This window comes from Pseudomonas fluorescens (genome assembly GCF_902497775.2).
Classification (GTDB): Bacteria; Pseudomonadota; Gammaproteobacteria; order Pseudomonadales; family Pseudomonadaceae; genus Aquipseudomonas; species Aquipseudomonas putida_F.
In genome coordinates this window covers 4,299,364-4,354,300 of record NZ_OZ024668.1, presented here as the reverse complement: position 1 = coordinate 4,354,300, position 54,937 = coordinate 4,299,364, and the positions used below count along the sequence as shown (strand labels likewise).

Genomic DNA, 54,937 nt, shown 5'->3' with positions numbered 1-54,937 from the left:
GGCGCCGATACCGCCGTGGTGCTCGAAGGTCGAATTCTCGGCAAGCCGCAAAACCGCGAAGATGCCCTGGCCATGCTGGCAGCCCTGTCCGGGCGCGAGCATCAGGTGTTGACCGCGGTTGCCGTGGCCGATCATCAGCGCTGCCTGAGCGTCAATGTCAGCAGCCGCGTACTGTTTCGCCCCGTCAGTGCCGAAGAAGCCGAGGCCTACTGGGCCAGCGGCGAGCCGGCCGACAAGGCCGGGAGCTATGCCATACAGGGCCTGGGCGCAGTTTTCGTACAACGCCTTGAAGGCAGTTATTCGGCAGTGGTCGGCCTGCCATTGAATGAAACCGCCGAGCTGCTCGGTCAATTCGGCATCCCCTGCTGGCAGCGCCTGCCGGCCCGTTGAGCGAGGATAAGCCAGAACTGCCCTAGCCAGTCGCCCGCGAGCGATCCATCATTACTGAAGTCCTTTGACGAGAGCCTGCCATGAGTGAAGAGATTCTGATCAACATCACACCGATGGAATCACGCGTGGCGGTGGTGGAAAACGGTGTCCTGCAGGAGGTGCATGTCGAGCGCACCCAGCGCCGTGGCATCGTCGGCAACATCTACAAAGGCAAGGTGGTGCGGGTTCTGCCAGGCATGCAGGCGGCGTTCGTCGACATTGGCCTGGACCGCGCAGCGTTCATCCACGCTTCGGAAATCTCCCTGCGCGAAGGTTCGTCGGTCGAGAGCATCAGCGCCCTGGTGCATGAAGGCCAGAGCCTGGTGGTGCAGGTGACCAAGGACCCGATCGGCTCCAAGGGCGCGCGCCTGACTACTCAGCTGTCGATCCCGTCCCGCTACCTGGTGTACATGCCGCGTACCAGTCATGTCGGCATTTCCCTGAAAATCGAAGACGAAGCCGAGCGTGAGCGCCTCAAGCAGGTGGTCACTGACTGTATTGCCCAGGAGAACATCCAGGACGCCGGCGGCTTCATCCTGCGGACCGCCGCCGAGGGCGCCGGAGCTGATGAAATCCTCATGGACATCCGCTACCTGCGCAGGCTCTGGGAGCAGATCGGCACCCAGATCAAGACCGTCGGCGCGCCAACCGAAATCTACGAAGACCTGGGCCTGGCCCTGCGGACCCTGCGCGACCTGGTCAACCCGAAAATCGAGAAGATCCGCATCGACTCCCGGGAAACCTTCCAGAAAACCACACAGTTCGTCGCTGAACTGATGCCGGAAATCGCCGACCGTCTGGAACACTACCCAGGCGAGCGGCCGATCTTCGACCTTTACGGTGTCGAAGACGAAATCCAGCGCGCCCTGGACCGCAAGGTGCCGCTCAAGTCCGGCGGCTACCTGGTGGTCGACCCGGCGGAGGCAATGACCACCATCGACGTCAACACCGGGGCTTTCGTTGGTCACCGCAATCTCGAGGAGACCATCTTCAAGACCAACCTGGAGGCGGCCACTGCCATTGCCCGGCAACTGCGCCTGCGCAATATCGGCGGGATCATCATCATCGACTTCATCGACATGGAAGATGAAGAGCACCAGCGCCAGGTGCTGCGCACCCTGGAAAAACAGCTGGAGCGCGACCACGCCAAGACCAACATCATCGGCATCACCGAGCTCGGCCTGGTGCAGATGACGCGCAAGCGCACCCGCGAAAGCCTCGAGCAGGTACTGTGCGAACCCTGCTACTGCTGCCAGGGGCGTGGCAAGCTGAAGACGCCTGAGACCGTCTGTTACGAGATTTTCCGCGAGATCCTTCGCGAAGCCCGGGCCTATCAGGCCGAGGGCTACCGAGTTCTGGCCAACCAGAAAGTGGTCGACCGCCTGCTGGACGAAGAATCGGGCAACGTTGCCGAACTTGAGGCTTTCATCGGCCGAACCATTCGCTTCCAGGTCGAGTCCATGTATTCCCAGGAACAATATGATGTGGTGCTCCTCTGACTCGTTCTGAACCACATTGCGCAGTGCACCGGCTGGCAAACCGCCGGGTTGCGGCCATAGTTAAGGCACGATCTGGAGGGCCACTGGCATGGAACGACTGATGCGCGTTCTCGGCGCCTTGACCCGCTGGGGGCTGGGCATCAGTGCCTTGCTGGCGGTACTGGTTGCGTTGTATGTCAGCCTCGGCCGGCAGTTCATCCCGCTGGTGGCCGAGTACCGTGCCGAGGTCGAGGACAAGGCCGAGCAGGCCCTGGGTCTGCCGGTGCATATCGGCGCCCTGGAGGGGCACTGGAGCGGCTTGGCGCCGATAGTGCGGGTACGCGATATCCAGGTCGGCGAGGGGCCGAGCGCCCTGCGCCTGGATGGCGTCAAGCTGGTGCCCGACCTTTGGGCCAGCCTGGTCGAGCGCCAGGTGCGCCTGGCCAACCTCGAAGTCGGCGGCCTGCAACTGAGCCTGCGCGAAGATCAAAACGGCGCCTGGGCCCTGGAAGGGCTGCCAAAAAAAGATGACCAGCCGCTGGACCCCGAGCAACTGCTCAAGCAAATCCAGGTGGTGTCGAAAGTCACTGTGGTCGACAGCCAGGTGACGCTGGAGCCGTTCCAGCGCGAGCCCATGACCCTCACTTACGTCAGCCTTGGCCTGCAGACCGGCAGCGTGCGTCAGCGCCTGGATGCGCGAGTGACCCTGCCCGATGGCCAGCCGCTGGCGGTGAGCCTGCGCAGCCGCATTCGCCCCAGCCAGTGGCGCGACGGTGAAGTCGATGCCTACCTGAGCCTGCCGCAAAGCGACTGGGCCCGCTGGCTGCCGCCGCGCCTGCTGGGCCAGTGGCAGGCCGCCGAGCTGCGCGCCGGTGGCGAGCTGTGGCTGAACTGGGGCAAGGGCCAGCTGCAAAGCGCCGTGGTCCGTCTCAATGCACCGCAGCTGCGCGGCAACTACGTCGAGCGCAAGCCGGTGCAGCTCGATAACCTGGCACTCAATGCCTGGTTCCAGCGCAGCGAGCAGGGCATCGATGTACTGGTCGACTCCCTGGCCATGAGCCTGGGCAAAACCCGCTGGGAATCCCACGTGCAGCTCAAGCAGACGGCTGCGACCGAGTCGGGCGAAGAAACCTGGGCGCTCCAGGCCGACCGCCTCGACCTGACCCCGGTTACGCCGCTGATCGATGCCCTGGCGCCGCTGCCGGAAAAACTCATGGCCGTGGTCGATGGCCTCAAGGTCACCGGGGCCTTGCGCAATGTGCGCCTGGATGTGCGGCCCAAAGCCACCGGCGACCAGCGCCTGAGTTTTGCCGCCAACCTCGAGCGGGTGGGTTTTGACGCCTACCACGGCGCTCCGGCAGCCGGGAATGTCAGTGGCAGCATCAGCGGCGATCTCGGCCAGGGCGAACTACGCCTGGATACCGATGCCTTCATGCTGCACCTGTACCCGATCTTCGAGAAGCCCTGGCACTACCAGAAAGCCAACGCACGCCTGACCTGGCGTTTGGACCAGGAAGGTTTCACCTTGATTGCGCCGTATCTCAAGGTGCTGGGCGAGGAGGGCAAGATCGCGGGCGACTTCCTCATTCGCCTGCTGTTTGATGAAACCCGTGAAGACTACATGGACCTACGTGTCGGCCTGGTCGACGGCGACGGTCGCTACACCGCCAAGTACCTGCCCGAAGTGCTCAGCCCGGCGCTGGATGAGTGGCTGCGCACGGCGATCCTCAAGGGCGCGGTCGACGAGGGCTATTTCCAGTACCAGGGTTCACTCAATCACGGCGCCGCGGAACAGGCCCGCAGCATCAGCCTGTTCTTCAAGGTTCACGATGCCGCCCTGGACTTCCAGCCTGGCTGGCCGCAGGTGCAGAAAGTCGTCGGTGACGTGTTCATCGACGACGATGGCGTGCGCATCAAGGCGCAAAGCGGGCAGTTGCTCAATACCCAGGTGCGCAACGTCGAGGTCAACATTCCCCATGTTGCGGCCGGTGAACACAATCACCTGTACCTCGACGGCGAATTCGACGGCGGGCTTGGTGACGGCCTGAAAATCCTCCAGGACGCGCCTATCGGTACCGGGCCGATCTTCGCCGGTTGGGAAGGCGAGGGCAGCCTCAAAGGCAAGCTGAAGCTGGATATCCCCTTGGCCAAGGGGCAGCAACCGAAGATCGTGGTCGACTTCGATACCCGCGATGCGCGGCTGAAGATCGCCTCGCCAGTCCTGGAGCTGCACCAACTCAAGGGTGACTTCCGCTTCGACTTCGACAAGGGTCTGAGCGGTGAGAACATCAGCGCAAGGGCCTTCGACAAACCGATCACCGCGCAGATCTTTGCCGAAGGAAAACCCGGCCAGATGCAGACCCGCGTCAACGCCAAGGGGCAAATGCCGCTCAAGTCGCTGGCCGATTGGCTGCAGGTCAAGCAGGCCCTGCCACTCTCCGGTGAAATGCCTTACCAGTTGCAGGTGAGCCTGGGCAGCCGCGATAACCAGTTGACCGTCGACTCCAGCCTCAAGGGCCTGGCGGTGGATTTACCCGCGCCTTTCGGCAAGGCTGCCAACGAGACCCGCAACAGCCAGTTCAGCATGAGCCTGCAGGGGCCGGAGCGGCGCTTCAATGTCGTGTACGCCGATGTCGCCAAGGCCATCTACGCCGCGCCCATGGACAAGCTCGACCAGGGTCGTGGCGAAGTGCTGTTTGGCGCCGGTACCGCGCAGTTGCCGCCTGGCCAGGGCCTGCGGGTGCGTGGTCGTCTGCCCGAGCTGGATCTGGAGCCTTGGCAGAAGCAGCTTGATCGCGTTGCCGGCAATGACCCGGGTGGCAGTGCCAAGCAGGTGCTGCGCGGCGTCGACTTGAGTATCGGCCAGCTCAAGGGCTTTGGCCTGAACCTGGCCCAGGCGGTGGTTCGCGTGGATCGAGGCGGTAACCTGTGGGCCGTGCGCCTGGACAGCAAGGAAGTCATCGGCAACGCCCGCATCCCGGATGCCAAGGGCGCACCGATGGTGATCAACCTGCAGACCATTCACCTGCCGGCCGCCGACCCTGCCGAAGCCTCTTCCGATGATGGCCCGGACCCAATGGCCAGTATCGATCCGCGCAAGATTCCGGCCGTTGACCTGACCATCGACAAGCTGTTCCGCGGTGACGACCTGCTCGGCAGTTGGGCGGTAAAGGTCCGCCCGACCGCCAAGGGCATCGCCCTCAATGACCTGGACGTCAACGTCAAAGGCCTGCAGATCGACGGTAACGGCGGTTGGGAAGGTGCCCCGGGCGCTAGCAGCAGTTGGTACAAGGGCCGCCTGGAAGGCAAGAACCTGGCGGACATCCTCAAGGCCTTCAACTTTGCCCCGACAGTCACCAGTCGTGATTTTCGCCTGGATGTCGATGGTCGCTGGCCCGGCTCGCCCGCCTGGGTCGGCCTCAAGCGTTTCTCCGGCAGCCTCGATGCCGCTTTGCGAAAAGGCCAGTTCGTTGAAGTTGAAGGCGGTGCCCAGGCCCTGCGGGTGTTCGGCCTGCTCAACTTCAACTCGATTGGCCGGCGCCTGCGCCTGGATTTCTCCGACCTGCTCGACAAGGGCCTGAGCTACGACCGGGTCAAGGGCCTGCTGGTGGCCAGTGAAGGGGTCTACGTGACCCGTGAGCCGATTACCTTGACCGGCCCATCGAGCAACCTTGAACTGGATGGCACCCTGGATATGGTCCGCGACCGGGTCGATGCCAACCTGCTGGTGACCTTGCCGGTGACCAACAACCTGCCGATTGCCGCACTGATTGTCGGCGCGCCAGCCATCGGCGGGGCGCTGTTCCTGGTCGACCGGCTGCTCGGTGATCGCGTGGCGCGATACGCCAGCGTGCATTATCGCGTCGAGGGTCCGTGGAAAGAGCCTAAGATAAGCTTTATCAAACCTTTCGAAAAATCACGCTAGGAGCCGGGATGAAGTCAGCGGTTATCCAGATGGTCAGCCAGAGCGACGTTCTGGCCAACCTGGAGCGAGCTCGGCTCCTGCTCGAGCAGGCGGCCGCAGGCGGTGCGCGGCTTGCCGTGCTGCCGGAGAACTTCGCCGCCATGGGCCGGCGCGACAGCGCTGCCATCGGCCGCGCCGAAGCCCTGGGCGAGGGCCCGATCCTGCCCTGGTTGAAACAGACCGCCCGCGACCTCAAGTTATGGATAGTGGCAGGTACCTTGCCGTTGCCGCCGGTCGGCCAGGCCGAGGCCAAGTCCCATGCCTGCTCCTTGCTGATCGATGAACACGGCGAGCAGGTGGCACGCTACGACAAGCTGCACCTGTTCGATGTCGATGTGGCCGATAACCGCGGCCGCTATCGCGAATCCGATGACTATGCCCACGGCGGCCAGGTAGTGGTCGCCGACACCCCGGTGGGGCGCCTGGGTCTGAGCGTGTGCTATGACCTGCGCTTCCCCGAGTTGTACAGCGCATTGCGCGAGGCTGGGGCTGAACTGATCAGCGCGCCATCGGCCTTCACCGCAGTGACCGGCGCCGCGCACTGGGAGGTGCTGATCAGGGCGCGGGCGATCGAAACCCAATGTTATGTCCTGGCCGCAGCCCAGGGCGGAACCCACCCAGGACCACGGGAAACCTATGGCCACGCGGCGATCGTCGACCCCTGGGGGCGCATCGTCGCCGAACAGGCCGGTGGCGAGGCCGTGCTGCTGAGCGAACGCGACAGCAGCGAACAGGCGTCCATCCGGGCGCGGATGCCGGTGACCTTGCACCGGCGCTTTTTCTCGCAGGACGCCTTGCGGCCTGCGCACACCTCGGAGTGACTATGAGCGAGATGTTATCCACTGTCAGCGAACACCTGCTGGCGCCGGGCGGCCTGACCCTCGACAGCCTGCAGTCGGTGCTGGGCGAGCTGGCCGGGCCAGGCATCGATGCCGCCGACCTGTACTTCCAGGGGCAGATTTCCGAATCCTGGGCGCTGGAAGACGGCATCGTCAAAGAAGGCAGTTTCAACCTCGACCAGGGCGTGGGTGTGCGTGCCCAGTCCGGCGAAAAGACCGGGTTTGCCTACAGCAACGCCATCAACCTCGAAGCCCTGACCTCGGCGGCCCGTGCGGCGCGCTCGATTTCCCGTGCCGGGCAGAACGGCAGCGTGCAGGCGTTCAGCAGCCAGGACGTTACCCAGCTGTATGGCACCGACAACCCGCTGGAGGTCATCAGCCGCGCCGAAAAGGTCGAGCTGCTCAAGCGTGTCGACGCCGCCACGCGCAAGCTCGATCCACGTATCCAGCAAGTCACCGTGAGCATGGCCGGGGTCTGGGAGCGCATCCTGGTCGCCGCCGCCGATGGCAGCCTGGCGGCTGATATTCGCCCGCTGGTGCGTTTCAACGTCAGTGTCATCGTCGAGCAGAACGGTCGTCGCGAGCGCGGCGGTCATGGCGGTGGCGGGCGTACCGATTACCGCTACTTCACCGACGAACGGGTCATGGGCTTTGCCCGTGAAGCCCTGCGCCAGGCACTGGTCAACCTTGAAGCCATCCCGGCGCCGGCCGGTACCCTGCCAGTGGTGCTCGGTTCCGGCTGGTCGGGCGTATTGCTGCACGAAGCGGTGGGCCATGGCCTGGAAGGCGACTTCAACCGCAAGGGCAGCTCGGCCTACAGCGGCCACATGGGCGAGAAGGTTGCTTCGAGCCTGTGCACCATTGTCGATGACGGCACCCTGGAAGGTCGTCGCGGCTCGCTGAGCGTCGATGACGAAGGTACCCCGACCGAGTGCACCACGCTGATCGAGAACGGCATCCTCAAGGGCTACATGCAGGACAAGCTCAACGCCCGCCTGATGGGCATGGCCCGTACCGGCAACGGCCGCCGTGAATCCTACGCACACCTGCCGATGCCACGCATGACCAACACCTACATGCGTGCCGGTGAAAGCGACCCGGCAGAAATCATCGCCTCGGTGAAAAAGGGCATCTACTGCGCCAACCTCGGCGGTGGCCAGGTGGACATCACCAGCGGCAAGTTCGTGTTCTCTACCAGTGAGGCATACCTGATCGAAGACGGCAAGATTACCGCGCCGGTCAAGGGCGCGACGCTGATCGGCAACGGTCCGGAAGCCATGAGCCGGGTATCGATGGTCGGCAACGACCTGTCGCTGGACAGCGGTGTCGGGACTTGTGGCAAGGATGGTCAGTCAGTGCCGGTGGGCGTTGGCCAGCCGACCCTGAAGATCGATGCGATTACCGTGGGTGGCACGGGGGCATGAAGGTGAAACCGGGCAGGCAGGGCGCCTGCCCGTGTGCGGGGTTCAACGCAGGCCGCGTTGGACCTCGTCGAGTTCGCGGATGTACTTGAAGATCTTGCGGCTCGCACTTGGCGCCTTGTTACGCGCCAGCTCGTGCTGGGCCTGGCGGATCAGCGAGCGCAGTTGCTGGCGATCGGCATCCGGATACTCCTGGACGAACTTCTCCAGGACTTCGTCGGTACCGTCGATCAACCGGTCGCGCCAGCGTTCGAGGTTGTGGAACCGCTCGTTGTACTGGCGCGAGGAGGCGTCGAGCTGGTCAAGCAGGGCATTGATCGCGTCGATGTCCTGGTCGCGCATCAGCTTGCCGATGAACGACTTGTGACGCCGTTTGGCTTCGTTCGCGGTGTGCCGTTTGTGTTCTGCCAGAGCTGCGCGCAGTTCGTCGGTCAATGGCAGTTTGGCCAGGGTATCGGGCTTGAGCAAGGTAAGGCGCTCGCCCATATCAACCAGCGCCTGCATCTCGCGCTTAACCTGGGTTTTGCTTTTTTCGCCGTCAAAGGCGGTGTCGTAAGAATCAACCATGGGGGCAGTCCGCTGAGAATCGCCGCCATGATAACCAGTCGGGGGCCGCTTGTCCGGTCCGGTCGTAGATTGACCCGTGCCGAACGCAGAATTTGAGTGGAGAAAACCATGAGTGCAGTCCAGAGCGTAGGTCCACAGGCCCTGCCGGCGTTGCAGGAACAGGTCGAACAGATCATCGCCGAAGCCCGGCGCCAGGGTGCCAGCGCCTGTGAAGTGGCGGTATCGCTGGAGCAGGGGTTGTCGACTTCGGTGCGCCAGCGCGAAGTCGAGACCGTGGAATTCAACCGCGACCAGGGCTTTGGCATCACCCTGTACGTGGGGCAGCGCAAGGGCTCGGCGAGCACTTCGGCCAGTGGTAGCGAGGCGATCCGGGAAACCGTCGCCGCCGCCCTGGCGATTGCCAAGCACACCTCCGAAGACGAGTGTGCCGGGCTTGCCGACCCGGCGCTGATGGCCCGTGAACAGCCGGATTTCGACCTGTATCACGCCTGGGACATCACCCCCGAGCAGGCCATCGAAAAGGCCCTGGAGTGCGAGGCGGCGGCCTTTGACGCCGATGCGCGGATCAAGAATGCCGACGGCACTACCCTCAATACCCATCAGGGCTGCCGCGTGTACGGCAACAGCCATGGTTTTATCGGCGGCTACGCCTCGACCCGGCACAGCCTGAGTTGCGTGATGATCGCCGAAGCCGACGGGCAGATGCAGCGCGATTACTGGTATGACGTCAATCGCCAAGGGGAGCTGCTCGCCGACCCGCGCAGCATCGGTATCCGCGCCGCACAACGGGCAGCCAGCCGCCTGGGCGCACGCCCGGTGCCGACCTGCGAGGTGCCGGTGCTGTTCTCTGCGGAGTTGGCGGGTGGGTTGTTCGGCAGCTTCCTGTCGGCGATTTCCGGCGGCAACCTGTACCGCAAGTCGTCATTCCTCGATGGTGCCATGGGCCAGCGCCTGTTCCCGACCTGGCTGACCCTGGACGAACGCCCGCACCTGCAGCGTGCCTTGGGTAGCGCCGCTTTCGATGGTGACGGCCTGGCCACCTACGCCAAACCGTTTGTCGAAAATGGCCAGTTGGTGTCCTACGTGCTGGGTACCTATTCCGGGCGCAAGCTCGGCTTGCCAAGCACCGCCAACGCCGGTGGCGTGCATAACCTGTTCGTCACCCACGGCGTCGAAGATCAGGCTGCACTGCTGCGACGCATGGGCCGCGGGCTGTTGGTGACCGAGTTGATGGGCCATGGCTTGAACATGGTGACCGGCGACTATTCCCGTGGTGCCGCAGGTTACTGGGTGGAAAACGGTGAGATTCAGTTCGCCGTTCAGGAGGTGACGATCGCCGGCAATATGAAGGACATGTTCCAGCAAATCGTCGCGATCGGGAATGATCTGGAAACCCGCAGCAATATTCACACAGGTTCCGTGCTGATCGAGCGGATGACCGTAGCGGGCAGTTAAGCCCGTATCGGCCTCATCGCTGGCAAACCCGCTTCTACACCCCCTCTAAAGCCCGGCCATGTGCCGGGCTTTGTGTTTTTCTTGTTTCATTCCTTGAACTGATTCTAATTATCACTTAATAATGAATATCATTATCTAGGCGATGATGTTCATGAAACCAGTCCTCCACGAATTGCCCTACCTGGAAAACTGGCGCTGGCTGAGCCGGCGCATCCGCTGTGCGCTCGACCCGGACGAGCCGCGCCTGATCGAGCACTACCTCACCGAAGGCCGGTATCTGGTGTGTTGCACCGATACCAGCGCCTGGACCGTCGCCCTGACCTCTTTCCGTCTGCTGCTGGATACCGCCTGCGATCGCGCGCTGCCCTGGCATTGGCGCTGCCTGTGCCTGGACCAGGCCTGGCGACCATTGTTGGAACTGCGCAACCTTGATCGGCGTGAACACAACCAGCGCTGGCAGCCCCTCGCCCTGCAACTGGCGAACTGCATGCTGCTGCCTTCGATTTCCTACGATGAACTGATGCAAGGACTTGATGATGAGTAATACCCGTATCGAGCGCGACAGCATGGGTGAACTGCTGGTGCCGGCCGAGGCCCTGTATGGCGCCCAGACCCAGCGCGCGGTGAATAACTTCCCGATCAGCCAGCAACGCATGCCGACCCAGTTCATTCGCGCGTTGCTGCTGGCCAAGGCTGCTGCGGCCAAGGCCAATATCGAGCTCAAACAGCTGGACCCAGCCCGGGGCGAGGCGATCGTCAAGGCCGTGGAGCAACTGCTGGCTGGCGATTTCATGCAGCATTTCCCGGTGGATATCTTCCAGACTGGCTCCGGTACCAGTTCCAACATGAACGCCAACGAAGTGATCGCGACCCTGGCCAGCCGCGTGCTGGGCGACGCGGTTAATCCCAACGATCACGTCAACTGCGGGCAAAGCAGCAACGACATCATCCCTACCACCATTCATGTCAGTGCCGCGCTGGCCTTGCACGAGCAGTTGCTGCCGGCGCTGAACCACCTGGTCAAGGTCATCGACGCCAAGGCTGAACAGGTGCACCCGTTCATCAAGACCGGCCGCACCCACTTGATGGACGCCATGCCGGTGCGCATGAGCCAGGTCTTGGGTGGTTGGGCGGCGCAGATCACGGCAGCCATCGCCCACCTGCAGGCGACCCTGCCAAGCCTGCAGGCGCTGGCCCAGGGCGGCACCGCCGTGGGTACCGGCATCAATGCCCACCCTGAGTTCGCTGCACGCTTCAACCAGCAACTGACCGCACTGACCCGCGTCGAGTTTGTCCCGGGGCAGAACCTGTTCGCCCTGATCGGCTCGCAGGACACCGCAGTAGCGGTGTCCGGCCAGCTCAAGACCACCGCCGTGGCGCTGATGAAGATCGCCAACGACCTGCGCTGGATGAACTCCGGGCCGCTGGCCGGCCTTGGCGAAATCGAACTCGAAGGATTGCAGCCGGGCTCCTCGATCATGCCCGGCAAGGTCAACCCGGTGATCCCCGAGGCGACCGCCATGGTGGCCGCGCAGGTGATCGGCAACGACGCGACCATCGCCGTGGCAGGGCAGTCGGGCAACTTCGAACTCAACGTGATGCTGCCGATCATTGCCCAGAATCTGCTCAGCAGCATTGAACTGATGGCCAATGCCAGTCGCCTCTTGGCCGACAAGGCGATTGCCAGCTTCAAGGTCAATGAGCCCAAGCTCAAGGAAGCCCTGGCGCGTAACCCGATCCTGGTCACCGCACTGAACCCGATCATCGGCTACCAGAAGGCTGCCGAAATCGCCAAGACCGCCTACAAGCAGGGCCGCCCGATTATCGACGTGGCCCTGGAACATACCGATCTGCCGCGCAGCCAGCTTGAAGCGCTGCTCGATCCGGAAAAGCTCACCGCTGGCGGGATCTGAGCCGGTCCTACCGCTCTGGAGGTTTGTCATGCAGCACTGGAAACGCACCACCGAAATTGCCAACCGTCTGTTCGAACAGGGCGAGCTGGTCGATGCCCGCGAGTTGTATCTGCAAGCGCTGGCGCTTGCCCAGGTGTTGTTTGAGCGCTGGCATGACGCCGACGAAGCGGTGGCCGTTTGTGTCATCGCACACCACAACCTGGCCGACCTGCACCTGCGCCTGAATCAGCCGCAGGAAAGCGCCGAGTACCTCTGCGCCATTCACCAGCGGCTGTTGCAGACCGCCCAGGATCCACGCATGGCGCCGCTGCTGCGTGAAGCAGCGCTGCGTCACAGCAGCAAGACCTACACCGAGTTGCTGAGCTTTATCAGCGAGTACGGCCAGTACCCGCGTACTGAACGTCTGCTCTACCGGCACGAGCCGCAGCCGGCCTTGCATGCCGGCCAGGAAAACGCCGTGCCTTCAGCCCTTCAATATGGAATCCAGTGAAATGCCTTACACCTTGCCTGCATTGCCCTACGCCTACGATGCGCTGGAACCGCACATCGATACCCAGACCATGCAGATTCACCACAGCAAGCACCACCAGACCTACATCAACAACCTCAATGCAGCGGTAGAGGGCAGTGAGTATGCCGAGTGGCCGGTGGAAAAACTGGTCGCCAGCGTCAAGCAGTTGCCGGAAAAACTGCAGAACGCCGTGATCAACCACGGCGGCGGCCACGCCAACCACTCGCTGTTCTGGACGGTAATGTCGCCCAAGGGCGGCGGCTTGCCGCAAGGTGCCGTGGCTAAGGCCATTGATGAGCAATTGGGCGGCTTCGATGCTTTCAAGGATGCCTTCACCAAGGCTGCGTTGACCCGCTTTGGCAGCGGCTGGGCCTGGTTGAGCGTGACCCCGGCCAAGACCCTGGTGGTCGAAAGCAGCGGTAACCAGGACAGCCCGCTGATGAACGGCAACACACCGATCCTTGGTCTGGACGTCTGGGAGCACGCGTACTACCTGCTGTACCAGAACCGTCGTCCGGAATACATCAACGCGTTCTACAACGTGATCGACTGGTCCGAGGTAGAGCGTCGTTACGCAGCCGCGCTTGTGTGAGTCGCTGCGCAATGCGTTCGGATGTGATGTCCATTGCCGGCGTGCGGCTATTTCGCCTGGCGCTAGGTACCCTGTTGTTACTGGTCGGCTTTGCGCTGCTGGTGGCTCAGGGGATCGCCTGGCTTGATCTTGAGCCGCGCATGCTGCGGGCACTCGAGGGCGGCGCGCTGTGCGCCCTGGGCACTGCCTTGGGCGCTGTGCCGGTGTTGGTGATCCGCAACATGCCGGTGGCGCTGGCCGATACTCTGCTGGGCTTCGGTGCAGGGGTGATGCTGGCGGCGACGGCCTTCTCGCTGATCATTCCCGGGTTGGATGCGGCCCAGGCCATTGGTTTGGGTAAATGGGGCGCCGGTGGGCTGGTCAGCTTCGGTTTGCTGTTCGGCGCCTTCTGCCTGTACCTGGTCGATCTCAAGGTTTCTGGTGCGTCGCCCGAAGCCCTGGTCGGCACGCCACAGCAACCGGTGATTGCCGCGCGAATCTGGGTTTTCGTCATTGCCATCATTGCCCATAACATTCCCGAAGGCATGGCCATTGGGGTGTCCGCCGGCGGTGGAATGCCTGATGCCGACAGTCTGGCCATGGGCATCGCTTTGCAGGATGTGCCCGAAGGCTTGGTCATTGCGCTGGTATTGGCGGGGGCGGGGATGGCCCGTTTCAAGGCGTTTCTGATTGGTGCGGCGTCTGGTCTGGTCGAGCCGCTGGCAGCGGTGCTGTGCGCCTGGCTGGTGACCGTGGCGCAGGTGTTGCTGCCATTGGGGCTGGCATGTGCTGCCGGGGCAATGTTGCTGGTGGTGACCCAGGAAATCATTCCGGAATCACGCAGCAATGGCCATCACCGGCTGGCCAGCTTGGGCCTGTGCATCGGTTTCTGCCTGATGATGGTGATGGATACGGCGTTGTCGTGAGAAAACGGGGGCGGTTACTCGCCCTCGTCGAAATAGTTGTTGATCAGCGCGACCAGAGCTTCGAGGGCATCATCGTCCTGTTCGCCCTCAGTGTGCAGATGAATGTCGGTGCCCTTGCCGGCCGCCAGCATCATGACCGCCATGATGCTCTTGCCATCGACCAATGATTGCGGGTTGCGGCCAACCCGAACCTGGCAGGGGAACCTGCCAGCAACGCCAACGAACTTCGCAGCTGCCCGGGCGTGCAGCCCCAGCTTGTTGATGATGGTGATTTCACGAGCGGGCATCGAGGCGGTGATCCTGTGGGCTAGAGGTCGCGGTGGCGAACCTGGACGTTCTTTAACGATTGGTGCAGTAACTGGCCCAGGCGCTCGGTCAGGTACACCGAGCGGTGGTGGCCGCCCGTGCAGCCTATGGCAATGGTGACGTAAGCGCGGTTGCTGGCGGCAAAGCGTGGCAACCATTTCAGCAGGTAGCTGGAGATGTCCTGGAACATGTCCTCGACATCCGGTTGGGCTGCCAGGTAGTCGATGACCGGTTGCTCGAGGCCCGAATGGTCGCGCAGTTCCGGCTTCCAGTACGGGTTGGGCAGGCAGCGCACGTCAAACACCAGGTCGGCGTCCACCGGCATACCGCGTTTGAAACCGAAGGACTCGACCAGGAAGGCCGTGCCGGGCTCCGGCTGGTTGAGCAGGCGCAACTTGATCGAATCACGCAGCTGATACAGGTTCAGATTGGTGGTATCGATTTTCAGGTCGGCGAGATCGGCAATCGGCCCGAGCAGTTCGCTCTCGACCTCGATCGCTTCGGCCAGCGAGCGTTCGTTGTTGGTCAGCGGGTGGCGCCGGCGCGTTTCCGAGAAGCGCTTGAGCAGGGTCTCTTCGTCGGCATCCAGGTACAGCACATCGCATTGGATATGCCGGCTGCGGGCATCTTCGAGCAGCTCGGGGAAGCGCGAAAGGTGGCTAGGCAGGTTGCGCGCGTCAATCGACACGGCCACCTTGGGCTGCATCAATTCAGTGTTGATCAGCGCGCTTTCAGCCAGCTGCGGCAGCAACCCGGCCGGCAGGTTGTCGATGCAGTAGTAGCCATTGTCCTCAAGTACATCGAGGGCGGTGCTCTTGCCGGAGCCGGACCGGCCGCTAACGATGATCAAGCGCATGTTCAGTGCCCGTTTTGTACGTCCAGAACGACCTGGTACAGGGATTCGTTACTGGTGGCCGCACGCAGTTTTTCGCGTACGTCCTGGCGGTCGAGCATGCTGGCGATCTGGCGCAGCAGCTCCAGGTGCGCATCGGTAGCCGCTTCCGGGACCAGCAGTACGAACAGCAGGTCGACCGGGGCGCCATCGATGGCGTCGAAATCGATAGGGGCGTCGAGGTGCAACAGTGCGCTGACCGGCGATTCGCAGCCCTTGAGGCGGCAATGCGGAATGGCGATGCCGTTGCCGAAGCCGGTGGAGCCCAGTTTTTCTCGGGCAATCAAGGCTTCGTACACGACCTGGGTATCCAGCTCGGGCACTTCTTTGCCGATCAGATTGGCGATCTGTTCGAGCGCACGCTTTTTACTGCCGCCCGGCACGTTCACGAGGGAACGGCCGGGGGTCAGGATGGTTTCAAGTCGGATCATGGATGAGGGGGATCAGCGGGCCGCTGCACCTTGCAGCAGGCTTTGCTGTTTTTCCTTGTGTTTTTTCAGTTGGCGGTCGAGCTTGTCAGTCAAGGCATCGATCGCTGCATACATGTCTTGGTGTTCGGCATTTGCAACCACTTCGCCGCCGGGAATGAACAGCGTCGCTTCAATCTTCTGTTGCAGCTTCTCGACCTTCATGATTACCGTCACATTGGTAATCTTGTCGAAGTGCCCCTCCAGCCGTTTCAATTTCTGCTCGACGTACTCACGCAGGGGCTGAGTAACTTCTACATGCTGTCCACTGATATTGACTTGCATACAGCTTCTCCTTTGTTGCCGGTGCATAAGAGGCAGGTGTTGCGCCTGCCACTGAACTGCGGTGGCACACCTCAGGAGCCGTTACATCAATCGCTTGCGCTCGCTCGACGGTGCAATGCCGAGGGACTCGCGGTACTTGGCGACGGTGCGACGTGCTACCTGGATGCCTTGTGCCTCCAGTAAACCAGCGATCTTGCTGTCACTCAATGGCTTTTTCTGATTTTCCGCTGCAACCAGTTTCTTGATGATCGCGCGGATCGCTGTGGACGAGCATTCGCCGCCTTCGGAGGTGCTGACGTGGCTGGAGAAAAAGTACTTCAGCTCGTAAATTCCGCGGGGTGTGTGCATGTATTTTTGCGTGGTCACCCGGGAAATCGTCGACTCGTGCATGCCCACCGCTTCGGCGATATCGTGCAGCACCAGCGGCTTCATCGCCTCGTCACCATGGTCGAGGAAACCACGCTGGTGCTCGACGATCTGGGTGGCAACCTTCATCAGGGTCTCGTTGCGGCTTTGCAGGCTCTTGATGAACCAGCGAGCCTCCTGCAATTGGTTACGCATGAAGGTGTTGTCGGCACTGGTGTCGGCGCGACGAACGAAGCCTGCATATTGCGGGTTGACCCGCAGGCGCGGTACCGCCTCCTGGTTGAGCTCGACCAGCCAGCGTTCGTTGTCCTTGCGCACGATCACGTCGGGAACCACGTATTCGGCTTCGCTGGACTCGATTTGTGAACCCGGGCGCGGGTTGAGGCTCTGCACCAGTTCGATGACCTGGCGCAGCTCGTCTTCCTTGAGCTTCATGCGACGCATCAGCTGGCTGTAGTCGCGGCCACCGAGCAGGTCGATGTAGTCGCTGACCAGGCGCTGGGCTTCGGCCATCCACGGCGTGCGTGGCGGCAACTGGCGCAGTTGCAGCAGCAGGCACTCACTCAGGTTGCGCGCGCCAATGCCGGCTGGCTCGAACTGCTGGATGCGGTGCAGCACGGCCTCGACTTCGTCCAGCTCGATGTCGAGCTCGGGGTCGAAGGAGTCGCAGATTTCTTCCAGGGTTTCGTCAAGGTAGCCCTGGTTGTTGATGCAGTCGATCAGGGTCACGGCGATCAGCCGGTCGGTGTCGGACATCGGTGCCAGGTTGAGCTGCCAGAGCAGGTGGCTTTGCAGGCTTTCGCCAGCGGAAGTGCGGGTGGTGAAGTCCCACTCGTCATCGTCGTTGCTGGGCAGGCTGCTGGCGCTGGTCTGGTAGATGTCTTCCCAGGCGGTGTCGACCGGCAGTTCGTTGGGAATGCGTTCGTTCCACTCACCCTCTTCTAGGTTATCCACCGTTGGGGCGGTCTCCTGGAAGCTGGTTTCTTGAACTTCGGCGACGGGTTTGCTCTCGGCGTTGTCGGCCATCGGGTCGCTGTTGTCGAAGTCGTCGCCATCTTCCTGGCGCTCGAGCATCGGGTTTGATTCCAGCGCTTCCTGGATTTCCTGCTGGAGGTCCAGGGTAGAAAGCTGGAGCAGACGTATGGCCTGTTGCAACTGCGGGGTCATCGTCAGTTGCTGGCCCATTCTTAGGACGAGCGATGGTTTCATGGCAGGGGCTTAACACCTTATTTGCCGGCGCACATGCGCCATCCACTACAAGGGCACCGAGGCGCCAACTTTAAGCAAATTATATGCCTGAAATTGCAGCGTTTGCCTAGAGCGCCGTAACAATTAAGCCATCATCTGGCCTGATTACGAGCGCTCTGGCAGCGCCTTACACCTTGAGCCTACAGGCGGAACTCATGGCCGAGGTAAACCTCTTTGACCAGGTCGTTGGCCAGGATGGTCTCTGCATCGCCTTCGGCGATCAGTTGGCCATCGTTGACGATGTAAGCGGTTTCGCAGATATCCAGGGTCTCACGGACGTTGTGGTCGGTGATCAGAACGCCAATGCCCTTGGCCTTCAGGTGGTGGATGATCTGCTTGATGTCGCCGACCGAGATCGGGTCGACACCGGCAAAGGGTTCGTCGAGCAAGATGAACTTGGGCGCGGTGGCCAAGGCACGGGCAATCTCGACGCGGCGGCGTTCACCACCGGAGAGGCTCATGCCGAGGTTGTCGCGGATGTGGCTGATGTGGAATTCCTGCAGCAGGCTTTCCAGCTCCTTGCGACGGCCATCGCGGTCCAGGTCCTTGCGGGTTTCCAGGATCGCCATGATGTTGTCGGCCACCGACAGCTTGCGGAAGATCGAGGCTTCCTGCGGCAGGTAGCCGATACCGGCGCGGGCGCGACCGTGCATGGGCTGGTGGCTGACATCGAGGTCGTCGATCAGCACGCGCCCCTGATCGGCCTGGACCAGGCCGACGATCATGTAGAAGCAGGTGGTCTTGCCGGCGCCGTTAGGGCCGAGCAGGCCGACGATCTGGCCACTGTCGATCGACAGGCTGACGTCGCGGACCACTTGCCGGCTCTTGTAGCTCTTGGCCAGGTGCTGGGCTTTGAGGGTTGCCATTTACTCGGCCTTCTTCTTCGGCTGGATCACCATGTCGATGCGCGGACGCGACTCGGTGACTTTGCCACCGCGACCGGCGGTAGCGATCTGTTTCACCGTGTCGTAGACGATTTTCTCGCCTTCGGTGGTGTTGCCTTCGTTGATGACCTTGGCGCGGTCGATCAGGACGATGCGGTTTTGCGGCGCATTGTACTGGATGGTCTTGCCATAGCCTTGCATCTTGTCTGGCTTGGCGGCGCTCTGCTGCTGTTCGAAGTAGGCCAGGTTGCCCACCGAGGTCACCACGTCGATGTCGCCACCGGCGGTACGGGTGATGGTCACGGTGTTGCCTTTGATCATCATCGAGCCCTGGGTGATGATCACGTCACCGGTATAGGTGGCGACGCCTTGTTTGTCATCCAGTTGAGCGTGGTCGGCCTGAATGCGGATCGGCTGGTCACGGTCGTTCGGCAGGGCCCAGGCGCTCGCGCTTCCCAGTGCTGCGCTCAGGCTGAGCAAAAAGGGGAGGGTTTTAACGAGCCTCATACTGTCCTCTTACGTTGGACAGCAGGTCCATCCTGCCGTCTTTCAAATACGCTTTCATTCCATTGCCCGTAGTTACGCCACCGGCGCCGTCGATTCTAACGGCTTGCTCGGTTTGCGCATATTGCTTCTGCGGGAATACCGTCATGCGGCTGGTGGTAATGATCATGGTGCGGTTCTTTTCGTCGGTGCGGGCGACCCGTACCGAATCGATCAATTCGACTTCGCTGCCATCGGGGTTGACCTCGCCGCGCTCGCTCTGCACGTGCCACGGGTAGGTGGTGCCACGGTACATCTGCAGATCGGGCTTGGTCAGCAGGGTGACTTCGCTGGCCTTGAGGTGCTCGACCTTATCGGCGGTCATCTCGTACTGCATCTTGCCGTCGGGCAGGAACTGCACGCTGTGGGCGTTCACCGCGTAATAGTCGATGGCGCTCTGGTCAGGCCCGGCAACCGGCTTGTTGTCGAGGAAGCTCTCAGGGCTGATGTTCCAGTAACCGACTGCCACCAGCAGGGCGGCAATCACACTGAACAGCGCAATGTTGCGGATTTTCTTACTGAACATGTGTCGCTCTACAGGTAGTGGGCGTTGGCCGCGTCAAGATTGCCCTGGGCTTGCAGAATCAGCTCGCAGAATTCACGGGCTGCACCTTCGCCGCCACGTGCCTGGGTTACCCCGTGGGCGTGCTCGCGGACGAAGGCAGCAGCACTGGCCACGGCCATGCCCAGGCCGACCCGGCGGATCACCGGCAGGTCAGGCAGGTCGTCGCCCAGATAGGCGACCTGTTCATAGCTTAGGTTGAGCTGGCCAAGAAGCTCGTCCAATACCACCAGTTTATCTTCCCGGCCCTGATACAGGTGAGGGATGCCGAGGTTCTTTGCCCTGAGTTCGACCACCGGGGTCTTGCGGCCGCTGATGATGGCCGTGGTCACGCCCGAGTTCATGAGCATCTTGATGCCCTGGCCGTCGAGGGTGTTGAAGGTCTTGAATTCGCTGCCATCTTCGAGGAAGTACAGGCGACCGTCGGTGAGCACGCCGTCTACGTCGAACACCGCCAGTTTGATGGCCTTGCCGCGCTGGAGCAGGTTCTGGGTCATTTACATCACTCCCGCACGCAACAGGTCGTGCATGTTCAGGGCGCCCACCGGGCGCTCGTCCTTGTCGATCACCACCAGGGCGCTGATCTTGTGGTCTTCCATGATCTTCAGGGCTTCGGCAGCGAGCATTTCGGCGCGGGCAGTCTTGCCGTGGGCGGTCATGACTTCTTCAATGAGGGTCTTGTGCACGTCGATATTGCGATCGAGGCTGCGGCGCAGGTCGCCGTCGGTGAAGATCCCGGCCAACCGTCCGTCGGCTTCGAGCACTACGGTCATGCCCAAACCTTTGCGTGACATTTCAAGCAGCGCGTCCTTGAGCAGGGTGCCACGTTGCACTTGCGGCAGCTCGTCGCCGGCGTGCATGACGTTCTCGACCTTCAGCAGCAGGCGTCGGCCGAGGGCACCGCCAGGGTGCGAGAAGGCAAAATCTTCAGCGGTAAAGCCGCGAGCTTCGAGCAGGGCGATGGCCAGGGCGTCGCCCAGTACCAGTGCCGCGGTGGTCGACGAGGTCGGTGCCAGGTTCAGCGGGCAGGCTTCCTGGGCGACGCGGGCGTCGAGGTTGACCTCGGCGGCCTTGGCCAGTGGCGAATCGGGGTTGCCGGTCAGGCTGATCAACTGGATGCCCAGGCGCTTGATCAGCGGCAGCAGGGTAACGATCTCTGCGGTGGAACCCGAGTTGGACAGGGCCAGGATCACGTCATCGCGGGTGATCATGCCCATGTCACCATGGCTGGCTTCGGCCGGGTGAACAAAAAACGCCGGCGTACCGGTGCTGGCCAGGGTGGCGGCGATCTTGTTGCCGATGTGCCCCGACTTGCCCATGCCGACCACCACGACCCGGCCTTTACTGGCCAGGATCAGCTCGCATGCCTTGACGAAATCGGCGTCGATGTGGGCCAACAGGCCCTCAACCGCTTCGAGTTCGAAACGTATGGTGCGCTGCGCGGATTGGATCAGGTCGCTGGATTGGCTCATGTTGAAAATCGGATTGCCTGATGAAAAGGCGGCGATTATAGCGGTAATGGGGAAAACCCTCACCTTGTGATTGTCATACAGTTGTGCACTTAGCTTAACCATACCTGAACGAGCACTGCGGCGGCCTTGGGGCGGCGCTATCAGCGGTGCTATAGTTCGCCGCTGTTCGGCCCGCTCGGTGCGTGCGTGCCTCCACGAAGGGGGCGCGCGTCTGAGTGAGAAGGCTGCATCGCAAGGAGTCTAGATGAGCGTTGATAACGCCTACGCGGTCGAATTGAAGGGCGTGACCTTCAAGCGCGGTTCGCGCAGCATCTTCAATAATGTCGACATACGCATTCCCCGCGGCAAGGTCACCGGCATCATGGGACCTTCCGGGTGCGGCAAGACCACGCTGCTACGGCTGATGGGCGCTCAACTGCGCCCCGCCAGTGGCGAGGTCTGGGTGGCCGGGCAGAACCTGCCGACCCTGTCGCGCAGCGACCTGTTCGATGCCCGCAAGCAGATGGGCGTGCTGTTCCAGAGTGGCGCACTGTTCACCGATCTCGACGTGTTCGAGAACGTCGCCTTTCCGTTGCGGGTCCATACCCAGCTGTCCGACGAGATGATTCGCGACATCGTCCTGATGAAGCTTCAGGCCGTAGGCCTGCGCGGCGCCATCGAGCTGATGCCCGACGAGCTTTCCGGTGGCATGAAGCGTCGTGTGGCGTTGGCCCGGGCGATTGCCCTGGACCCGCAGATCCTCATGTACGACGAACCGTTCGTCGGCCAGGACCCGATCGCCATGGGCGTGCTGGTGCGGCTGATCCGCCTGCTCAACGATGCCCTGGGCATCACCAGCATCGTGGTCTCCCATGACCTGGCCGAAACCGCCAGCATTGCCGACTACATCTACGTGGTGGGCGATGGTCAGGTGCTGGGGCAGGGTACGCCGGACGAGCTGATGGGGTCCGACAACCCGCGCATCCGTCAATTCATGAAAGGCGACCCGGATGGCCCGGTGCCCTTTCACTTTCCTGCGCCGGATTACCGCGCCGATCTTCTGGGGAAGCGTTGATGCGCAGAAAATCCATGCTCGAACGTATTCGTCGTTTTGGCCGCTCGGCCATCGACGTGCTGGCCGTGCTCGGCCGTTCCTTTCTGTTCCTGTTGCATTCGCTGGTCGGGCGCAGCGGCACCGGCGGCGGTTTCCAGCTGCTGATCCGCCAACTCTATTCGGTTGGCGTCCTGTCGCTGGCGATCATCGTCGTTTCCGGGGTGTTCATTGGCATGGTCCTGGCCCTGCAGGGTTTCAGCATCCTCACCAAGTACGGCTCCGAACAGGCGGTGGGGCAGATGGTTGCCCTGACCTTGCTGCGTGAACTGGGCCCGGTGGTGACCGCGCTGCTGTTCGCCGGGCGTGCCGGTTCCGCGCTGACCGCCGAGATCGGCAACATGAAGTCCACCGAGCAGTTGTCCAGCCTGGAGACGATTGGCGTCGACCCGCTCAAGTACATCGTCGCCCCGCGGCTGTGGGCCGGTTTCATCTCGCTGCCGCTGCTGGCGCTGATCTTCAGCGTGGTCGGCATCTGGGGTGGCTCGTGGGTCGCTGTCGACTGGCTGGGCGTCTACGAAGGCTCGTTCTGGGCCAACATGCAGAACAGTGTTTCCTTTACCGACGATGTGCTCAACGGGGTGATCAAGAGCCTGGTTTTTGCCTTCGTCGTGACCTGGATTGCCGTATTCCAGGGCTATGACTGCGAGCCCACTTCAGAAGGGATCAGTCGTGCCACCACCAAGACCGTGGTCTATGCCTCATTGGCAGTGCTGGGTCTGGACTTTATTCTGACCGCCTTGATGTTTGGAGATTTCTGATGCAAAACCGCACCCTGGAAATCGGTGTCGGCCTGTTTCTTCTGGCCGGGATCCTGGCGCTCATCCTGCTGGCCCTGCGCGTCAGCGGCCTGTCGGCGAGCCCGAGCAGTGACACTTATAAAGTTTATGCAAACTTCGACAATATTGCCGGTTTGACGGTCAGAGCTAAAGTGACCATGGCCGGTGTGACCATCGGCAAGGTCACCGCCATCGATCTGGATCGCGACACCTTCACCGGTCGGGTGACGCTGCAGCTGGAAAAACGGGTAGATAACCTGCCTGTCGACTCCACTGCATCTATCCTCACCGCGGGGCTGCTCGGCGAGAAGTACATCGGTATCAGCGTGGGCGGAGAAGATGCGGTGCTCAAGGATGGTGCAACCATTCACGACACCCAGTCGGCGCTGGTACTGGAAGATCTGATTGGCAAGTTCCTGCTCAATACCGTTGGCAAAGAAGCTAAATAAGGAGTTTCCATGATCTCTATCCTGCGACGCGGCTTGCTGGTGTTGCTGGCAGCGCTGCCGTTGATGGCCAGCGCAGCCGCTCTGTCACCCAAGCAGGTGATCGAGAAGACCACCACTCAATTGCTGGCTGACCTGAAGGCCAACAAGGAGCAATACAAGGCCAACCCGAGCGCTTTCTACGATGCGCTCAACGCCAACCTGGGGCCGGTTGTCGATGCCGATGGCATCTCGAAAAGCATCATGACCGTCAAGTATTCGCGCAAGGCCAGCCCGGAGCAGATGCAGCGCTTCCAGGAAAACTTCAAGCGCAGCCTGATGCAGTTCTACGGCAACGCTCTGCTCGAGTACAACAACCAGGGCATCAGCGTCGGCAACGCCAAGCAGGACGGCGATGACCGCGCCAGCGTCGACATGACCGTCAAGGGCAACAACGGCGCCGTTTACCCGGTGCAGTACACGCTGACCAAGCTCGACGGCGAATGGAAAGTGCGTAACGTCATCGTCAACGGCATCAACATCGGCAAGCTGTTCCGTGACCAGTTCGCCGATGCCATGTCGCGCAATGGCAACAACCTGGACAAGACCATCGACGGCTGGGCCGGCGAAGTGGCCAAGGCCAAGGAAAGCACCGAAGAAGCGGCCGAGAAGCAAGCGCAATGAGTGCCAGCGCCGTCACCATGCGCGAACCTGGCGTGCTGAGCCTGGCCGGGGTGCTGGACTACAGCAGCGGGCCTGCCTTGCGCAAGGAAGGCAAAGCCCTGATTGCGGCGTGCAAGGCCCAGGCGCTGGTGCTCGACTGCTCGCAGGTCGAGAAGTCGAGCAGCGTCGGCCTGTCCCTGCTGCTGGCGTTCATGCGCGATGGCAAGGCGGCGGGCAAGGCCGTTCAGGTCCGTGCCATGCCCCAGGACATGCGTGAAATCGCCGAGGTTTATGACCTCGACGAGGTGCTGGCCGGTCAATGAGCGCCAGCCAGCGACTGGCCCCTCTGTCAGAGTCTCCGATTACGGGGTTCGCAGGCGAGGGGCTTTTTTGTATGATGGCCGACCCGCGCGCAAAGGGCGCCGATTGAGGTTGAGCATGCAGGCCGTAGAAGTTAAGAACTTCCTTGAAGAAAAGTTGCCGGGAACCCGGGTCGAAGTTGAAGGCGAAGGCTGCAACTTCCAGTTGAACGTGATCAGCGACGAATTGGCGGCCCTGAGCCCGGTCAAGCGTCAGCAGCAGATCTATGCTCACCTTAACCCGTGGATCACCGATGGCAGCATCCATGCGGTAACCATGAAATTTTTCAGCAGCGCAGCCTGGGCTGAGCGCACCTGAGCCAACTTGGCGGCGAGACTCTAATGGACAAACTGATTATTACTGGCGGCGTTCGCCTCGATGGCGAAATCCGCATTTCCGGGGCAAAGAACGCTGCCCTGCCGATCCTGGCGGCCACCTTGCTCTGCGATGGCCCGGTCACCGTTGGCAACCTGCCGCACCTGCACGACATCACCACGATGATCGAGCTGTTCGGCCGCATGGGCATTGAGCCGGTAATCGACGAGAAGCTCTCGGTCGAAATCGACCCTCGCACCATCAAGACCCTGGTCGCGCCGTACGAGCTGGTGAAAACCATGCGCGCCTCGATCCTGGTACTGGGCCCGATGGTCGCCCGTTTCGGCGAAGCCGAAGTGGCCCTGCCTGGCGGTTGCGCCATCGGTTCGCGTCCGGTCGACCTGCACATTCGCGGCCTTGAAGCCATGGGCGCGAAGATCGAGGTCGAAGGCGGCTACATCAAGGCCAAGGCCCCAGAAGGCGGCCTGCGTGGCGCGCACTTCTTCTTCGATACCGTCAGCGTCACCGGGACCGAGAACATCATGATGGCCGCAGCCCTGGCCAAAGGCCGCAGCGTGTTGCAAAACGCCGCGCGCGAGCCTGAAGTGGTAGACCTTGCCAACTTCCTCAACGCCATGGGTGCGAAAGTCCAGGGCGCCGGTACCGACACCATCACCATCGATGGCGTCGAGCGTCTGGGTTCGGCGACCTACCGGGTCATGCCTGACCGTATCGAAACCGGTACCTACCTGGTTGCCGCTGCCGTGACCGGCGGCCGCGTCAAGGTCAAGGACACCGATCCGACCATCCTCGAAGCCGTCCTTGAGAAACTCAAGGAAGCCGGCGCCGAAGTCACCACCGGTGAAGACTGGATCGAGCTGGACATGCACGGCAAGCGGCCAAAAGCCGTGAACCTGCGGACTGCTCCGTACCCGGCGTTCCCGACCGACATGCAGGCGCAGTTCATCTCGCTCAACGCCATTGCCGAAGGCACCGGCGCAGTGATCGAGACGATCTTCGAAAACCGCTTCATGCACGTCTACGAAATGCACCGCATGGGTGCCTTGATCCAGGTCGAAGGCAACACTGCCATCGTCACCGGGACCAAGACCCTCAAAGGCGCTCCAGTGATGGCCACCGACCTGCGGGCTTCGGCCAGCCTGGTGCTGTCGGCGCTGGTTGCCGAAGGCGATACCCTGATCGACCGCATCTACCACATCGACCGTGGTTATGAGTGCATCGAAGAAAAACTGCAGATGCTGGGCGCCAAGATCCGTCGCGTACCGGGCTAGTCTGTGAGTGGCGCAGGGACGCGCCAGCCAATTTGCTGCACCGAATTAATGCGGCCGGGCCTGTTGAGTGCCCGGCCGGCTGTAGCCGCATAAGGACCGACGTTTCCCATGTTGACCATCGCGCTATCCAAAGGTCGGATTCTCGACGATACCCTGCCGCTGCTGGCGGAAGCCGGTATTGTTCCGACCGAGAACCCGGACAAGAGCCGCAAGCTGATCATCCCTACGACTCAGGAAGACGTGCGTCTGCTGATCGTGCGCGCCACTGACGTGCCGACCTATGTCGAGCATGGTGCCGCCGACCTGGGTGTGGCTGGCAAGGACGTGCTGATGGAGTACGGTGGCCAGGGCCTGTATGAGCCGCTGGACCTGCAGATTGCCCAGTGCAAGCTGATGACCGCCGGCAAGGTCGGCGCTGCCGAGCCCAAGGGCCGTCTGCGCATCGCCACCAAGTTCGTCAACGTCGCCAAACGCTACTATGCCGAACAAGGCCGTCAGGTCGATATCATCAAGCTGTACGGTTCGATGGAGCTGGCGCCGCTGATCGGCCTGGCTGACAAGATCATCGATGTCGTCGACACCGGTAACACCCTGCGTGCCAATGGCCTGGAACCCCAGGAACTGATTGCCACCATCAGCTCCCGGCTGGTGGTCAACAAGGCTTCGATGAAGATGCAGCACGCCCGCATCCAGAGCCTGATCGACACCCTGCGCCAGGCTGTCGAATCGCGACACCGCGGCTGACTTCTGCGCGCGACCTTCGCTGTCGCGCCCGTCTATCCGCGTCATAGCCAATTTTCTCGGGTGCCCGCGCGGATGGACTGGTAGCTTAGGGCGCCTGAGCATTCGCCAATTATTGAGGCCCTCGCTATGACCACGTCCACTGCAATCGCCCGACTCAATGCCGCTGACCCGGATTTCGCCCGACATCTGGATCATCTGCTGAGCTGGGAAAGTGTGTCTGACGACGCGGTCAACCAGCGCGTGCTCGATATCATCAAGGCCGTGCGCGAGCGTGGCGATGCTGCATTGGTGGAGTTCACCCAGCGTTTTGATGGCGTGCAGGCTTCCTCGATCGACGAGTTGATCCTCGGCCGCGAGCGCCTGGAGCTGGCCCTGACCCGTATCACCCCGGCCCAGCGCGAAGCCCTGGAAAAAGCCGCTGAGCGGGTACGCAACTATCACGAGCGGCAGAAGCAGGATTCCTGGAGCTATACCGAAGCCGACGGCACCGTGCTTGGCCAGAAGGTCACGCCACTGGATCGCGCTGGCCTGTATGTGCCTGGCGGCAAGGCGTCGTACCCCTCGTCGGTGCTGATGAACGCGATTCCGGCCAAGGTTGCCGGTGTCGGCGAGGTGGTCATGGTGGTGCCGACCCCGCGTGGCGAGGTCAACGAGCTGGTGCTGGCCGCCGCTTGCATCGCCGGTGTCGACCGGGTCTTCACCATCGGCGGCGCCCAGGCGGTTGCCGCTTTGGCCTATGGCACCGAAAGCGTGCCGCAGGTCGACAAGGTGGTCGGCCCGGGCAACATCTACGTGGCCACCGCCAAGCGTCATGTATTCGGCCAGGTCGGCATCGACATGATTGCCGGTCCTTCGGAGATTCTCGTGGTGTGTGACGGCCAGACCGATCCGGACTGGATCGCCATGGACCTGTTCTCCCAGGCCGAGCACGACGAAGATGCCCAGGCGATCCTGGTCAGCCCGGATGCCGCGTTCCTCGACAAGGTTGCTGCGAGCATCGACAAGCTGCTGCCGACCATGGAGCGCGCCGAGATCATCAAGACCTCGATCAACGGCCGTGGCGCACTGATCCAGGTGCGCGACATGCAGCAGGCCATGGACGTTGCCAACCGCATTGCGCCGGAGCACCTGGAGTTGTCGGTGGCTGATCCGCAGGCCTGGCTGCCGCAGATTCGCCATGCCGGTGCGATCTTCATGGGCCGCCACACCAGCGAAGCCCTGGGCGATTACTGCGCAGGTCCCAACCACGTATTGCCGACTTCCGGTACCGCGCGCTTCTCGTCGCCGCTGGGGGTGTATGACTTCCAGAAGCGTTCGTCGATCATCTTCTGCTCCGAGCAGGGCGCTTCCGAGCTGGGCCACACCGCTTCGGTACTGGCCCGCGGCGAATCGCTGACCGCCCACGCCCGTAGCGCCGAATACCGCATCCTTGCCGACAAGAAGGGGAACTGAACATGAGTAAATTCTGGAGCCCTTTCGTCAAGGACCTGGTGCCTTACGTGCCGGGTGAGCAGCCAAAGCTGGCCAAGCTGGTCAAGCTCAACACCAACGAGAACCCGTACGGCCCATCGCCCAAGGCGCTGGAAGCCATGCGCGGTGAGCTGAGCGACAACCTGCGCCTGTACCCGGACCCTAACAGCGACCTGCTCAAGCAGGCGGTAGCCGACTACTACGGTGTGCAGGGCAACCAGGTATTCCTGGGCAACGGTTCGGATGAAGTGCTGGCGCACATCTTCCATGGCCTGTTCCAGCACGATGCGCCGCTGCTGTTCCCGGACATCAGCTACAGCTTCTACCCGGTCTACTGCGGCCTGTACGGCATTGCGTTCGAGGCGGTGGCGCTGGATGAGCAATTCCAGATCCGCGTCGATGACTATCGCAAGGCCAACGGCGGGATCATCTTCCCCAACCCCAACGCGCCGACCGGTTGCCTGCTGGCCCTGGAGGCCATTGAGCAACTGCTCAAGGCCAACCCGGATTCGGTGGTGGTGGTCGACGAAGCCTACATCGACTTTGGCGGCCAGACCGCCATCAGCCTGGTGGACCGCTACGACAACCTGCTGGTGACCCAGACCCTGTCCAAGTCGCGTTCGCTGGCCGGCCTGCGGGTAGGCCTGGCGGTGGGCCATCCGGACCTGATCGAGGCGCTGGAGCGGATCAAGAACAGCTTCAACTCCTACCCGCTCGATCGCGTGGCGATCGTCGGTGCGGCGGCAGCGTTCGCAGACCGCGCGTACTTCGACGAAACCTGCCGCAAAGTGATCGACAGCCGCGAGTCGCTGGTCAAGGAGCTGAGCGCCCGGGGTTTTGAAGTGCTGCCGTCGGCGGCCAACTTCATCTTTGCCCGCCACCCGCAGCAGGATGCCGCTGAGCTGGCAGCCCGCCTGCGTGAGCAGGGGGTGATCGTGCGCCACTTCAAGCAGGCACGGATCGCGCAGTTCCTGCGCATTACCATCGGTACCCCGGAGCAGAACCAGGCGTTGCTTGATGCATTGAACTGATAGAGCGCAGCCCTTATCGCGGTGCGACGACTCGACTTGCCCCGCGATTGTTTTTACCGGTAACCTCACACGCAAATTCATCCGATGATTGGATGTCATGACGTTATTGATCAAACGCTCCCTGGTCGAACAAGCGGTCGACCAACTACGCCAGCGCGTCGCCAGCGGCGCGTGGGCCGTGGGCCAGCGCCTGCCCACCGAACCGGAACTGGCCGCTGAGCTCGGCATCAGCCGCAACACCGTGCGTGAAGCCATGCGCGTGCTGGCCTTCAGCGGTCTGGTCGAAGTGCGTCAGGGCGATGGCAGCTACCTGCGTACCGCCGTCGATCCATTGCAGGCGTTGCAGGCGCTGTCGCGCTGTGACCTGGAGCAGGCGCGGGAAACCCGCCATATCCTTGAAGCCGAAGCCATTGGCCTGGCCGCACTGCGCCGCACCGAAGAAGACTTGCAAGGGCTACGAGAGGCCCTCAAGCACAGTAGCGCGCATTTTCATGGCGATCTGGAGCAGTACATCAGTTGCGATCTGGTGTTTCACCAGCGCCTGGTGGATGCCGCGCACAACCCGGCCCTGAGCGAGTTGTATCGCTACTTTTCCGGGGTGGTGGCGGCCACCTTGCATCACAACCTGACCCACGCTCCTCGCTGCCAGCTGGTCTTCGACCTGCACGGGCAGATTCTCGATGCCATCGAACAACGTGATTCGGACAAGGCCAAGGCCCTGAGCCGGACCCTGATCAACGAATCCTGACCTTGCGAGACTGCTATGGGCCATGACACTACCCGAACTGCGGCACCGGCCAACGGGCCGGAGCTGGAAGAACTGCTGATCGATGCCGAAGCCGACGACGAGCAAGTGCAACAGCAACCTGTGTTGCTCAAGCGGCCCTGGCTGTTGCTGCTCGGCCTGGTGCTGGTGGCGCTGAACCTGCGCCCGGCGTTGTCGAGCATGGCGCCGCTACTTGGTCTGGTGTCCGAAAGCCTGGACCTGACCGCTTCCCAGGCGGGATTGCTGACCACCTTGCCGGTGCTGTGCCTGGGCTTGTTCGCCCCGCTGGCGCCAGTGCTGGCGCGGCGTTTTGGTAGCGAGCGGGTGATCCTTGGCATTCTCCTGGTGCTGGCAGCCGGTATTGCCGTACGCAGCGCCTTTGGCAGCACCGGGGTGTTCGTCGGCAGCATCATGGCCGGGGCCAGCATCGGTGTGATCGGCGTACTGTTGCCGGGTATCGTCAAGCGTGACTTCCCCAAGCACGCCGGGACCCTGACCGGTGTCTACACCATGGCCTTGTGCCTGGGCGCGGCGATGGCGGCCGGCGCCACAGTGCCCTTGAGCGAGCGCCTGGGCGACAGTTGGTCGCTGGGTCTCGGTTTCTGGTTGATCCCGGCGTTGCTGGCCGCGCTGATCTGGCTGCCCCAGGCCCGTCACGGTCATGGTGCCCACCACGTGGCGTACCGCGTGCGTGGCCTGTTGCGTGACCCGCTGGCCTGGCAGGTAACCCTGTACATGGGCCTGCAGTCGTCACTGGCCTATATCGTCTTCGGCTGGCTGCCGTCGATCCTCATCGGTCGCGGCTTGAGCCCGACCCAGGCGGGCCTGGTGCTGTCCGGCTCGGTGATCGTGCAGTTGATCAGCTCGCTCAGCGCGCCGTGGCTGGCGACCCGTGGCAAGGACCAGCGCCTGGCCATCGTGGTGGTCATGCTCATGGCCCTGGCTGGGTTGTTCGGCTGCCTGTATGCACCGCTGGAAGGCCTCTGGGGCTGGGCCATTGTGCTTGGCCTGGGGCAGGGCGGTACCTTCGCCCTGGCATTGACCCTGATCGTGCTGCGCTCCAAGGACGCCCACGTCGCGGCGAACCTGTCGAGCATGGCGCAGGGCATTGGTTATACCTTGGCCTCGATGGGGCCGTTCGCCGTCGGCCTGGTGCATGATCTGACCGGCGGCTGGAATGCGGTGGGCTGGATCTTTGCCGTACTCGGTGTCGGCGCCATCGGCTTTGGCCTCAAGGCCGGGCGCAACTTGCATGTGCAAGTGCTCAGCGAGCGGGTTTGACCCTGACATTCGCCGGGCAAATGCCCATAGCTTTTTGCCACTTCCGCGGACTATCGTGCAGGTCTACTCCAATGGAACCGGACCTGCCTCATGAGCGACGCCAACACTGCCTTGATCACCCGCTTCTACCAGGCGTTCCAGCGCCTGGACGGCGAAGCCATGGTTGCTTGCTACAGCGACGATATCGTCTTCAGCGACCCGGCCTTCGGCACTCTGCGCGGCAAAGACGCGGGTGACATGTGGCGCATGCTCACCACCCGTGCCAAGGATTTTTCCCTGACCTTCGACAGCGTGCGAGCCGATGAGCGCAGCGCCAGCGCCCACTGGGTCGCCCACTACCTGTTCAGCCAGACAGGCCGCACTGTGGTCAACGACATCCAGGCACGTTTCGTGTTTCGGGATGGCAAGATCTGCGAGCACCATGACAGCTTCGACCTGTGGCGCTGGTCGCGTCAGGCATTGGGCACCACAGGGTGGTTACTGGGCTGGTCACCACTGGTGCAGGGCAAGGTGCGCGCCCAGGCGCAGAAGGGCCTGCGGGCGTTTCAGGCCGGGCGCACCTGATCAGCCCTGATTACCTGGTCCCCGGGGTTGAAGAGGAATCGTGCCGGCTGCTCGTCCAAAGGCAGGCTGATCTGAATTACCGGGACAAACTTGTCCGTTGTCCGGTGCCAGTCGCGCTGTACGCGTTGGGCATCTTCCAGGCCACCGTAGGTGCCCTCGATGTAGAAGAAAGACTGGATGGGCAGTTCCTTGAAGCGTGCCTCATCCCATGTCAGGACCATGATCTCGTTCCAGGCAAACGGCCGGTCCTCCATCAATTGCATTACGCGTAACGCCTGATAGAAATTCTGTGCCCCCTGAGCACCCGTATTTTCACGAATGTCGAACGCGCATTGCGCCGTATAACGGTAATCGGGATTGCCGGCCCAGCGGTCGATCACTTCCGGATCGGAAGACGCTCGGTAGTGGCTGATCCATTGCTCAGCGGTGTGTATTCCGAGCTTGTTGCAAAGGTTCTCTTTTACCTGCGGTGTGCGCTTGTTGTTACCGCAACCGCCCTTGTCGCGCTCCCAGCTGTCACCGTCAGTGGGGTAGGCGCATATCGGATTGTATTTCATGGTGCCAGCAGGCCTGCGCTTGGTAGGGGCCAGGGTGTACCCGCTGCGGGCGCTTTCGGCCAGTGCGCTGATCGGTGCATCCGCGCGAAGGTAGGAGAACGATACGCCGCGCTTTTCCACGGCCTTGGGGCTGTTGTTCCAAGTGTAATAGTGGTCCGATGGCGTGGTTACCCGCAACATGATGCCGGAACAGGCATATGCAGCCTCGCCGTCGCAATCCGGGCGGGTGTCCTCGTACGCAGCCTGCATGGCCGCCGCGGTGTGCGGGCCGATGTCGGCCATGGCCATGCTGGCAAAGGGGGATGTCAGTGCGAAAGCCAGCAGGATCTGCTTTGCAGGTATCGATTTCATGATGTAGCCCTGATGATGGATGGGCTACCTACGTTATTTTCTAGTGCGCCGGGCGTATGTCGCCGGGCAGGAAAAGGCGCTGACAAAAAAGGCGACGGGCGGGCTCGCAGGCGGGTGTGAGACGCGTAGGAATGCATGAGAAAGGGGATTGTTACCCCGAGGAATTGTTAGAATCGACGACTCGAAAAAAATCGGTCCAGCCTGTGTGAGCGACACTACACCGCCTACTTCCAAACCCTGGTACGTCTACCTGGTGCGTGCCGCCAACGGCTCGTTGTATTGCGGCATCAGTGATAATCCCCAGCGCCGCTTCGCCCAGCACCAAAGCGGCAAAGGCGCGCGCTTCTTCAGCTCCAGCCCGGCGTTGGCCCTGGTGTACGTGGAGTGCTGGCCGGACAAGGGCGAGGCTTTGCGTCAGGAGCGACTGATAAAGCGCTTGCGCAAGAGTGCCAAGGAGCGCCTGGTTGCGTCCTACGTGCCGGTTACCGGGTTTGCAGGGCCTTGAGCAACTGCGCCTCGTCATACTGGCGCAGCTGTACGCCATTGATATCCAGTATCGGGATTCCCCGCCCACCCAGTGCCTCGTAGCGCTGGCGTGCAGTTACGTCCTTGTCGATGTCGAACTCCTGATATGCCACCCCATGGCGATCGAGGAAGCGGCGAAAGTCCTTGCAGTAGCCGCACCAGGCAGTGGCGTACAGCGTCACCCGGGCGTCGCTGCGCGCCTGGGTGGACAAAGCCTGGGTAGGGTTGAAAAAGGCCTCGATCTTGCCCCATTGCTGGAACAGCACCACCACCAGCAATATGGGCAATATGCGCTTGAGGGACTTGCTCAGCACCCGGTCAGTCCTTGCGACGCTTCAACTGATCGGTCAGTTGCGTCGGCAGGCCCTTGATGATCAGCGTGCCGGCTTCTTCGTCGTATTCGATCTTCGAGCCCAGCAGGTGCGCTTCAAAGCTGATCGACAGGCCTTCGGCACGGCCGGTGAAGCGGCGGAACTGGTTGAGCGTACGTTTATCGGCGGGGATCTCCGGCGACAGGCCGTAGTCCTTGTTGCGGATGTGCTCGTAGAACGCCCGTGGGCGCTCTTCGTCGATCAGCCCCGAGAGCTCCTCGAGGGTCACCGGCTCGCCGGCCTTGGTCTGGCTGGTGGCGTAGTCGACCAGGGTCTGGGTCTTTTCGCGGGCGGCCTCTTCGGGCAGGTCTTCGCTTTCGACGAAGTCACTGAAGGCCTTGAGCAGGGTGCGGGTCTCGCCTGGGCCGTCGACGCCTTCCTGGCAGCCGATGAAGTCGCGGAAATACTCCGAGACCTTCTTGCCGTTCTTGCCCTTGATGAACGAGATGTACTGCTTGGAGGCCTTGTTGTTCTGCCACTCGGAAATGTTGATGCGCGCAGCCAGGTGCAGCTGGCCCAGATCCAGGTGGCGCGACGGGGTCACGTCCAGCTCGGCGTTCACCGCAACACCTTCGCTGTGGTGCAGCAGGGCGATTGCCAGGTAGTCGGTCATGCCCTGCTGGTAGTGGGCGAACAGGACGTGGCCGCCGACTGACAGGTTGGACTCTTCCATCAGCTTTTGCAGGTGCTCGACGGCGACGCGGCTGAAGGCGGTGAAGGTGCTGCCTTCATCCAGGTATTCCTTGAGCCAGCCGCTGAACGGGTGGGCGCCGGATTCTGCGTGGAAGAAGCCCCAGGCTTTACCCTGTTTGGCGTTGTAGCTGTCGTTGAGATCGGCCAGGAGGTTTTCGATGGCACCCGACTCGGCCAGTTCCGAGTCGCGGGCGTGCAGCACGGCGGGGCTGCCATCGGGTTTCTTGTCGATCAGGTGGACGATGCAATGACGGATCGGCATGGGATTCTCGGTTGAAAATGGGCGGTGCTGGCCGCGTTGCAAAGTCGCCAAGTGTACCTCAGCACGGGGGTGATTCAGCGGCCAGATGTTGGCAGATATGTCGGTTGTTCGTTTTTTGTTCAATTTTTTGCGTTTTTTCGCGCAAACCCCCGAAAAACCTGCACATTTGCCCTGTGGGAGGCGGATATTTATCTATTCCTGTGGTAGTTTTGCCCGGTCTTGCGCCCCGTGTGTGGCGCATTGCTGGCAGACCGCTCGCGTCACGTCGAACCAAACGTCGTTTTACGTATCTACATACGCGATTGACGTGGCTGTAACACCGGACCGCCGGTCACCCCGCAGGTCTGGCTCGATGACTGACGTAGCACTCTGCATACTCACTGAATTTGATAGGGAAGGAACACCACCATGGCATTGACCAAAGACCAACTGATCGCCGATATCGCTGAAGCTATCGACGCGCCAAAAACCACCGCGCGTAACGCTCTGGAGCAACTGGGCCAGATCGTTGCTGATCAACTGGAAAATGGCAGCGAAATCACCCTGCCAGGCATCGGCAAACTGAAAATCACCGAGCGTCCTGCCCGTACCGGCCGCAACCCTTCGACTGGCGCTGCCATCGAAATCGCTGCCAAGAAAGTCGTCAAGTTCGTACCAGCCAAAGTGCTGACCGACGCTGTAAACAAGTAATTGTAAACAGCTCGAAAAAAGCCGCGTCCGGGTTGCCCGGACGCGGCTTTTTTATGCCTTGGTTTTGTTCCAGTGCAACTGGCCCCAGGCCTGGCGCGCTGCGGCATCCTGGAAGGTCCAGGCGATCATGCGGCTCTGCTTCTGCCCCTGGCCCATCTCGACCACGCGCTGCTCGACGGCACCGGCCTTTTTCAGCGCTGCCTGGATGCCCGGCAGGTTGGTAGCTTTGGACACCAGGCTGGTGAACCACAGCACCTGCTGGCCAAGGGTGACGCTCTCGGTCACCAACTGGCTGACAAAGCGGATCTCGCCGCCTTCGCACCACAGCTCGTTGTTTTGCCCGCCAAAGTTCAGCACCGGCAGCTTGCGCTTGGGATCGGCCTTGCCCAGGGCTCGCCATTTGCGCTGGCTGCCACGGGTGGCTTCTTCGCGCGAGGCGTGGAAGGGCGGGTTGCACAAGGTCAGGTCGAAGCGCTCGTCGCTTTTGAGCAGGCCCAGCAGGATGTGCTTGCGATTGCCTTGCAGGCGCAGGCTGATGGATTTGCCCAGGCCATTGGCCTGGACGATGGCGCCGGCTGCCGCCAGCGCCGTGGCGTCGATGTCCGAGCCGAGAAAGCGCCAACGGTAATCGCTGTGGCCCAGCAAGGGGTAAATGCAGTTGGCGCCGACGCCGATGTCCAGGGCCTGGACGTGCGCGCCACGGGGGATTTCACCGCCGTTCTGGTCTGCCAGCAGGTCGGCCAGCACGTGTACGTAATCAGCCCGGCCAGGAATCGGCGGGCACAGGTAATCGGCCGGGATGTCCCAATGCTGGATACCGTACTGGGCCTTGAGCAGGGCGCGGTTGAACACCCTGACCGCATCCGGATTGGCGAAGTCGATGCTCGGCTTGCCGTGGGGGTTGGTGATCATGAACTGGCCCAGCTCCGGGCTGCTCTTGATCAGCTGGGGAAAGTCGTAGCGGCCCTGGTGGCGGTTGCGCGGGTGCAGGGTCGGTTTGTTGGCTGTGGTCATCTTGATGTCCGGTGGAAAGCACCGCGGGTCAAGCCCGCTCCTACAGAGACTCCTGTAGGAGCGGGCTTGACCCGCGATAGCGTCGCTAGGCTCAGCGAGGGTTACAAGGCGGCAATCCGCGCATGCTGCTCGGTGAAGTTGGCCAGGGCCTGTTCGGCTTCAGCCAGCTTGGCGCGCTCCTTGTCGATCACCGCAGGCGGTGCCTTGTCGACGAAGGCGGCGTTGGACAGCTTGCCACCGACACGCTGGACTTCACCCTGCAGACGCTGGATTTCCTTGTTCAGGCGAGCCAGCTCGGCGTCCTTGTCGATCAGACCGGCCATCGGCACCAGCACCTGCAGATCGCCAACCAGGGCGGTGGCGCTCAGCGGCGCTTCGTCCTGTTCACCGAGCACAGTGAAGGCTTCGATCTTCGCCAGCTTCTTGAGCAGTGCTTCGTTTTCCTGCAGGCGACGCTGGTCTTCGGCGCTGGCGTTTTTCAGGAACAGTTGCAGGGGCTTGCCCGGGCCGATGTTCATTTCGCCACGGATGTTGCGCACGCCGAGCATCAGCTCCTTGAGCCACTCGATATCGCCTTCGGCAGCGGCATCGATACGGCTTTCATTGGCCACTGGCCATGGCTGCAGCATGATGGTCTTGCCTTCAGCACCGGCCAGCGGCGCCAGGCGCTGCCAGATTTCTTCGGTGATGAACGGCATGAACGGATGGGCCAGGCGCAATGCAACTTCCAGTACCCGTACCAGGGTGCGGCGAGTGCCACGGGCGCGTTCGACCGGGGCGTTTTCGTCCCACAGGACCGGCTTGGACAGCTCCAGGTACCAGTCGCAATACTGGTTCCAGATGAACTCGTAGAGCGCCTGGGCGGCCAGATCGAAGCGGAACTGGTCGAGCTGACGGGTCACTTCGGCTTCGGTGCGCTGCAGCTGCGAGATGATCCAGCGATCGGCCAGCGACAGCTCGTAGGCTTCGCCGTTCTGGCCGCAGTCTTCGCCCTTGTCCAGCACGTAGCGCGCAGCGTTCCAGATCTTGTTGCAGAAGTTGCGGTAGCCTTCGACGCGGCCCATGTCGAACTTGATGTCGCGACCGGTGGAGGCCAGCGAGCAGAAGGTGAAGCGCAGGGCGTCGGTGCCGTAGCTGGCAATGCCTTCAGGGAACTCGGCCTTGGTCTGCTTGGCGATCTTATCGGCAAGTTTTGGCTGCATCAGGCCGCTGGTGCGTTTTTCCAGCAGTTCGTCCAGGGTGATGCCGTCGACGATGTCCAGCGGGTCAAGGACGTTGCCCTTGGACTTGGACATCTTCTGGCCCTGGCCGTCGCGCACCAGGCCGTGGACATACACGGTCTTGAACGGTACCTGCGGGGTGCCGTCTTCGTTCTTCACCAGGTGCATGGTCAGCATGATCATCCGGGCGACCCAGAAGAAAATGATGTCGAAGCCGGTGACCAGCACGTCGGTGGAGTGGAATTTCTTGAGGAATTCGGTCTGCTGTGGCCAACCCAGGGTCGAGAAGGTCCACAGGCCCGAGCTGAACCAGGTGTCGAGAACGTCGTTGTCCTGGTTCAGAACCACGTCGGCGCCAAGGTTGTGCTTGCTGCGTACTTCTTCTTCGCTACGGCCGACATAGACCTTGCCCGACTCGTCGTACCAGGCCGGAATACGGTGGCCCCACCACAGCTGACGGCTGATGCACCAGTCCTGGATGTCGCGCATCCACGAGAAGTACATGTTCTCGTACTGTTTGGGCACGAACTGGATGCGGCCATCTTCAACGGCAGCAATCGCAGGTTCTGCCAGCGGCTTGGTCGATACGTACCACTGGTCGGTCAGCCACGGCTCGATGATGGTGCCGGAACGGTCGCCTTTCGGCACTTTCAGGGCGTGGTCGTCGACGCTGACCAACAGGCCCGCGGCGTCGAAATCGGCAACGATCTGCTTGCGCGCAACGAAGCGGTCCAGGCCTGCGTACTGAGCGGGCAGGGTGGCGTCGACGCTTTCGTTGACGCTCCCGTCGAGGTTGAACACCTGGGCGGCCGGCAGGACGAAGGCATTCTTGTCGAAGATGTTCAGCAGCGGCAGGTTGTGGCGCTTGCCGACTTCGTAGTCGTTGAAGTCGTGGGCCGGGGTGATCTTCACGCAGCCGGTGCCGAATTCAGGGTCGCAGTAGTCGTCGGCAATGATCGGGATGCGTCGGCCAACCAGCGGCAGCTCGACGAATTTGCCGATCAGGGCTTTGTAACGCTCGTCTTCCGGGTTAACGGCAACGGCGGCGTCGCCGAGCATGGTTTCCGGGCGAGTGGTGGCGACGATCAGGTAGTCCTTGCCGTCGGCGGTCTTGGCGCCGTCGGCCAGCGGGTAGCGCAGGTTCCACAGGTGGCCCTTCTCGTCGTGGTTTTCCACTTCGAGGTCGGAGATTGCCGTGTGCAGCTTGGTGTCCCAGTTGACCAGGCGCTTGCCGCGGTAGATCAGGCCGTCTTCATGCAGGCGCACGAAAGCTTCTTTCACCGCCTCCGAGAGGCCGTCGTCCATGGTGAAACGCTCGCGGCTCCAGTCGACCGACGAGCCCAGGCGGCGAATCTGGCGGCTGATGTTGCCACCGGACTGATCTTTCCATTCCCAGACTTTTTCCAGGAATTTCTCGCGGCCCAGGTCGTGGCGGTTCTGGCCCTTGGCTTCAAGTTGGCGCTCCACCAGCATCTGCGTGGCGATACCGGCGTGGTCGGTACCTGGCTGCCACAGGGTGTTGCGACCCTGCATGCGGCGGAAGCGGATCAGGGCGTCCATGATCGCGTTGTTGAAGCCATGGCCCATGTGCAGGCTGCCGGTGACGTTCGGCGGCGGGATCATGATGGTGTAGGAATCGCCCGCGCCTTGCGGAGCGAAATAATTCTCGGACTCCCAGGTGTTGTACCAGGAAGTTTCAATTGCGTGCGGCTGGTAGGTCTTATCCATGCGCGGCGGGACCCTTAGGCATTTATTCAGGAAAGCCGGAGAGTATAACGAAGCGGCAAGCTTCAAGCGACAAGCTGCAAGATCAGAGCGCCGCACGGCTCCTGCAGGTTGTCGCTTGAAGCTTGTAACTGCTTTTTATTGATTCAGCAGGCGTTCGAGCCGGGCATCGAGCCGGCGCTTGATTTCGCTCTCGATATGCGGGGCAAAATCGTTGATCACGTCCTGCATGATCAATTGCGCGGCTGCGCGCAGCTCGGTGTCCAGGTGCAGCAGGGTTTCCTGGCGCTTGGCCTGCGGATCGGCTGGCGCTTGAGGCGCAGGCGCTGGCGCCGGTTCGGCCTCTTCAAGCAGCAATGGGATCTGCTCCTCGACGGTGTCGGTCAACAGCGGTGGCTCAAGGGATGCGTCGCCTAGCAACTGGCGGATCGACTCAAGGTCGTCCAGCAAGTGCGCGGATTGGGGCAGGGGAGTGGGTTTGTCCATCGTCTTCAGAGTCGCTGTAAGCGGTGATCTTGCAGAGCATAGCCCTGTTCGCGGTAGAAACGGAAACTCTCTCGGGCCGCCTGACGAATTGCCGGTTCTTCGACCACGATCTCGGCGATCCGGGCGAAGCGGGCGGCGAAAGGGGGGACTTTGAGGTCAAGGTTGATCAACAGGTCCTGATGATTGCCGGCGTCATCGCCAAGGCCCAGGGCCACGCTGCCCTGCGGGTGGTCTTCAGCCGGGCTGTGGGGCACGAAGGCTTCGCCCTTGAACGCCCACAGGCGCGCATCCAGTTCGTCGCGCTGGGCGGCGTCGCTGCAATGCAGGTACACCCGATGCCCCAGGCGCCAAGCCTTGTCGCACAGCTTGCAGGCGAAATCCAGGCGCGCCGAGGGCGCGGCGCTGGGCAAAATGTAGAAATCGACTTTGGTCATGGTCAGCCTGCCGGCCGGCTACGCCGCAAGGCGCAGGCGGCCAGCGTCATCTCAGGCGTTGGCGCGATCGAGCAGATACTGGGTCAGCAGCGGGACCGGGCGGCCAGTAGCGCCCTTGTCCTTGCCGCCGCTGATCCAGGCGGTGCCGGCGATGTCCAGGTGAGCCCAGTTGTAGGCCTTGGCAAAGCGCGACAGGAAGCAACCGGCGGTGATGGTGCCGGCTTTCGGCCCGCCGATGTTGGCAATGTCGGCGAACGGGCTGTCGAGCTGTTCCTGGTACTCGTCGAACAGCGGCAGCTGCCAGGCGCGGTCGTCGGCGCGCTTGCCGGCATCGAGCAATTGCCCGACCAGGTCGTCGTTGTTGCCCATCAGGCCCGAGGTGTGGCTGCCCAGGGCGACGATGCAGGCGCCGGTCAGGGTGGCAATGTCGATTACCGCCTGCGGTTTGAAACGCTCGGCGTAGGTCAGGGTATCGCACAGCACCAGACGGCCTTCGGCGTCGGTGTTGAGGATTTCGACGGTCTGCCCGCTCATGGTCGTGACGATGTCGCCCGGGCGGGTGGCGCCGCCGCTTGGCATGTTTTCGGCGCAGGCCAGCAGGCACACCAGGTTGATCGGCAGTTGCAGTTCGAGCACAGCGCGCAGGGTACCGAAGACGCTGGCGGCACCGCCCATGTCGAACTTCATTTCATCCATGCCGGCGCCGGGCTTGAGGCTGATGCCGCCGGTGTCGAAGGTGATGCCTTTGCCCACCAGTACGAAAGGCTTCTCGCTCTTTTTGCCGCCCTGGTAGTTGAGCACGATCAGGCGTGGCGGCTGGTCGCTGCCCTGGCCGACGGCGTAGAAGGCACCCATGCCCAGGTCCTTGATCTTCTTCTCGTCCAGCACCTCGACCTTGAGGCCTTTGAATTCCTTGCCCAGGGCCTTGGCCTGTTCGGCCAGGTAGCTCGGGTGGCAGACGTTCGGTGGCAGGTTGCCCAGGTCGCGGGTGAAACCCATGCCGTTGGCGATGGCGACAGCGTGCTTGACCGCGCGCTCGACGTCGCTGGCGCCGGCCTTGGCGCTGAGCAGGGTAATTTTCTTCAGGGCGCGGGGTTCGGCCTTCTTGCTCTTGAACTGGTCGAAAACGTACTGGCCATCGAGCAGGGTTTCGGCCAGCAGGCGAGTCTTGCCATAAAAGGCATCGCGGCCGGCGACGGCGACGTCGTCCAGGGCCAGTGCCGCATCGCTGCCGTTCAGGCCTTTGAGCACTGCCAGCACACTGGCAATGACCTTGCGCCAGCTGCGATCACCCAGCTCTGCATCCTTGCCGGTACCGACCAGCAGCACGCGCTCGGCCTTGAGGTTCGGCAGGCTGTGCAGCAGCAGGGTCTGACCGACCTTGCCGGCCAGGTCGCCACGCTTGAGCACGCCGGCCAGGGCACCGCCGGTGGCTTCGTCAATGACCTTGGCGATGGCGCCGAGCTTGCCGCCTTCAGCCACAGGCAGGACCAGGGTGGCGGTTTTCAAGGATGCTGCGGCTACGCTTTTTACAACCAGTTCCATGTCAGGTTCCCCGAATGATCTGTCGATGCGCGGTGTCTATGCAGGCGCGGTCTTGGCCGCGTGGTCGCGTACCAGTGCTAAAGCCCCCAGTTTGAGCCTGCTTCGCCCGCCCTGACAACCCCGAGATGAAGCATTGTGCGGCGCCAAGTGACAGGCACGGCCAATCACAGGATAATGCGCCAACTTTTACCCGGGTCCGCTCTGGCGAGCGGGCTACTATCTTGGCTGTTATGGATTTCTTGTTCGGCTGTCCGAGCCTGACAACCCAGGAGTGTCTGGTTTGATCGTCTTTCGTTATCTGTCCCGCGAGGTCCTGGTGACCTTGAGTGCCGTCAGCGCCGTGCTGTTGGTCATCATCATGAGTGGGCGCTTCATCAAGTACCTGGCCCAGGCGGCCCAGGGCGTGCTCGATCCGAGCGTGCTGTTCCTGATCATGGGTTATCGCCTGCCGGGGTTCCTGCAGTTGATCCTGCCGTTGGGCCTGTTCCTCGGTATCCTGCTGGCCTACGGCCGGCTGTACCTGGAAAGCGAGATGACCGTGCTCTCGGCCACCGGCATGAGCCAGCAGCGCCTGCTCGGCATGACCATGGCCCCGGCGGCACTGGTGGCCTTGCTGGTCGCCTGGCTGAGCCTGAGCCTGGCACCCCAGGGCGTTACCCAGGTAGCGCAGATCATCAATCAGCAGGATGCCCTGACCGAGTTCGACACCCTGGTGCCGGGCCGCTTCCAGACCCTGCGCGATGGTTCGCGGGTGACCTACACCGAAGAGCTGTCGGAAGACCGGGTCAACCTCGGCGGCGTGTTCATTTCCGAGAAGCGCTTCAACCAGGACAAGACCAAGGACCGCGGACCGTCGGTACTGGTAGCGGAAAAAGGCCATCAGCAGGTCAACCCCGATGGCAACCGCTACCTGATCCTGGAAAACGGCTACCGCTATGACGGCAACCCTGGCCAGGCCGACTACCGCGCGATCAAGTACGACACCTACGGCGTGCTGCTGCCCAAGCCTGAAGTCAGCGAGGAAATCACCGAGCGTGAGGCCATCCCGACTTCGCAACTCTTGGGCAGTGACGGCCTGCGCGAACGTGCCGAGCTGCAATGGCGGCTGTCGTTGCCGCTGCTGGTATTCATCGTGACGTTGCTGGCGGTGCCGCTGTCGCGGGTCAACCCGCGCCAGGGCCGTTTCCTCAAGCTGCTGCCGGCGATTCTTCTGTATATGGCGTACCTGACAATGCTGATTGCCGTGCGTGGCGCCCTGGAGAAAGGCAAGCTGCCGATCGGCCTGGGCATCTGGTGGGTCCATGGCCTGTTCCTGTTGATTGGCCTGGGGCTGATGTACTGGGAGCCGTTGCGCCTCAAACGCGCCGCTCGCCGTGCGGAGGTGGCCCATGGTTAAGCTCGACAACTACATCGGCAAAAGCGTGCTGATGGCGATCCTCGCCGTTTTGGGGATTATCCTGGGCCTGGCATCGTTGTTCGCCTTCATCGACGAGATGGGCGATATCACCGATACCTACACACTGATGGACGCGGGCAACTTCGTCTTGCTCACCGCGCCGCGGCGCCTCTACGACATGCTGCCGATGGCCGCGCTGATTGGCTGTCTGATCGGCCTGGGCAGCCTGGCCAGCAGTAGCGAACTGACCATCATGCGCGCCGCCGGCGTGTCGATTGGGCGGATCGTCTGGGCTGTCATGAAGCCGATGCTGGTGCTGATGCTGGCCGGTATCCTGATTGGCGAGTACCTGGCCCCGGTGACCGAGAACAAGGCCCAGGCCGACCGTTCCCTGGCCCAGGGCGGCGGTGAGGCGCAAAGCTCCAAGCGCGGCATGTGGCACCGTCAGGGCGACGAGTTCGTGCACATCAACTCGGTGCAGCCCAACGGCCTGCTGTACGGCGTGACCCGCTATCGTTTCGACAGCGAGCGGCACATGCAGACGTCCAGCTTTGCCCGCCGCGCCCAGTACAAGGAAGACCACTGGCTGCTCAACGACGTGACCACCACGTATTTGCGTGGCGACCACACTGAAGTGGTCAAAACCCCTGAGGAGCGCTGGGATGTTTCCGTCACCCCGCAATTGCTCAATACCGTGGTGGTAGCGCCTGAGTCGCTGTCGATCACTGGCCTCTGGGACTACATCCACTACCTGTCCGACCAGGGCCTGAACAACGCCCGTTACTGGCTGGCGTTCTGGACCAAGGTGTTGCAGCCGATGGTTACCGCCGCGCTGGTGCTGATGGCCATCTCCTTCATCTTCGGCCCGCTGCGCTCGGTCACCCTCGGTCAGCGGGTGTTTACCGGTGTACTGGTAGGCTTCGTGTTCCGCATTGCCCAGGACTTGCTTGGGCCTTCGAGCCAGGTGTTCGGCTTCCCGCCGTTGCTGGCGGTGGTGCTGCCGGCGGCGATCTGTGCGCTGGCCGGGTTGTGGTTGTTGCGACGGGCGGGTTAGCGGCCCCCCGCAGTACAAGGAGCCCCGATGCGAATGTGTCGGGGCTTTTTTGTTTGCAGCGTGTTCAGGGCGCGCCAAAGCCCCAGCCCGCCACTTCCAGGGTAAAGCTCAGGGGTGAGCCTTCTTCATCATTGAGATAGTGCGATACAAGGCCATCCGGGCCTCTGGAGCTCCCGTATGGCTTCAACGGTTGGTTGTTTTCACTGATGATCATGACGTCCTCGTAGATACCGCCGCCGCTCACCCGCTGGCTCAGGCTCCAGAACGGGCCTGGTGTGTCGGTCGGCGTATAGAGCCCGATGTAGCGGTTACTGCTCCAGTCCAGGCGCTTGTCGTGCGACAGGCGAGCCGTATTGGGGGCACGGTTGAAAGTGCGTATTTCATAATAGGGCTCGACGTTAGCCACGTTGAGTGCGCCAAACCAGAACAGTTGCCCGGGGGCGCCGGGGAAGTTGCTGACGGTTAGCCAACTGCCATAAGAATCCGTTGTGTGATCGCTCAAGGGCGAGTATGACAGTTCAACACTTCCCAATTTGCCCTTGTGAGTGGCAGTGCTGGAACGCAGATAAGCAATAAATGAGCGCGGTGTATCATATTGGTACATGGGATGCCTCCGTTAGCAGGAGGTTCATTGTTGTTGTGCCGACTGTTTCTCGCCAGTCGCAAGCGCCCTGATGCACGGTAGGTTTTCTATGCGCTAACTGTCGGACTTTTTTAGAGCGGAAGTTTGTCCCGCTGGATCACTACGGTAACGGCGTTAAGGTGCTGCCTGATATCAATCAGTTTGCGATGAGCAGGGAGTTGTACAGATGGATGATAACAAACTAGCGGCCATTGACTATCCGCATAAGCAAGGTTCTGCCGAAATCGAACGGTACCTGCTGGGCGGGCAGGAGGGCCTCAAACCCGGGTGCTGGGTGGAGGGGCGCACGGTGTTTGGTGATGTGTTCATCGGCACACAGAACTGGGCGACTTATAGCCGGCCAGTGTTTGCTTATCTTGAGCATATCGATATTGTCCGCGTACCTGGGCAACTCGAGCGTAAACACACGGCGAGTATAGCCCAGGGCTACAGCAAGTCGTTTACGCAATCAGTGAGTGTTAACTATTCTGTGAGCGCCGCGATCAATGTTGTCAATGTTTCCTCTAGCATAGAAGTGGGCTACAGCGAGACGGAAACATGGTCGACTGATACCACCCGAAGTGAAGAGATCGTATTCAAAGGGCCGGAGGTTTATTATGGATATCAGCTGCACATGGTCTATGCCCACTGTGCAGGTAGTGCGGCAGCACAGGTAGCGCACTATTTCAGGCATCACAAGCAACTACTGCAGTACGGAAGGCGCCTGGACTTGTTCTATCTGTCATCGGTCGCGATGAATAAATTCCATTATGTAACGGAAAAAGAATCGATCGAGCCATTGACGTGGGACGCGGTGCAGCAGCAGGTGCTGGCCAATTACGACCCCGGTAGGAATGACGGCAAGTTTGATTTTGACCTGAAGGCTCACCAAAATCACTACCAGCGCTATTGAGCCAATTGCGGCGGGGCGGTGCCCTCGCCGCTACGGGGCGCTTTATTTTCGCTTGGGCACCCGCACCAACTGGCTGTCCGAATAAATGTCATGCCAGCTGCGCTTGCGTTTGTCGAAGAGGGCCCAGAGAAAGCCCAGGCCCAGGCACAACCATGAGCCTATCGCGACAACGAAGCGCAGCAAGGCCTGCCACAGACTGATGGCACTGCCGTCGGCGTTCTGCACACGAATGCCCCAGACCTGCATGCCCAGGGTCTGGCCGCCGTGGGTCCAGAACTTGGCGAAAAAGCCGAACAGGGCGAACAACAGGATCGTTGATAGCAACGGGTCGCCATCCAGGGCGCCGGACTCGGTCAATTCGCGCATACGGGCTTCACCGATGATCGCCATCTGGATCATTTTGTACGCGCCGGCGGTGACGATCAGCAGCGCGGTACACAGCAGGAAATCGTAGAACATGGCGGCCAGGCGGCGGCCGAGGTCGACCGCAGGGAAATTGCCCTCGGGTTGTAACAGGTGCTTGGGCACTGGCGAGGCCCTCCTTGCGCAAAACGCCCATTCTACGGAATTGCGCACACAAAAAAGCCCCTGCTGTTGCCAGCAGGGGCTTCTTTGTTGATGAAGATCAGCCTTCGGCTTGAACTTCGTCAGCCTGCATGCCTTTCTGGCCTTGCACGGCGATGAAGGTGACTTTCTGACCTTCTTTCAGGCTCTTGAAGCCGTTGCCCTGAATAGCGCGGAAGTGTACGAACAGATCCGGACCGCTTTCTGGAGTGATGAAACCAAAACCTTTCTCGTCGTTAAACCACTTGACGGTACCGCTCTGACGTTGGGACATTGTCTTATTTCCTTTGAAACTTAGAATTAGTAACAGCTTCTTCCAAATGAAAGAGTACTGGGCTGGGTTGCAGGAAAGTAAGAGACGTCGAACGGGTGTAGCAAAACATCAGAGCTACTGCCCAGGTCACGAACCATAGCGACCCATGCAAACACAGTGCACAGACAATACGCTAACTCAGAAGCCAAAAACAAGCCCTGCAGGCCGCTGCTTTGCTGCCTTTTGTCCACCGTTTGCGAATTTTCTACAGCTCATTCCAAGTCGCATCGGCAGGGTGTTCGAAAGTTATAAAAGGCGTTCGAATTCGAAAATCCGAACGCTTCATGACACACTGTTTCAAGTAACGATTCAGCCGCGGTAATAGCGCTGGGCAACAAAAGGCATCTTGCTGACTTTCATTGCCACGCGCTTGCCGCGCACGATGGCCCACACTGGGGTTTCCAGTGTGGTATGTGCGGCATCCAGGTAACCCATTGCCACCGGCGCGTTCAATGACGGGCCAAAGCCACCACTGCAGATGCTGCCAATAACCGTACCGGCTTCATCGACGATCTCGGCGCCCTCGCGGACCGGTGTGCGCTCCTGCGGCAGCAGGCCCACGCGTTTACGCACCACGCCACTTTGCTGCTGGGCGAAGATTGCCTCGGCACCCGGGAAGCCACCGGCGCGCTCGCCGTCGGCGCGGCGCACCTTGGAAATGGCCCAAAGCAGGCTGGCCTCGATTGGCGTGGTCTGGCCGTTCATGTCATGGCCATACAGGCACAGGCCGGCTTCCAGGCGCAGAGAGTCCCGTGCCCCCAGGCCGATCGCGGCCACTTGCGGTTCGGCCAGCAGGCGGCGGGCCAGTTCCTCGGCTTTTTCGGCTGGGACAGAAATCTCGAAACCGTCTTCACCGGTGTAACCCGAGCGGCTGACGTAGCAGTCGGCGCCCAGCAGTTGTACCGGCTGGAACTGCATGAAGGTCATCTTCGCCACGCAAGGCGCCAGGCGCTCCAGCACCTTGACTGCCGCCGGGCCCTGCAGGGCCAGCAGGGCGCGCGCTTCGAACAGTGGCTGGATCTGGCACTGATCACCAATATGCTTGCGCAAGTGGGCCAGGTCCTGTTCCTTGCAGGCGGCGTTGACCACCAGGAACAGTTCGTCGTTGCCCAGGTTGGCGACCATCAGGTCATCGAGGATGCCGCCGTGTTCGTTGGTGAACATGGCATAGCGCTGCATGCCCACCGGCAGGTCAATGATGTCGACCGGCACCAGGGTTTCCAGGGCCTTGGCCGCAGCGGCGCCGCTCAGGCGGATCTGACCCATGTGCGAAACATCGAACAGACCGGCCTGCTCGCGGCTGTGCAGATGCTCTTTCATCACCCCCAGCGGGTACTGGACCGGCATGTCGTAACCGGCGAAGGGCACCATACGGGCGCCCAGTTCCAGGTGCAAGGCGTGCAGCGGGGTCTTGAGCAGTGTTTCGGTGGACATTGATGACTCCTTGGGGCTTGAGAGGGTGTCAGCATTCGATGATGTTGACGGCCAGACCGCCGCGGGCGGTCTCCTTGTATTTGCTTTTCATGTCGGCGCCGGTCTGGCGCATGGTCCGGATGACTTTATCCAGCGAGACGAAGTGCTGCCCGTCACCGCGCAGGGCCATGCGCACGGCATTGATGGCCTTGACCGAGCCCATGGCGTTGCGTTCGATGCACGGCACCTGGACCAACCCGCCAATCGGGTCGCAGGTCAGGCCCAGGTTGTGCTCCATGCCGATCTCGGCGGCGTTCTCGACCTGCTGCACACTGCCGCCCATGACCTCGCACAGCGCGCCGGCAGCCATCGAGCAAGCAACGCCCACCTCGCCCTGGCAACCGACTTCGGCACCGGAGATCGAGGCGTTTTCTTTATAGAGGATGCCGATGGCGGCGGCGGTGAGCAGAAAACGCACCACGCCGTCGTCATTGGCGCCCGGGATAAAGCGCATGTAGTAGTGCAGCACCGCCGGGACGATACCGGCGGCGCCATTGGTCGGCGCGGTAACCACGCGCCCGCCAAAGGCGTTTTCTTCATTGACGGCCAAGGCATACAGGTTGACCCAGTCGAGCACCGACAGTGCATCGCGCAGGCTCGCCTCCGGGTTGCTGCACAGCTGGCGGTACAGCGCTGCGGCCCGGCGCTTGACCTTGAGCCCGCCCGGCAGGATGCCTTCGTTGCGACATCCGGCGGACACGCAGTCCTGCATGACCTGCCAGATATGCAACAGGCTGCTGCGGGTTTCGCTTTCCGGGCGCCAGGCCGATTCGTTGGCGAGCATGATCTGGCTGATCGACAGGTTCTGCGCCGCGCAGTGGCCGAGCAGTTCCTTGGCGGTCTTGAACGGGTAGGGCAGCACGGTGCTGTCTTCGACGATGCGGTCGGCACCGGCCGCGTCCTCATCGACCACGAAGCCACCGCCCACCGAGTAATACTCGCGGCTGCGAATCTGCAAACCGGCGGCGTCAAAGGCACGGAAGATCATGCCGTTGGGGTGAAAGGCCAGGGGTTTGCGGATCATTGCCAGGTGCTGCTTTTCGACGAAGTCGATGGCGTGCTCGCCGAGCAGGTTGAGCCGGCCGCTGCTGCGGATCGCCTGCAGGCGAGCAGAGATGCTTTCGGTATCGACCGTGTCCGGGTGTTCGCCTTCAAGGCCGAGCAGCACCGCCTTGTCGCTGCCGTGGCCTTTGCCGGTGGCGCCGAGCGAGCCGTAGAGTTCGGCCTTGACGCAGACCGTGGCGCCGAGCAGGTCGTCGCGGCGCAGGCCTTCGGCAAAGCGTGCAGCGGCGCGCATGGGGCCGACGGTATGGGAACTGGAGGGGCCGATGCCGATCTTGAACAGGTCGAAGACGCTTAATGACATGGTCGTACCCTCGTAATTGGGGAAGAGCATCGCGGGTCAAGTCGAGTCGTCGCACCGTCGCTCCCACAGGTAGGAGCGGCGGTGCGACGACTCGACTTGACCCGCGATGAGGCCATCAGACGTCCTGATAGCTCTCGATCGACGGGCAGGCGCAGACCAGGTTGCGGTCGCCGAACACGTTGTCGACCCGGCCGACCGGTGGCCAGTACTTGCCTTCCACCAGCGATGCCAGCGGATACACCGCCTGCTCACGGCTGTACGGGTGGCTCCATTCACCGGCGATTTCGGCGGCGGTGTGCGGGGCGTTCTTGAGCGGGTTGTCGTCCTTGTCCAGGCTTGCGCTTTCCACCGCGCGAATCTCTTCGCGGATGCGGATCATCGCCTCGCAGAAGCGGTCCAGTTCTTCTTTGGACTCGCTTTCGGTCGGTTCGATCATCAGCGTGCCGGCCACCGGGAACGACATGGTCGGGGCATGGAAGCCGAAGTCGATCAGGCGCTTGGCCACGTCATCGACGCTGATGCCGCTGCTGTCCTTGATCGGACGCAGATCGAGGATGCACTCGTGCGCCACCAAGCCATTGCTACCGGTGTACAACACAGGATAGTGCTCTTCCAGGCGGCGGGCGATGTAGTTGGCGTTGAGGATGGCCATCTGCGAAGCGCGCTTGAGCCCGGCGCCACCCATCATGCGGATGTACATCCAGGTGATCGGCAGGATGCTGGCGCTGCCGAACGGTGCTGCGCAGACCGCGCCCTGCTTGTTGTCCATGTGTGCATGGCCAGGCAGGAATGGCGCCAGGTGCGATTTGACGCCAATCGGGCCGACGCCCGGGCCGCCACCGCCGTGAGGGATGCAGAAGGTCTTGTGCAGGTTCAGGTGCGAAACGTCGCCACCGAACTTGCCCGGGGCGCAGAGGCCAACCATGGCGTTCATGTTGGCGCCGTCGATGTACACCTGGCCGCCGTTGTCGTGGATGATCGCGCAGATCTCGCCGATGGCTTCTTCGAACACGCCGTGGGTCGAGGGGTAGGTGATCATCAGCGCGGCGAGGTGTTCGCGGTGCTCGAGGGCCTTGGCGCGCAGGTCGTCGATGTCGACGTTGCCACGGGCGTCACAGGCAGTGACCACCACGCGCATGCCGGCCATGTGCGCGGTGGCGGGGTTGGTGCCATGGGCCGAGGACGGGATCAGGCAGATGTCGCGGCGCGCTTCGCCACGGCTCTGGTGGTAGGCACGGATGGCCAGCAGGCCGGCGTACTCGCCCTGGGAACCGGCGTTGGGCTGCAGCGACACGGCATCGTAGCCGGTGGCGGCGCAGAGCATGGCTTCCAGCTCGTGGGTCAGTTGCTGGTAACCCTGGCTCTGCTCGGCCGGTGCGAACGGGTGCAGGTTGCCGAACTCGGCCCAGGTCACCGGGATCATTTCGCTGGCGGCGTTGAGTTTCATGGTGCACGAGCCCAGTGGAATCATGGTGCGGTCCAGCGCCAGGTCTTTGTCGGCCAGGCGGCGCAGGTAGCGCATCAGCTCGGTTTCGCTGTGGTAGCGGTTGAACACCGGGTGTTCGAGGATCGCCGACTGGCGCAGCAGCGCGCGAGGCAATTGCGCTTGAACGCCGGCCGCGAGGGTGGCGAAGTCAGGGGTGGCCTTGCCATCGGCGAACAGCAGCCACAGGGCTTCGACGTCGGCCTGGCTGCTGGTTTCATCCAGCGACAGGCCCAGGCGCTGGGCATCGACCTGGCGCAGGTTCAGGCGCTGGGTGCGGGCCTGGTCGTGCAGGGCGGTGGTGGCGCTGCCGGTGGCTAGGGTCAGGGTGTCGAAGAAGTGTTCCACTTCGACCTGCACACCCAGTTGCTGCAGGCCAGCCTTGAGGATCGCGGTCAGCGCATGGGTGCGCTCGGCAATCTGCTTCAGGCCCTGCGGGCCGTGGTACACGGCGTACATGCTGGCGATGTTGGCCAGCAGTACTTGGGCGGTGCAGATGTTGCTGGTGGCTTTCTCGCGGCGAATGTGTTGTTCGCGGGTCTGCATGGCCAGGCGCAGGGCGGTCTTGCCGAAACGGTCGATCGACACACCGACCAGGCGGCCGGGCATGTCGCGCTTGAACGCGTCGCGGGTCGAGAAGTAGGCCGCGTGCGGACCACCGAAGCCCAGCGGTACACCAAAGCGCTGGGCGCTGCCGATGGCCACGTCGGCGCCGAATTCGCCCGGCGGGGTCAGCAGGGTCAGGGCCAGCAGGTCGGCGGCCACGGCCACCAGGGCATTGGCCGCGTGGAAGCGCTCGACCAGCTCACGGTAATCGAAGACTTCACCGCCGCTGGCCGGGTATTGCAGCAGGGCGCCGAAGAAGGCGCTGACATCGCTCAGTTCACGCTCGTCGCCGACGACAACCTCGATACCCAGCGGCTCGGCACGGGTGCGCAGCACGTCGAGGGTTTGCGGGTGGCAATGCACGGACGCGAAGAAGGCATGGCTGGCCTTGTTCTTGCTCAGGCGTTTGCAGAAGGTCATGGCTTCGGCGGCAGCGGTGGCTTCGTCGAGCAAGGATGCGTTGGCGATCGGCAGGCCGGTGAGGTCGCTGATCAGGGTCTGGAAATTCAGCAGCGCTTCCAGGCGGCCCTGGGAAATCTCTGGCTGGTACGGGGTGTAGGCAGTGTACCAGGCCGGGTTTTCCAGCAGGTTGCGCAGGATCGGCGCCGGGGTGTGGCAGTTGTAGTAACCCTGGCCGATGAAACTCTTGAACAGTTGGTTGTTGCTGGCGATGGCCTTGAGCGAGGCCAGGGCCTCGGCTTCGCTTTGCCCTGCGCCCAGTTCAAGGACGCTGGTGCCCTTGATGCTGTCGGGGATGACAGCGGCGCTCATGGCTTCCAGCGAGTCGAAGCCGAGGGTGGCGAGCATGTGCTGTTCGTCGCGTTGGCGCGGGCCGATGTGACGAGCGATGAATTCGTTGGCAGTGCCGAGGTTGATGGTCATGGTGGCTCCTCAGACGTCAGCGTTGGCTTTGATCAGGCGGTCGTAGGCGTCCTGGTCGAGCAGTTGCGCGACGGCGCTGGCATCGGCGGGGATGAAACGGAAGAACCAGCCTTCGCCCAGCGGGTCTTCGTTGACCCGTTCGGGGTTGTCTTCGAGCTGGTCGTTGACTGCAACCACCTCGCCGGTCAGGGGCATGTACACACCGCTGGCGGCCTTCACCGACTCGACGGTCGACGCTTCGGCGCCTTGCTCGTAGCGTTGCAGCTCCGGCAGTTGCACGTAGACCACATCGCCCAGGGCGTTTTGGGCGAAGGCGGTAATCCCGACGGTGACGCTGCCGTCAGCTTCGGTACGCAGCCATTCGTGATCTTCGGTGAATCGCAACTCGCTCATGGAAACTCCTCAAGGGCCGCAGGGGACGGCTGTGGGCATGGCTCAAGTGAGCCCAGGGATGTGTAATGCCATAGCAATAATGCGGCCATCTATAAAATATCGTTATAAAACAATACGTTATAAATTTTTCGAGTAGCGGGAGGTCTACAGCTGTAGCGAAATCACTACAGCAGAAGCTGGCAAAAAAAGCGCAAGTGGATCAGAACCTTGCACCATGGCCCTGAAACTGTGTTGTATTGATATCGATACGCTGTAGCGATTTCAGTACGGCTGCTCAGGGCTTAGCCGGGATGCCGTATTTGCGCAGACGATGGGCAATCGCGGTGTGCGAGGTTTGCAGGCGGCTGGCCAGCTGCCGGGTCGAGGGGTAGCTGCTGTAGAGCTTGGTCAGCAGGTTGCGTTCGAAGTCTTCCACGGCCTGTTCCAGGCTATCGACTTCAGCGTCATGCCCGCGGCCCACCGAGGTGCCGGCGATGTCCAGGTCGCCGATGTCCACCAGGCTGCTTTCGCTGATGGCGGCGGCGCGGAAGATCACGTTCTGCAGCTGACGCACGTTGCCCGGCCAGCGGTTGCCCAGCAGCGCCGGATAAGTGGCCGGGGCCAGGCGGCACAGTGGGCGCTGGATCTGGGTGCAGGCTTGCTGCATGAAATAGCGTGCTAACAGAAGGATGTCCTGGCCACGCTCGCGCAGCGGCGGCACCTGCAGATTGAGCACGTTCAGGCGGTAGAACAGGTCTTCGCGAAAGGTGCCTTCGGCGACCATCTTTTCCAGGTCGCGGTGGGTGGCGCTGAGGATCCGCACATTGACCTTCACCTCACGGTCGCCACCAACCCGGCGAAAGCTGCCGTCGTTGAGAAAACGCAGGAGCTTGGCCTGCAGGTACGGCGACATCTCGCCAATCTCGTCGAGGAACACCGTGCCCTGGTTGGCCAGCTCCATCAGCCCCGGTTTGCCGCCGCGTTGGGCGCCGGTGAAGGCGCCGGGGGCGTAACCGAACAGCTCGCTTTCGGCCAGGTTCTCTGGCAACGCCGCGCAGTTGAGCGCCAGAAAGGGCGCGCTGTGACGGCTGCTGATGGCGTGACAGGCGCGCGCCACCAGTTCTTTGCCGGTCCCGGTTTCACCGTGGATCAGCAACGGCGCATCCAGGGCCGCCACACGCAGGGCGCGGGCCTTGAGGGTGCGGATGGGGGGTGAGTCACCCAGCAGCGCATCGAAGCCTTCGGCGTGATCGTGGTGCAGTGCCGACAGCCGTTCGCCGATGCGGTTGGGCTGGTACAGGGTCAGCAGGGCACCGGCGTTGGTGATCGGCGTGGCATCGAGCAGCAGGGTCTGGCCGTTGAGGGTCACTTCGCGCAGCGGCAGGTGAAAGCCTTGTTCGATCAGGGCCTCGAGCAACCCCGGGTCGCCAAACAGGTCGGCCACCGAACGGTCGGACGGCTCCTGCCCACACAGCGCCACCAGTGCCGGGTTGGCCAGCAGCACATGGCCGGCGCTGTCCAGGGCCAGTACCGGGTCGCTCATCGCCGCGAGCAGGGCATCGAGTTGCAGGTGGCGGCGTTGGCCGGGGAGGATGTCGACCACTTGGACGGACTGCACGCCGTGCACGTTGAACAGCGCATCGTGCAGCTCTTCGAGCACGTGGGGGCTGAGGGTCGGGGCGTCGATATAGACGTTCGGCGGCACCATCTCCACGGCGTCCAGGTTGAGGTTGCGGGCGCCAAGCAGGGCCAGTACTTCCTGGGTGATACCGACGCGGTCGATGAAACTGACGTGGATGCGCATGGGGGGAGGGGTTCAAGGCTGCCGAAGGCGGCCAGTATGCTGTTCAGCGCAATCGCGGGGCAAGCCCGCTCCTACCTGGGTGGGAGCGGGCTTGCCCCGCGATGAGGCCCGAAGGCTATTCCAGATGTTCTGGCTTGACCGAGTCGCCAGACTTCACATCCAGCTGAGTCCGAATATCATCGAACATCAGGTCATAGATCTTGTGAGTCGACCCCAGGCTCTCGAATTTCTTCGGCGCTGGCAGGTAGCTCTGGGCCTTGCGAGTGGCGAGGCTGAGGAAGCTGGGGAGGACCTGATCCTTGGCCAGGAAGAAGTTTTCGTCCACCGGCTTGCCTTC

The 54,937-nt window shown here is 62.1% G+C and carries 57 protein-coding genes (2 of these 57 running past the window's edge); 29 read left to right on the top strand and 28 right to left on the bottom strand.

All coding sequences use genetic code 11. The features are described 5' to 3' along the window. The 5 genes from F8N82_RS20035 to tldD all read left to right on the top strand — a co-directional run. On the top strand, positions 1-390 hold the 3' portion of the coding sequence (locus tag F8N82_RS20035; protein ID WP_038996962.1) for a Maf family protein. The gene continues 213 nt to the left of window position 1, outside the view; 390 of the gene's 603 nt are visible here — the last part of the coding sequence; its start codon lies beyond the left edge, outside the window; the stop codon is at positions 388-390. Positions 391-470: 80 nt separating this feature from the next. Then, complete coding sequence (gene rng / locus F8N82_RS20030) at positions 471-1,928, top strand: ribonuclease G (protein WP_010223400.1); 1,458 nt, start codon at positions 471-473, stop codon at positions 1,926-1,928. Positions 1,929-2,016: 88 nt separating this feature from the next. After that, a complete protein-coding gene (locus tag F8N82_RS20025; RefSeq protein WP_038996961.1) occupies positions 2,017-5,832 on the top strand; it encodes a YhdP family protein in 3,816 nt (1,271 codons plus the stop codon). Between the two features lie 8 nt (positions 5,833-5,840). Beyond that, positions 5,841-6,692: a carbon-nitrogen hydrolase family protein gene (locus tag F8N82_RS20020; protein ID WP_038996960.1), complete on the top strand. Its 852-nt coding sequence runs from the start codon at positions 5,841-5,843 to the stop codon at positions 6,690-6,692. A 2-nt stretch (positions 6,693-6,694) separates the two neighbouring features. After that, positions 6,695-8,134: a metalloprotease TldD gene (gene tldD / locus F8N82_RS20015; RefSeq protein ID WP_038996959.1), complete on the top strand. Its 1,440-nt coding sequence runs from the start codon at positions 6,695-6,697 to the stop codon at positions 8,132-8,134. A gap of 42 nt (positions 8,135-8,176) precedes the next feature. Here tldD and yjgA read toward each other — a convergent pair whose 3' ends face one another. After that, a complete protein-coding gene (gene yjgA, locus F8N82_RS20010) occupies positions 8,177-8,698 on the bottom strand; it encodes a ribosome biogenesis factor YjgA (RefSeq protein WP_038996958.1) in 522 nt (173 codons plus the stop codon). A 108-nt stretch (positions 8,699-8,806) separates the two neighbouring features. Between yjgA and pmbA the strand changes: the two genes are divergently transcribed. The 6 genes from pmbA to F8N82_RS19980 all read left to right on the top strand — a co-directional run bounded on the left by pmbA (position 8,807) and on the right by F8N82_RS19980 (position 14,074). After that, the gene (pmbA, locus tag F8N82_RS20005) at positions 8,807-10,153 is read left to right on the top strand and encodes a metalloprotease PmbA (protein ID WP_038996957.1); all 1,347 of its coding nucleotides are present in this window, start codon (positions 8,807-8,809) and stop codon (positions 10,151-10,153) included. A gap of 142 nt (positions 10,154-10,295) precedes the next feature. After that, entirely contained in the window at positions 10,296-10,697 is a 402-nt protein-coding gene (locus F8N82_RS20000) for a FagA protein (protein WP_080764798.1), read from the top strand. After that, positions 10,690-12,066, top strand: a complete 1,377-nt coding sequence (locus tag F8N82_RS19995; RefSeq protein ID WP_038996956.1) for a class II fumarate hydratase — start codon at positions 10,690-10,692, stop codon at positions 12,064-12,066. The genes F8N82_RS20000 and F8N82_RS19995 overlap by 8 nt, the downstream gene beginning before the upstream one ends. A 28-nt stretch (positions 12,067-12,094) precedes the next feature. After that, positions 12,095-12,556: a hypothetical protein gene (locus F8N82_RS19990; protein ID WP_038996954.1), complete on the top strand. Its 462-nt coding sequence runs from the start codon at positions 12,095-12,097 to the stop codon at positions 12,554-12,556. 1 nt (position 12,557) lies between these two features. Beyond that, positions 12,558-13,169 (top strand): superoxide dismutase, encoded by a 612-nt coding sequence (locus F8N82_RS19985; protein WP_038996953.1) that lies wholly within the window; start codon positions 12,558-12,560, stop codon positions 13,167-13,169. Between the two features lie 11 nt (positions 13,170-13,180). Continuing rightward, positions 13,181-14,074, top strand: coding sequence for a ZIP family metal transporter (locus tag F8N82_RS19980; RefSeq protein WP_038996951.1), 894 nt, complete (start codon positions 13,181-13,183; stop codon positions 14,072-14,074). A 14-nt stretch (positions 14,075-14,088) separates the two neighbouring features. Here the strand turns inward: F8N82_RS19980 and F8N82_RS19975 are convergent, their stop codons facing one another. From F8N82_RS19975 to F8N82_RS19930, 10 genes are all read right to left on the bottom strand, one after another. Next, positions 14,089-14,361 (bottom strand): HPr family phosphocarrier protein, encoded by a 273-nt coding sequence (locus tag F8N82_RS19975; RefSeq protein ID WP_038996949.1) that lies wholly within the window; start codon positions 14,359-14,361, stop codon positions 14,089-14,091. Positions 14,362-14,381: 20 nt separating this feature from the next. Beyond that, positions 14,382-15,236 (bottom strand): RNase adapter RapZ, encoded by an 855-nt coding sequence (rapZ, locus tag F8N82_RS19970; protein WP_038996948.1) that lies wholly within the window; start codon positions 15,234-15,236, stop codon positions 14,382-14,384. A 2-nt stretch (positions 15,237-15,238) separates the two neighbouring features. Continuing rightward, on the bottom strand, positions 15,239-15,703 hold the full coding sequence (gene ptsN / locus F8N82_RS19965; RefSeq protein ID WP_038996947.1) for a PTS IIA-like nitrogen regulatory protein PtsN: 465 nt from the start codon (positions 15,701-15,703) through the stop codon (positions 15,239-15,241). Between the two features lie 12 nt (positions 15,704-15,715). Then, a complete protein-coding gene (gene hpf, locus F8N82_RS19960) occupies positions 15,716-16,024 on the bottom strand; it encodes a ribosome hibernation-promoting factor, HPF/YfiA family (protein ID WP_010223385.1) in 309 nt (102 codons plus the stop codon). A gap of 81 nt (positions 16,025-16,105) precedes the next feature. After that, on the bottom strand, positions 16,106-17,599 hold the full coding sequence (locus tag F8N82_RS19955; protein WP_038996946.1) for an RNA polymerase factor sigma-54: 1,494 nt from the start codon (positions 17,597-17,599) through the stop codon (positions 16,106-16,108). Positions 17,600-17,778: 179 nt separating this feature from the next. Continuing rightward, a complete protein-coding gene (gene lptB / locus F8N82_RS19950; protein WP_038996944.1) occupies positions 17,779-18,504 on the bottom strand; it encodes an LPS export ABC transporter ATP-binding protein in 726 nt (241 codons plus the stop codon). Continuing rightward, positions 18,505-19,029: a lipopolysaccharide transport periplasmic protein LptA gene (gene lptA / locus F8N82_RS19945; protein WP_038996942.1), complete on the bottom strand. Its 525-nt coding sequence runs from the start codon at positions 19,027-19,029 to the stop codon at positions 18,505-18,507. Beyond that, a complete protein-coding gene (gene lptC, locus F8N82_RS19940; protein ID WP_038996941.1) occupies positions 19,016-19,591 on the bottom strand; it encodes an LPS export ABC transporter periplasmic protein LptC in 576 nt (191 codons plus the stop codon). The genes lptA and lptC overlap by 14 nt, the downstream gene beginning before the upstream one ends. Positions 19,592-19,599: 8 nt before the next feature. Next, positions 19,600-20,124 (bottom strand): KdsC family phosphatase, encoded by a 525-nt coding sequence (locus tag F8N82_RS19935; protein ID WP_038996939.1) that lies wholly within the window; start codon positions 20,122-20,124, stop codon positions 19,600-19,602. Next, on the bottom strand, positions 20,125-21,099 hold the full coding sequence (locus tag F8N82_RS19930; RefSeq protein ID WP_010223379.1) for a KpsF/GutQ family sugar-phosphate isomerase: 975 nt from the start codon (positions 21,097-21,099) through the stop codon (positions 20,125-20,127). It abuts the gene before it with no gap. A 244-nt stretch (positions 21,100-21,343) separates the two neighbouring features. Between F8N82_RS19930 and F8N82_RS19925 the strand changes: the two genes are divergently transcribed. The 13 genes from F8N82_RS19925 to F8N82_RS19865 all read left to right on the top strand — a co-directional run bounded on the left by F8N82_RS19925 (position 21,344) and on the right by F8N82_RS19865 (position 31,879). Continuing rightward, positions 21,344-22,153, top strand: a complete 810-nt coding sequence (locus tag F8N82_RS19925) for an ATP-binding cassette domain-containing protein (protein WP_038996937.1) — start codon at positions 21,344-21,346, stop codon at positions 22,151-22,153. Beyond that, entirely contained in the window at positions 22,153-22,950 is a 798-nt protein-coding gene (gene mlaE / locus F8N82_RS19920) for a lipid asymmetry maintenance ABC transporter permease subunit MlaE (RefSeq protein WP_038996936.1), read from the top strand. Before F8N82_RS19925 ends, mlaE begins: the two co-directional genes overlap by 1 nt. After that, the gene (gene mlaD / locus F8N82_RS19915) at positions 22,950-23,417 is read left to right on the top strand and encodes an outer membrane lipid asymmetry maintenance protein MlaD (RefSeq protein ID WP_038996934.1); all 468 of its coding nucleotides are present in this window, start codon (positions 22,950-22,952) and stop codon (positions 23,415-23,417) included. Before mlaE ends, mlaD begins: the two co-directional genes overlap by 1 nt. 9 nt (positions 23,418-23,426) lie before the next feature. Continuing rightward, entirely contained in the window at positions 23,427-24,077 is a 651-nt protein-coding gene (locus F8N82_RS19910) for an MlaC/ttg2D family ABC transporter substrate-binding protein (protein WP_038996933.1), read from the top strand. Further along, entirely contained in the window at positions 24,074-24,379 is a 306-nt protein-coding gene (locus tag F8N82_RS19905) for an STAS domain-containing protein (RefSeq protein ID WP_038996932.1), read from the top strand. Before F8N82_RS19910 ends, F8N82_RS19905 begins: the two co-directional genes overlap by 4 nt. A gap of 115 nt (positions 24,380-24,494) precedes the next feature. Then, the gene (locus F8N82_RS19900) at positions 24,495-24,734 is read left to right on the top strand and encodes a BolA family protein (RefSeq protein WP_010223373.1); all 240 of its coding nucleotides are present in this window, start codon (positions 24,495-24,497) and stop codon (positions 24,732-24,734) included. 23 nt (positions 24,735-24,757) lie between these two features. Beyond that, complete coding sequence (gene murA, locus F8N82_RS19895) at positions 24,758-26,023, top strand: UDP-N-acetylglucosamine 1-carboxyvinyltransferase (protein ID WP_010223372.1); 1,266 nt, start codon at positions 24,758-24,760, stop codon at positions 26,021-26,023. A 108-nt stretch (positions 26,024-26,131) separates the two neighbouring features. Next, positions 26,132-26,767, top strand: coding sequence for an ATP phosphoribosyltransferase (hisG, locus tag F8N82_RS19890; RefSeq protein ID WP_038996931.1), 636 nt, complete (start codon positions 26,132-26,134; stop codon positions 26,765-26,767). 126 nt (positions 26,768-26,893) lie between these two features. Next, positions 26,894-28,219: a histidinol dehydrogenase gene (gene hisD, locus F8N82_RS19885; RefSeq protein WP_038996930.1), complete on the top strand. Its 1,326-nt coding sequence runs from the start codon at positions 26,894-26,896 to the stop codon at positions 28,217-28,219. A gap of 2 nt (positions 28,220-28,221) precedes the next feature. Next, a complete protein-coding gene (hisC, locus tag F8N82_RS19880) occupies positions 28,222-29,268 on the top strand; it encodes a histidinol-phosphate transaminase (protein WP_038996929.1) in 1,047 nt (348 codons plus the stop codon). Between the two features lie 97 nt (positions 29,269-29,365). Next, positions 29,366-30,016 (top strand): FadR/GntR family transcriptional regulator, encoded by a 651-nt coding sequence (locus F8N82_RS19875; protein WP_038996928.1) that lies wholly within the window; start codon positions 29,366-29,368, stop codon positions 30,014-30,016. A 15-nt stretch (positions 30,017-30,031) separates the two neighbouring features. Then, complete coding sequence (locus F8N82_RS19870) at positions 30,032-31,315, top strand: CynX/NimT family MFS transporter (RefSeq protein ID WP_038996927.1); 1,284 nt, start codon at positions 30,032-30,034, stop codon at positions 31,313-31,315. Between the two features lie 90 nt (positions 31,316-31,405). Then, positions 31,406-31,879: a nuclear transport factor 2 family protein gene (locus F8N82_RS19865; RefSeq protein ID WP_038996926.1), complete on the top strand. Its 474-nt coding sequence runs from the start codon at positions 31,406-31,408 to the stop codon at positions 31,877-31,879. On the opposite strand, the gene F8N82_RS19860 is transcribed toward F8N82_RS19865, so the two are convergent. Then, entirely contained in the window at positions 31,861-32,787 is a 927-nt protein-coding gene (locus F8N82_RS19860; protein WP_038996925.1) for a hypothetical protein, read from the bottom strand. The genes F8N82_RS19865 and F8N82_RS19860 overlap by 19 nt on opposite strands. A 205-nt stretch (positions 32,788-32,992) precedes the next feature. On the opposite strand from F8N82_RS19860, the gene F8N82_RS19855 reads away from it, so the two are divergent. Continuing rightward, entirely contained in the window at positions 32,993-33,292 is a 300-nt protein-coding gene (locus F8N82_RS19855; RefSeq protein ID WP_038996924.1) for a GIY-YIG nuclease family protein, read from the top strand. Here F8N82_RS19855 and F8N82_RS19850 read toward each other — a convergent pair. After that, complete coding sequence (locus F8N82_RS19850) at positions 33,270-33,626, bottom strand: glutaredoxin family protein (RefSeq protein ID WP_038996923.1); 357 nt, start codon at positions 33,624-33,626, stop codon at positions 33,270-33,272. The two genes, F8N82_RS19855 and F8N82_RS19850, sit on opposite strands and share 23 nt — an antisense overlap. Before the next feature lie 4 nt (positions 33,627-33,630). Continuing rightward, on the bottom strand, positions 33,631-34,638 hold the full coding sequence (gene yejK, locus F8N82_RS19845; protein ID WP_038996921.1) for a nucleoid-associated protein YejK: 1,008 nt from the start codon (positions 34,636-34,638) through the stop codon (positions 33,631-33,633). A 408-nt stretch (positions 34,639-35,046) separates the two neighbouring features. Here yejK and F8N82_RS19840 point away from each other — a divergent pair, with 408 nt between their 5' ends. Continuing rightward, entirely contained in the window at positions 35,047-35,328 is a 282-nt protein-coding gene (locus F8N82_RS19840; protein ID WP_009398256.1) for an HU family DNA-binding protein, read from the top strand. Between the two features lie 51 nt (positions 35,329-35,379). Here the strand turns inward: F8N82_RS19840 and rlmF are convergent, their stop codons facing one another. The 5 genes from rlmF to F8N82_RS19815 form a co-directional block, all read right to left on the bottom strand. Next, a complete protein-coding gene (gene rlmF / locus F8N82_RS19835; RefSeq protein ID WP_038996920.1) occupies positions 35,380-36,342 on the bottom strand; it encodes a 23S rRNA (adenine(1618)-N(6))-methyltransferase RlmF in 963 nt (320 codons plus the stop codon). Positions 36,343-36,443: 101 nt separating this feature from the next. Further along, positions 36,444-39,290: a valine--tRNA ligase gene (locus tag F8N82_RS19830; RefSeq protein ID WP_038996919.1), complete on the bottom strand. Its 2,847-nt coding sequence runs from the start codon at positions 39,288-39,290 to the stop codon at positions 36,444-36,446. A 135-nt stretch (positions 39,291-39,425) separates the two neighbouring features. Then, positions 39,426-39,773: a hypothetical protein gene (locus F8N82_RS19825; protein WP_038996918.1), complete on the bottom strand. Its 348-nt coding sequence runs from the start codon at positions 39,771-39,773 to the stop codon at positions 39,426-39,428. A 5-nt stretch (positions 39,774-39,778) separates the two neighbouring features. Then, complete coding sequence (locus tag F8N82_RS19820; RefSeq protein ID WP_038996917.1) at positions 39,779-40,207, bottom strand: DNA polymerase III subunit chi; 429 nt, start codon at positions 40,205-40,207, stop codon at positions 39,779-39,781. Between the two features lie 51 nt (positions 40,208-40,258). Then, complete coding sequence (locus F8N82_RS19815) at positions 40,259-41,752, bottom strand: leucyl aminopeptidase (RefSeq protein WP_038996916.1); 1,494 nt, start codon at positions 41,750-41,752, stop codon at positions 40,259-40,261. Positions 41,753-42,032: 280 nt separating this feature from the next. Between F8N82_RS19815 and lptF the strand changes: the two genes are divergently transcribed. Next, the gene (lptF, locus tag F8N82_RS19810) at positions 42,033-43,148 is read left to right on the top strand and encodes an LPS export ABC transporter permease LptF (protein WP_038996915.1); all 1,116 of its coding nucleotides are present in this window, start codon (positions 42,033-42,035) and stop codon (positions 43,146-43,148) included. Then, a complete protein-coding gene (gene lptG / locus F8N82_RS19805) occupies positions 43,141-44,202 on the top strand; it encodes an LPS export ABC transporter permease LptG (protein WP_038996914.1) in 1,062 nt (353 codons plus the stop codon). Before lptF ends, lptG begins: the two co-directional genes overlap by 8 nt. A 64-nt stretch (positions 44,203-44,266) precedes the next feature. Here the strand turns inward: lptG and F8N82_RS19800 are convergent, their stop codons facing one another. Continuing rightward, complete coding sequence (locus F8N82_RS19800; RefSeq protein WP_038996912.1) at positions 44,267-44,806, bottom strand: hypothetical protein; 540 nt, start codon at positions 44,804-44,806, stop codon at positions 44,267-44,269. A gap of 205 nt (positions 44,807-45,011) precedes the next feature. On the opposite strand from F8N82_RS19800, the gene F8N82_RS19795 reads away from it, so the two are divergent. Continuing rightward, positions 45,012-45,737, top strand: a complete 726-nt coding sequence (locus F8N82_RS19795; RefSeq protein ID WP_052251579.1) for a monalysin family beta-barrel pore-forming toxin — start codon at positions 45,012-45,014, stop codon at positions 45,735-45,737. 42 nt (positions 45,738-45,779) lie between these two features. Here F8N82_RS19795 and F8N82_RS19790 read toward each other — a convergent pair whose 3' ends face one another. From F8N82_RS19790 to F8N82_RS19755, 8 genes are all read right to left on the bottom strand, one after another. Further along, on the bottom strand, positions 45,780-46,265 hold the full coding sequence (locus F8N82_RS19790; RefSeq protein ID WP_038996911.1) for an RDD family protein: 486 nt from the start codon (positions 46,263-46,265) through the stop codon (positions 45,780-45,782). A 97-nt stretch (positions 46,266-46,362) separates the two neighbouring features. Continuing rightward, on the bottom strand, positions 46,363-46,575 hold the full coding sequence (locus F8N82_RS19785; RefSeq protein WP_007931076.1) for a cold-shock protein: 213 nt from the start codon (positions 46,573-46,575) through the stop codon (positions 46,363-46,365). Between the two features lie 348 nt (positions 46,576-46,923). After that, positions 46,924-48,048: a glycine cleavage system aminomethyltransferase GcvT gene (gcvT, locus tag F8N82_RS19780; RefSeq protein ID WP_038996910.1), complete on the bottom strand. Its 1,125-nt coding sequence runs from the start codon at positions 48,046-48,048 to the stop codon at positions 46,924-46,926. A gap of 28 nt (positions 48,049-48,076) precedes the next feature. Beyond that, on the bottom strand, positions 48,077-49,453 hold the full coding sequence (locus F8N82_RS19775; protein ID WP_038999597.1) for an L-serine ammonia-lyase: 1,377 nt from the start codon (positions 49,451-49,453) through the stop codon (positions 48,077-48,079). Between the two features lie 115 nt (positions 49,454-49,568). Continuing rightward, complete coding sequence (gcvP, locus tag F8N82_RS19770) at positions 49,569-52,424, bottom strand: aminomethyl-transferring glycine dehydrogenase (protein ID WP_038996909.1); 2,856 nt, start codon at positions 52,422-52,424, stop codon at positions 49,569-49,571. A gap of 9 nt (positions 52,425-52,433) precedes the next feature. After that, positions 52,434-52,817, bottom strand: coding sequence for a glycine cleavage system protein GcvH (gene gcvH / locus F8N82_RS19765; RefSeq protein ID WP_038996908.1), 384 nt, complete (start codon positions 52,815-52,817; stop codon positions 52,434-52,436). Between the two features lie 274 nt (positions 52,818-53,091). Beyond that, positions 53,092-54,600 carry a sigma-54-dependent transcriptional regulator gene (locus tag F8N82_RS19760; RefSeq protein WP_038996907.1) on the bottom strand — a complete coding sequence of 503 codons (1,509 nt, stop codon included), beginning with the start codon at positions 54,598-54,600 and terminating at the stop codon, positions 53,092-53,094. 115 nt (positions 54,601-54,715) lie between these two features. Further along, positions 54,716-54,937: the 3' portion of a DUF5064 family protein gene (locus F8N82_RS19755; RefSeq protein WP_038996905.1), read on the bottom strand. 147 nt of this gene lie beyond the right edge of the window; 222 of the gene's 369 nt are visible here — the last part of the coding sequence; its start codon lies beyond the right edge, outside the window; the stop codon is at positions 54,716-54,718.

What these genes read in the sequence shown, in the direction of transcription:
- pmbA (WP_038996957.1), top strand. Translation starts at nt 8,807, where the DNA reads ATGAGTGCAGTCCAGAGCGTAGGTCCACAGGCCCTGCCGGCGTTGCAG.
- F8N82_RS19985 (WP_038996953.1), top strand. Translation starts at nt 12,558, where the DNA reads ATGCCTTACACCTTGCCTGCATTGCCCTACGCCTACGATGCGCTGGAA.
- murA (WP_010223372.1), top strand. Translation starts at nt 24,758, where the DNA reads ATGGACAAACTGATTATTACTGGCGGCGTTCGCCTCGATGGCGAAATC.
- F8N82_RS19800 (WP_038996912.1), bottom strand. Translation starts at nt 44,806, where the DNA reads ATGTACCAATATGATACACCGCGCTCATTTATTGCTTATCTGCGTTCC.
- F8N82_RS19870 (WP_038996927.1), top strand. Translation starts at nt 30,032, where the DNA reads ATGGGCCATGACACTACCCGAACTGCGGCACCGGCCAACGGGCCGGAG.
- F8N82_RS19935 (WP_038996939.1), bottom strand. Translation starts at nt 20,124, where the DNA reads ATGACCCAGAACCTGCTCCAGCGCGGCAAGGCCATCAAACTGGCGGTG.
- yejK (WP_038996921.1), bottom strand. Translation starts at nt 34,638, where the DNA reads ATGCCGATCCGTCATTGCATCGTCCACCTGATCGACAAGAAACCCGAT.
- mlaD (WP_038996934.1), top strand. Translation starts at nt 22,950, where the DNA reads ATGCAAAACCGCACCCTGGAAATCGGTGTCGGCCTGTTTCTTCTGGCC.
- gcvT (WP_038996910.1), bottom strand. Translation starts at nt 48,048, where the DNA reads ATGTCCACCGAAACACTGCTCAAGACCCCGCTGCACGCCTTGCACCTG.
- hisC (WP_038996929.1), top strand. Translation starts at nt 28,222, where the DNA reads ATGAGTAAATTCTGGAGCCCTTTCGTCAAGGACCTGGTGCCTTACGTG.
- F8N82_RS19865 (WP_038996926.1), top strand. Translation starts at nt 31,406, where the DNA reads ATGAGCGACGCCAACACTGCCTTGATCACCCGCTTCTACCAGGCGTTC.
- F8N82_RS19995 (WP_038996956.1), top strand. Translation starts at nt 10,690, where the DNA reads ATGAGTAATACCCGTATCGAGCGCGACAGCATGGGTGAACTGCTGGTG.
- gcvH (WP_038996908.1), bottom strand. Translation starts at nt 52,817, where the DNA reads ATGAGCGAGTTGCGATTCACCGAAGATCACGAATGGCTGCGTACCGAA.
- lptA (WP_038996942.1), bottom strand. Translation starts at nt 19,029, where the DNA reads ATGAGGCTCGTTAAAACCCTCCCCTTTTTGCTCAGCCTGAGCGCAGCA.
- lptC (WP_038996941.1), bottom strand. Translation starts at nt 19,591, where the DNA reads ATGTTCAGTAAGAAAATCCGCAACATTGCGCTGTTCAGTGTGATTGCC.
- F8N82_RS19930 (WP_010223379.1), bottom strand. Translation starts at nt 21,099, where the DNA reads ATGAGCCAATCCAGCGACCTGATCCAATCCGCGCAGCGCACCATACGT.
- hisD (WP_038996930.1), top strand. Translation starts at nt 26,894, where the DNA reads ATGACCACGTCCACTGCAATCGCCCGACTCAATGCCGCTGACCCGGAT.
- mlaE (WP_038996936.1), top strand. Translation starts at nt 22,153, where the DNA reads ATGCGCAGAAAATCCATGCTCGAACGTATTCGTCGTTTTGGCCGCTCG.
- rlmF (WP_038996920.1), bottom strand. Translation starts at nt 36,342, where the DNA reads ATGACCACAGCCAACAAACCGACCCTGCACCCGCGCAACCGCCACCAG.
- F8N82_RS19975 (WP_038996949.1), bottom strand. Translation starts at nt 14,361, where the DNA reads ATGCCCGCTCGTGAAATCACCATCATCAACAAGCTGGGGCTGCACGCC.
- yjgA (WP_038996958.1), bottom strand. Translation starts at nt 8,698, where the DNA reads ATGGTTGATTCTTACGACACCGCCTTTGACGGCGAAAAAAGCAAAACC.
- F8N82_RS19905 (WP_038996932.1), top strand. Translation starts at nt 24,074, where the DNA reads ATGAGTGCCAGCGCCGTCACCATGCGCGAACCTGGCGTGCTGAGCCTG.
- F8N82_RS19860 (WP_038996925.1), bottom strand. Translation starts at nt 32,787, where the DNA reads ATGAAATCGATACCTGCAAAGCAGATCCTGCTGGCTTTCGCACTGACA.
- rng (WP_010223400.1), top strand. Translation starts at nt 471, where the DNA reads ATGAGTGAAGAGATTCTGATCAACATCACACCGATGGAATCACGCGTG.
- lptG (WP_038996914.1), top strand. Translation starts at nt 43,141, where the DNA reads ATGGTTAAGCTCGACAACTACATCGGCAAAAGCGTGCTGATGGCGATC.
- F8N82_RS19955 (WP_038996946.1), bottom strand. Translation starts at nt 17,599, where the DNA reads ATGAAACCATCGCTCGTCCTAAGAATGGGCCAGCAACTGACGATGACC.
- F8N82_RS19795 (WP_052251579.1), top strand. Translation starts at nt 45,012, where the DNA reads ATGGATGATAACAAACTAGCGGCCATTGACTATCCGCATAAGCAAGGT.
- rapZ (WP_038996948.1), bottom strand. Translation starts at nt 15,236, where the DNA reads ATGCGCTTGATCATCGTTAGCGGCCGGTCCGGCTCCGGCAAGAGCACC.
- lptB (WP_038996944.1), bottom strand. Translation starts at nt 18,504, where the DNA reads ATGGCAACCCTCAAAGCCCAGCACCTGGCCAAGAGCTACAAGAGCCGG.
- F8N82_RS19990 (WP_038996954.1), top strand. Translation starts at nt 12,095, where the DNA reads ATGCAGCACTGGAAACGCACCACCGAAATTGCCAACCGTCTGTTCGAA.
- F8N82_RS19980 (WP_038996951.1), top strand. Translation starts at nt 13,181, where the DNA reads ATGCGTTCGGATGTGATGTCCATTGCCGGCGTGCGGCTATTTCGCCTG.
- F8N82_RS19815 (WP_038996916.1), bottom strand. Translation starts at nt 41,752, where the DNA reads ATGGAACTGGTTGTAAAAAGCGTAGCCGCAGCATCCTTGAAAACCGCC.
- tldD (WP_038996959.1), top strand. Translation starts at nt 6,695, where the DNA reads ATGAGCGAGATGTTATCCACTGTCAGCGAACACCTGCTGGCGCCGGGC.
- F8N82_RS19875 (WP_038996928.1), top strand. Translation starts at nt 29,366, where the DNA reads ATGACGTTATTGATCAAACGCTCCCTGGTCGAACAAGCGGTCGACCAA.
- F8N82_RS19825 (WP_038996918.1), bottom strand. Translation starts at nt 39,773, where the DNA reads ATGGACAAACCCACTCCCCTGCCCCAATCCGCGCACTTGCTGGACGAC.
- F8N82_RS19775 (WP_038999597.1), bottom strand. Translation starts at nt 49,453, where the DNA reads ATGTCATTAAGCGTCTTCGACCTGTTCAAGATCGGCATCGGCCCCTCC.
- F8N82_RS20025 (WP_038996961.1), top strand. Translation starts at nt 2,017, where the DNA reads ATGGAACGACTGATGCGCGTTCTCGGCGCCTTGACCCGCTGGGGGCTG.
- hpf (WP_010223385.1), bottom strand. Translation starts at nt 16,024, where the DNA reads ATGCAAGTCAATATCAGTGGACAGCATGTAGAAGTTACTCAGCCCCTG.
- hisG (WP_038996931.1), top strand. Translation starts at nt 26,132, where the DNA reads ATGTTGACCATCGCGCTATCCAAAGGTCGGATTCTCGACGATACCCTG.
- F8N82_RS19830 (WP_038996919.1), bottom strand. Translation starts at nt 39,290, where the DNA reads ATGGATAAGACCTACCAGCCGCACGCAATTGAAACTTCCTGGTACAAC.
- F8N82_RS19820 (WP_038996917.1), bottom strand. Translation starts at nt 40,207, where the DNA reads ATGACCAAAGTCGATTTCTACATTTTGCCCAGCGCCGCGCCCTCGGCG.
- F8N82_RS19785 (WP_007931076.1), bottom strand. Translation starts at nt 46,575, where the DNA reads ATGTCCCAACGTCAGAGCGGTACCGTCAAGTGGTTTAACGACGAGAAA.
- F8N82_RS19760 (WP_038996907.1), bottom strand. Translation starts at nt 54,600, where the DNA reads ATGCGCATCCACGTCAGTTTCATCGACCGCGTCGGTATCACCCAGGAA.
- F8N82_RS20020 (WP_038996960.1), top strand. Translation starts at nt 5,841, where the DNA reads ATGAAGTCAGCGGTTATCCAGATGGTCAGCCAGAGCGACGTTCTGGCC.
- F8N82_RS20000 (WP_080764798.1), top strand. Translation starts at nt 10,296, where the DNA reads ATGATGTTCATGAAACCAGTCCTCCACGAATTGCCCTACCTGGAAAAC.
- F8N82_RS19925 (WP_038996937.1), top strand. Translation starts at nt 21,344, where the DNA reads ATGAGCGTTGATAACGCCTACGCGGTCGAATTGAAGGGCGTGACCTTC.
- F8N82_RS19900 (WP_010223373.1), top strand. Translation starts at nt 24,495, where the DNA reads ATGCAGGCCGTAGAAGTTAAGAACTTCCTTGAAGAAAAGTTGCCGGGA.
- ptsN (WP_038996947.1), bottom strand. Translation starts at nt 15,703, where the DNA reads ATGATCCGACTTGAAACCATCCTGACCCCCGGCCGTTCCCTCGTGAAC.
- gcvP (WP_038996909.1), bottom strand. Translation starts at nt 52,424, where the DNA reads ATGACCATCAACCTCGGCACTGCCAACGAATTCATCGCTCGTCACATC.
- F8N82_RS19910 (WP_038996933.1), top strand. Translation starts at nt 23,427, where the DNA reads ATGATCTCTATCCTGCGACGCGGCTTGCTGGTGTTGCTGGCAGCGCTG.
- F8N82_RS19840 (WP_009398256.1), top strand. Translation starts at nt 35,047, where the DNA reads ATGGCATTGACCAAAGACCAACTGATCGCCGATATCGCTGAAGCTATC.